Origin of the sequence: Staphylococcus simulans, from assembly GCF_025561465.1 — a bacterium.
In the GTDB taxonomy this organism is placed as follows: domain Bacteria; phylum Bacillota; class Bacilli; order Staphylococcales; family Staphylococcaceae; genus Staphylococcus; species Staphylococcus simulans.
This window is the reverse complement of record NZ_CP095100.1, coordinates 2,249,187-2,306,857: the sequence shown is the minus strand read 5'-3', so window position 1 is coordinate 2,306,857 and position 57,671 is coordinate 2,249,187. Positions and strand designations below refer to the sequence as shown.

At 35.9% G+C, this 57,671-nt stretch carries 62 protein-coding genes, 2 pseudogenes and 1 riboswitch (2 of these 65 cut by a window edge); of the genes and pseudogenes, 49 read left to right on the top strand and 15 right to left on the bottom strand.

Annotated elements, in window-relative coordinates:
• From MUA87_RS10885 to MUA87_RS10805, 17 genes and pseudogenes are all read left to right on the top strand, one after another.
• A protein-coding gene (locus MUA87_RS10885; RefSeq protein ID WP_262550810.1) for a hypothetical protein crosses the window boundary here: on the top strand, positions 1 to 350 show its 3' portion. The gene continues 124 nt to the left of window position 1, outside the view; only the last 350 of its 474 coding nucleotides appear in the window; its start codon lies beyond the left edge, outside the window; its stop codon occupies positions 348 to 350.
• 30 nt (positions 351 to 380) lie between these two features.
• Positions 381 to 833: a hypothetical protein gene (locus tag MUA87_RS10880; RefSeq protein WP_002481450.1), complete on the top strand. Its 453-nt coding sequence runs from the start codon at positions 381 to 383 to the stop codon at positions 831 to 833.
• Positions 834 to 1,224: 391 nt separating this feature from the next.
• The gene (gene gvpQ, locus MUA87_RS10875) at positions 1,225 to 1,713 is read left to right on the top strand and encodes a gas vesicle protein GvpQ (protein WP_002481451.1); all 489 of its coding nucleotides are present in this window, start codon (positions 1,225 to 1,227) and stop codon (positions 1,711 to 1,713) included.
• Between the two features lie 60 nt (positions 1,714 to 1,773).
• On the top strand, positions 1,774 to 2,124 hold the full coding sequence (gvpJ, locus tag MUA87_RS10870) for a gas vesicle protein GvpJ (protein ID WP_002481452.1): 351 nt from the start codon (positions 1,774 to 1,776) through the stop codon (positions 2,122 to 2,124).
• A gap of 75 nt (positions 2,125 to 2,199) precedes the next feature.
• Positions 2,200 to 2,469 carry a gas vesicle protein GvpO gene (gene gvpO / locus MUA87_RS10865; protein ID WP_002481453.1) on the top strand — a complete coding sequence of 90 codons (270 nt, stop codon included), beginning with the start codon at positions 2,200 to 2,202 and terminating at the stop codon, positions 2,467 to 2,469.
• Positions 2,470 to 2,526: 57 nt separating this feature from the next.
• On the top strand, positions 2,527 to 3,291 hold the full coding sequence (locus MUA87_RS10860) for a GvpL/GvpF family gas vesicle protein (RefSeq protein WP_057510177.1): 765 nt from the start codon (positions 2,527 to 2,529) through the stop codon (positions 3,289 to 3,291).
• A 1-nt stretch (position 3,292) separates the two neighbouring features.
• Positions 3,293 to 3,547: a gas vesicle protein GvpG gene (locus MUA87_RS10855; RefSeq protein WP_002481455.1), complete on the top strand. Its 255-nt coding sequence runs from the start codon at positions 3,293 to 3,295 to the stop codon at positions 3,545 to 3,547.
• Between the two features lie 3 nt (positions 3,548 to 3,550).
• Entirely contained in the window at positions 3,551 to 4,360 is an 810-nt protein-coding gene (locus MUA87_RS10850) for a GvpL/GvpF family gas vesicle protein (RefSeq protein WP_002481456.1), read from the top strand.
• A gap of 17 nt (positions 4,361 to 4,377) precedes the next feature.
• Positions 4,378 to 4,641, top strand: coding sequence for a gas vesicle protein (locus tag MUA87_RS10845; protein ID WP_002481457.1), 264 nt, complete (start codon positions 4,378 to 4,380; stop codon positions 4,639 to 4,641).
• Positions 4,625 to 4,909 (top strand): gas vesicle protein K, encoded by a 285-nt coding sequence (locus MUA87_RS10840; protein WP_002481458.1) that lies wholly within the window; start codon positions 4,625 to 4,627, stop codon positions 4,907 to 4,909. Before MUA87_RS10845 ends, MUA87_RS10840 begins: the two co-directional genes overlap by 17 nt.
• 40 nt (positions 4,910 to 4,949) lie before the next feature.
• Positions 4,950 to 5,264, top strand: a pseudogene (locus tag MUA87_RS10835) (gas vesicle protein); the annotation flags it as partial.
• Positions 5,265 to 5,361: 97 nt separating this feature from the next.
• Complete coding sequence (locus MUA87_RS10830) at positions 5,362 to 7,929, top strand: YtxH domain-containing protein (RefSeq protein ID WP_262550807.1); 2,568 nt, start codon at positions 5,362 to 5,364, stop codon at positions 7,927 to 7,929.
• A 21-nt stretch (positions 7,930 to 7,950) separates the two neighbouring features.
• Positions 7,951 to 8,337, top strand: a complete 387-nt coding sequence (gene gvpU, locus MUA87_RS10825) for a gas vesicle accessory protein GvpU (protein ID WP_002481461.1) — start codon at positions 7,951 to 7,953, stop codon at positions 8,335 to 8,337.
• A gap of 237 nt (positions 8,338 to 8,574) precedes the next feature.
• Positions 8,575 to 9,147 carry a ribonuclease FAU-1 family protein gene (locus MUA87_RS10820; RefSeq protein WP_002481462.1) on the top strand — a complete coding sequence of 191 codons (573 nt, stop codon included), beginning with the start codon at positions 8,575 to 8,577 and terminating at the stop codon, positions 9,145 to 9,147.
• Positions 9,148 to 9,279: 132 nt separating this feature from the next.
• Positions 9,280 to 10,149 carry a LysR family transcriptional regulator gene (locus MUA87_RS10815; protein ID WP_023015426.1) on the top strand — a complete coding sequence of 290 codons (870 nt, stop codon included), beginning with the start codon at positions 9,280 to 9,282 and terminating at the stop codon, positions 10,147 to 10,149.
• 185 nt (positions 10,150 to 10,334) lie between these two features.
• Positions 10,335 to 11,531 carry a sugar efflux transporter gene (locus MUA87_RS10810; protein ID WP_105978123.1) on the top strand — a complete coding sequence of 399 codons (1,197 nt, stop codon included), beginning with the start codon at positions 10,335 to 10,337 and terminating at the stop codon, positions 11,529 to 11,531.
• A 14-nt stretch (positions 11,532 to 11,545) separates the two neighbouring features.
• Positions 11,546 to 12,033, top strand: a pseudogene (locus tag MUA87_RS10805) (DUF456 domain-containing protein).
• 77 nt (positions 12,034 to 12,110) lie between these two features.
• Here the strand turns inward: MUA87_RS10805 and MUA87_RS10800 are convergent.
• Positions 12,111 to 12,797: a DUF1129 family protein gene (locus tag MUA87_RS10800; protein WP_002481466.1), complete on the bottom strand. Its 687-nt coding sequence runs from the start codon at positions 12,795 to 12,797 to the stop codon at positions 12,111 to 12,113.
• 204 nt (positions 12,798 to 13,001) lie between these two features.
• On the opposite strand from MUA87_RS10800, the gene MUA87_RS10795 reads away from it, so the two are divergent.
• The 3 genes from MUA87_RS10795 (at position 13,002) to MUA87_RS10785 (ending at position 14,489) form a co-directional block, all read left to right on the top strand.
• Positions 13,002 to 13,382, top strand: coding sequence for an SA0632 family lipoprotein (locus MUA87_RS10795; protein ID WP_070848299.1), 381 nt, complete (start codon positions 13,002 to 13,004; stop codon positions 13,380 to 13,382).
• 71 nt (positions 13,383 to 13,453) lie between these two features.
• Positions 13,454 to 13,765, top strand: a complete 312-nt coding sequence (locus tag MUA87_RS10790; RefSeq protein WP_023015425.1) for a hypothetical protein — start codon at positions 13,454 to 13,456, stop codon at positions 13,763 to 13,765.
• Between the two features lie 178 nt (positions 13,766 to 13,943).
• A complete protein-coding gene (locus MUA87_RS10785) occupies positions 13,944 to 14,489 on the top strand; it encodes a GNAT family N-acetyltransferase (protein ID WP_002481469.1) in 546 nt (181 codons plus the stop codon).
• 75 nt (positions 14,490 to 14,564) lie between these two features.
• Here the strand turns inward: MUA87_RS10785 and MUA87_RS10780 are convergent, their stop codons facing one another.
• The 4 genes from MUA87_RS10780 to MUA87_RS10765 form a co-directional block, all read right to left on the bottom strand.
• A complete protein-coding gene (locus MUA87_RS10780) occupies positions 14,565 to 15,140 on the bottom strand; it encodes an LOG family protein (protein ID WP_002481470.1) in 576 nt (191 codons plus the stop codon).
• Between the two features lie 12 nt (positions 15,141 to 15,152).
• Positions 15,153 to 15,605 carry a YaiI/YqxD family protein gene (locus tag MUA87_RS10775; protein ID WP_262550804.1) on the bottom strand — a complete coding sequence of 151 codons (453 nt, stop codon included), beginning with the start codon at positions 15,603 to 15,605 and terminating at the stop codon, positions 15,153 to 15,155.
• Entirely contained in the window at positions 15,606 to 16,307 is a 702-nt protein-coding gene (locus MUA87_RS10770; RefSeq protein WP_057510181.1) for a hypothetical protein, read from the bottom strand.
• Positions 16,308 to 16,472: 165 nt separating this feature from the next.
• Positions 16,473 to 17,372: an undecaprenyl-diphosphate phosphatase gene (locus MUA87_RS10765; protein ID WP_002481473.1), complete on the bottom strand. Its 900-nt coding sequence runs from the start codon at positions 17,370 to 17,372 to the stop codon at positions 16,473 to 16,475.
• 419 nt (positions 17,373 to 17,791) lie between these two features.
• Between MUA87_RS10765 and MUA87_RS10760 the strand changes: the two genes are divergently transcribed.
• Both MUA87_RS10760 and cydC read left to right on the top strand, forming a co-directional pair.
• Positions 17,792 to 19,432, top strand: coding sequence for an ABC transporter ATP-binding protein/permease (locus MUA87_RS10760; protein ID WP_262550803.1), 1,641 nt, complete (start codon positions 17,792 to 17,794; stop codon positions 19,430 to 19,432).
• The gene (cydC, locus tag MUA87_RS10755; protein WP_262550801.1) at positions 19,429 to 21,096 is read left to right on the top strand and encodes a thiol reductant ABC exporter subunit CydC; all 1,668 of its coding nucleotides are present in this window, start codon (positions 19,429 to 19,431) and stop codon (positions 21,094 to 21,096) included. The genes MUA87_RS10760 and cydC overlap by 4 nt, the downstream gene beginning before the upstream one ends.
• 180 nt (positions 21,097 to 21,276) lie before the next feature.
• Here the strand turns inward: cydC and MUA87_RS10750 are convergent, their stop codons facing one another.
• On the bottom strand, positions 21,277 to 21,717 hold the full coding sequence (locus MUA87_RS10750; RefSeq protein WP_262569073.1) for a MarR family winged helix-turn-helix transcriptional regulator: 441 nt from the start codon (positions 21,715 to 21,717) through the stop codon (positions 21,277 to 21,279).
• A gap of 248 nt (positions 21,718 to 21,965) precedes the next feature.
• Here MUA87_RS10750 and MUA87_RS10745 point away from each other — a divergent pair, with 248 nt between their 5' ends.
• From MUA87_RS10745 to MUA87_RS10725, 5 genes are all read left to right on the top strand, one after another.
• A complete protein-coding gene (locus MUA87_RS10745) occupies positions 21,966 to 22,895 on the top strand; it encodes a CobW family GTP-binding protein (RefSeq protein ID WP_262550799.1) in 930 nt (309 codons plus the stop codon).
• Between the two features lie 196 nt (positions 22,896 to 23,091).
• The gene (locus MUA87_RS10740) at positions 23,092 to 24,000 is read left to right on the top strand and encodes an aldo/keto reductase (RefSeq protein WP_262550798.1); all 909 of its coding nucleotides are present in this window, start codon (positions 23,092 to 23,094) and stop codon (positions 23,998 to 24,000) included.
• 25 nt (positions 24,001 to 24,025) lie between these two features.
• On the top strand, positions 24,026 to 24,313 hold the full coding sequence (locus MUA87_RS10735) for a hypothetical protein (RefSeq protein WP_002481480.1): 288 nt from the start codon (positions 24,026 to 24,028) through the stop codon (positions 24,311 to 24,313).
• A gap of 190 nt (positions 24,314 to 24,503) precedes the next feature.
• Entirely contained in the window at positions 24,504 to 25,442 is a 939-nt protein-coding gene (gene mdh, locus MUA87_RS10730; protein WP_002481481.1) for a malate dehydrogenase, read from the top strand.
• A gap of 281 nt (positions 25,443 to 25,723) precedes the next feature.
• The gene (locus tag MUA87_RS10725; protein ID WP_262550795.1) at positions 25,724 to 27,259 is read left to right on the top strand and encodes an SLC13 family permease; all 1,536 of its coding nucleotides are present in this window, start codon (positions 25,724 to 25,726) and stop codon (positions 27,257 to 27,259) included.
• Between the two features lie 76 nt (positions 27,260 to 27,335).
• On the opposite strand, the gene MUA87_RS10720 is transcribed toward MUA87_RS10725, so the two are convergent.
• Positions 27,336 to 27,611 (bottom strand): hypothetical protein, encoded by a 276-nt coding sequence (locus MUA87_RS10720; protein ID WP_262550794.1) that lies wholly within the window; start codon positions 27,609 to 27,611, stop codon positions 27,336 to 27,338.
• A complete protein-coding gene (locus tag MUA87_RS10715; protein ID WP_002481484.1) occupies positions 27,608 to 28,225 on the bottom strand; it encodes a DUF1361 domain-containing protein in 618 nt (205 codons plus the stop codon). Before MUA87_RS10715 ends, MUA87_RS10720 begins: the two co-directional genes overlap by 4 nt.
• A gap of 286 nt (positions 28,226 to 28,511) precedes the next feature.
• Between MUA87_RS10715 and norA the strand changes: the two genes are divergently transcribed.
• The 13 genes from norA to MUA87_RS10650 all read left to right on the top strand — a co-directional run bounded on the left by norA (position 28,512) and on the right by MUA87_RS10650 (position 41,466).
• A complete protein-coding gene (norA, locus tag MUA87_RS10710; protein ID WP_023015415.1) occupies positions 28,512 to 29,681 on the top strand; it encodes a multidrug efflux MFS transporter NorA in 1,170 nt (389 codons plus the stop codon).
• A 133-nt stretch (positions 29,682 to 29,814) separates the two neighbouring features.
• Positions 29,815 to 29,920: riboswitch (SAM riboswitch) on the top strand.
• A gap of 94 nt (positions 29,921 to 30,014) precedes the next feature.
• Entirely contained in the window at positions 30,015 to 30,827 is an 813-nt protein-coding gene (locus MUA87_RS10705; RefSeq protein ID WP_002481486.1) for a MetQ/NlpA family ABC transporter substrate-binding protein, read from the top strand.
• Positions 30,828 to 30,842: 15 nt separating this feature from the next.
• Positions 30,843 to 31,796, top strand: coding sequence for a lactate/malate family dehydrogenase (locus tag MUA87_RS10700; protein WP_262550793.1), 954 nt, complete (start codon positions 30,843 to 30,845; stop codon positions 31,794 to 31,796).
• 343 nt (positions 31,797 to 32,139) lie between these two features.
• Positions 32,140 to 32,481, top strand: a complete 342-nt coding sequence (locus MUA87_RS10695) for a hypothetical protein (protein ID WP_002481488.1) — start codon at positions 32,140 to 32,142, stop codon at positions 32,479 to 32,481.
• Between the two features lie 93 nt (positions 32,482 to 32,574).
• Positions 32,575 to 33,063: a Cys-tRNA(Pro) deacylase gene (gene ybaK, locus MUA87_RS10690; protein ID WP_002481489.1), complete on the top strand. Its 489-nt coding sequence runs from the start codon at positions 32,575 to 32,577 to the stop codon at positions 33,061 to 33,063.
• Positions 33,064 to 33,193: 130 nt separating this feature from the next.
• On the top strand, positions 33,194 to 33,952 hold the full coding sequence (locus MUA87_RS10685; protein WP_023015413.1) for a DeoR/GlpR family DNA-binding transcription regulator: 759 nt from the start codon (positions 33,194 to 33,196) through the stop codon (positions 33,950 to 33,952).
• A gap of 4 nt (positions 33,953 to 33,956) precedes the next feature.
• Positions 33,957 to 34,871 carry a 1-phosphofructokinase gene (pfkB, locus tag MUA87_RS10680; protein ID WP_023015412.1) on the top strand — a complete coding sequence of 305 codons (915 nt, stop codon included), beginning with the start codon at positions 33,957 to 33,959 and terminating at the stop codon, positions 34,869 to 34,871.
• A 13-nt stretch (positions 34,872 to 34,884) separates the two neighbouring features.
• On the top strand, positions 34,885 to 36,828 hold the full coding sequence (locus MUA87_RS10675) for a PTS fructose transporter subunit IIABC (RefSeq protein ID WP_262550767.1): 1,944 nt from the start codon (positions 34,885 to 34,887) through the stop codon (positions 36,826 to 36,828).
• 414 nt (positions 36,829 to 37,242) lie between these two features.
• Complete coding sequence (locus MUA87_RS10670; RefSeq protein ID WP_002481493.1) at positions 37,243 to 38,631, top strand: hemolysin family protein; 1,389 nt, start codon at positions 37,243 to 37,245, stop codon at positions 38,629 to 38,631.
• A gap of 193 nt (positions 38,632 to 38,824) precedes the next feature.
• Positions 38,825 to 39,253, top strand: a complete 429-nt coding sequence (locus MUA87_RS10665; protein WP_002481494.1) for a DM13 domain-containing protein — start codon at positions 38,825 to 38,827, stop codon at positions 39,251 to 39,253.
• Positions 39,254 to 39,293: 40 nt separating this feature from the next.
• Positions 39,294 to 39,767, top strand: coding sequence for a DoxX family membrane protein (locus tag MUA87_RS10660; RefSeq protein ID WP_002481495.1), 474 nt, complete (start codon positions 39,294 to 39,296; stop codon positions 39,765 to 39,767).
• A gap of 13 nt (positions 39,768 to 39,780) precedes the next feature.
• A complete protein-coding gene (locus tag MUA87_RS10655) occupies positions 39,781 to 40,431 on the top strand; it encodes a response regulator transcription factor (RefSeq protein ID WP_052032795.1) in 651 nt (216 codons plus the stop codon).
• Positions 40,432 to 41,466: a HAMP domain-containing sensor histidine kinase gene (locus MUA87_RS10650; protein WP_023015408.1), complete on the top strand. Its 1,035-nt coding sequence runs from the start codon at positions 40,432 to 40,434 to the stop codon at positions 41,464 to 41,466.
• Between the two features lie 171 nt (positions 41,467 to 41,637).
• Here MUA87_RS10650 and scdA read toward each other — a convergent pair whose 3' ends face one another.
• On the bottom strand, positions 41,638 to 42,333 hold the full coding sequence (gene scdA, locus MUA87_RS10645) for an iron-sulfur cluster repair di-iron protein ScdA (protein ID WP_060804108.1): 696 nt from the start codon (positions 42,331 to 42,333) through the stop codon (positions 41,638 to 41,640).
• 512 nt (positions 42,334 to 42,845) lie between these two features.
• Here scdA and MUA87_RS10640 point away from each other — a divergent pair.
• Positions 42,846 to 45,149 (top strand): nitric-oxide reductase large subunit, encoded by a 2,304-nt coding sequence (locus tag MUA87_RS10640; protein WP_262551401.1) that lies wholly within the window; start codon positions 42,846 to 42,848, stop codon positions 45,147 to 45,149.
• A 104-nt stretch (positions 45,150 to 45,253) separates the two neighbouring features.
• Here the strand turns inward: MUA87_RS10640 and MUA87_RS10635 are convergent, their stop codons facing one another.
• The 6 genes from MUA87_RS10635 to queC all read right to left on the bottom strand — a co-directional run bounded on the left by MUA87_RS10635 (position 45,254) and on the right by queC (position 49,147).
• Positions 45,254 to 46,093 carry an aldo/keto reductase gene (locus tag MUA87_RS10635; RefSeq protein WP_372510758.1) on the bottom strand — a complete coding sequence of 280 codons (840 nt, stop codon included), beginning with the start codon at positions 46,091 to 46,093 and terminating at the stop codon, positions 45,254 to 45,256.
• 183 nt (positions 46,094 to 46,276) lie between these two features.
• On the bottom strand, positions 46,277 to 46,540 hold the full coding sequence (locus tag MUA87_RS10630; RefSeq protein WP_105978134.1) for a GlsB/YeaQ/YmgE family stress response membrane protein: 264 nt from the start codon (positions 46,538 to 46,540) through the stop codon (positions 46,277 to 46,279).
• An 83-nt stretch (positions 46,541 to 46,623) separates the two neighbouring features.
• On the bottom strand, positions 46,624 to 47,226 hold the full coding sequence (locus MUA87_RS10625; RefSeq protein WP_105978135.1) for a hypothetical protein: 603 nt from the start codon (positions 47,224 to 47,226) through the stop codon (positions 46,624 to 46,626).
• 115 nt (positions 47,227 to 47,341) lie between these two features.
• Positions 47,342 to 48,055: a 7-carboxy-7-deazaguanine synthase QueE gene (queE, locus tag MUA87_RS10620; protein ID WP_105978136.1), complete on the bottom strand. Its 714-nt coding sequence runs from the start codon at positions 48,053 to 48,055 to the stop codon at positions 47,342 to 47,344.
• Entirely contained in the window at positions 48,048 to 48,473 is a 426-nt protein-coding gene (gene queD, locus MUA87_RS10615; protein ID WP_156666935.1) for a 6-carboxytetrahydropterin synthase QueD, read from the bottom strand. Before queD ends, queE begins: the two co-directional genes overlap by 8 nt.
• Positions 48,474 to 48,475: 2 nt before the next feature.
• Positions 48,476 to 49,147, bottom strand: a complete 672-nt coding sequence (queC, locus tag MUA87_RS10610; RefSeq protein WP_002481505.1) for a 7-cyano-7-deazaguanine synthase QueC — start codon at positions 49,145 to 49,147, stop codon at positions 48,476 to 48,478.
• 365 nt (positions 49,148 to 49,512) lie between these two features.
• Here queC and MUA87_RS10605 point away from each other — a divergent pair, with 365 nt between their 5' ends.
• The 8 genes from MUA87_RS10605 to MUA87_RS10570 all read left to right on the top strand — a co-directional run.
• On the top strand, positions 49,513 to 50,106 hold the full coding sequence (locus MUA87_RS10605) for an anthranilate synthase component II (RefSeq protein ID WP_023015402.1): 594 nt from the start codon (positions 49,513 to 49,515) through the stop codon (positions 50,104 to 50,106).
• Complete coding sequence (locus tag MUA87_RS10600; RefSeq protein ID WP_023015401.1) at positions 50,090 to 51,226, top strand: chorismate-binding protein; 1,137 nt, start codon at positions 50,090 to 50,092, stop codon at positions 51,224 to 51,226. Before MUA87_RS10605 ends, MUA87_RS10600 begins: the two co-directional genes overlap by 17 nt.
• Before the next feature lie 5 nt (positions 51,227 to 51,231).
• Positions 51,232 to 51,840: an aminotransferase class IV gene (locus tag MUA87_RS10595; protein ID WP_023015400.1), complete on the top strand. Its 609-nt coding sequence runs from the start codon at positions 51,232 to 51,234 to the stop codon at positions 51,838 to 51,840.
• Positions 51,841 to 51,893: 53 nt separating this feature from the next.
• Entirely contained in the window at positions 51,894 to 52,100 is a 207-nt protein-coding gene (locus tag MUA87_RS10590) for a hypothetical protein (protein ID WP_023015399.1), read from the top strand.
• 16 nt (positions 52,101 to 52,116) lie between these two features.
• A complete protein-coding gene (pxpB, locus tag MUA87_RS10585; RefSeq protein WP_002481509.1) occupies positions 52,117 to 52,824 on the top strand; it encodes a 5-oxoprolinase subunit PxpB in 708 nt (235 codons plus the stop codon).
• On the top strand, positions 52,812 to 53,816 hold the full coding sequence (locus tag MUA87_RS10580; RefSeq protein WP_002481510.1) for a 5-oxoprolinase subunit C family protein: 1,005 nt from the start codon (positions 52,812 to 52,814) through the stop codon (positions 53,814 to 53,816). The genes pxpB and MUA87_RS10580 overlap by 13 nt, the downstream gene beginning before the upstream one ends.
• A gap of 567 nt (positions 53,817 to 54,383) precedes the next feature.
• Positions 54,384 to 56,330, top strand: coding sequence for a polyglycerol-phosphate lipoteichoic acid synthase LtaS (gene ltaS / locus MUA87_RS10575; protein ID WP_002481511.1), 1,947 nt, complete (start codon positions 54,384 to 54,386; stop codon positions 56,328 to 56,330).
• A gap of 224 nt (positions 56,331 to 56,554) precedes the next feature.
• A protein-coding gene (locus MUA87_RS10570) for an ABC-F family ATP-binding cassette domain-containing protein (RefSeq protein ID WP_394372013.1) crosses the window boundary here: on the top strand, positions 56,555 to 57,671 show its 5' portion. The gene runs 692 nt beyond the window's last position; the window shows 1,117 of its 1,809 coding nt (coding positions 1–1,117); its start codon is at positions 56,555 to 56,557; its stop codon lies beyond the right edge, outside the window.

Here is a 57,671-nt window from a genome sequence, read left to right as displayed (position 1 = left end):
GAGAAGGCACTCAAAATATGATTTACCGTGTAAAAGAATCAGAGTTATTCCAAAATATTGCTTCAGATGTTTATGAAATTACTGAAGAAAATATTAAAGCCTACATCGCGATGAATATTGAAAATAAAACCCGCGATTTTTTTCAAAAGCCCGATGAAGAGGACGAAGAATATTATGAAGATGATGAAGAATTTGAAGAAGCATACGTAGAAGATGAAGACGATGCTTACGATGATGAAGACGAAGAAGAGTTAGATGAAGAAGAATATTACGAAGCATTATTAGAAGAAAATGAACAGCTTAAAGAAGCTATCAGTCGTTTAGAAGATCGCTTTGAAGAGTTACTGTAAAAACATTAAGAAAGTAGAGGGGAAAACAGTATGAGCAAACAAATTAAAAACCAGACAGAAAAAACTAAAAAGTTACAACCTAAGAAGAAAAAATGGACATCTAGTCCCGTATACCGCACAGTGGCTGGGGGAGCAGTCGGTGCAGGTCTTGGTTATGTCTTAAAACCTAAGCAAGATAAAAAAGCACTTTATACTAAAAAGAATGCTTCAAATGCATCATTAAAAGATAAAGCTTCTGATTTAAAAGACTCTATCTTTGGTGATGATAAGAAGAAAAAAGGCAAAAAAGGTAAGAAAAATGCTAGGTTATTCAGTAAAAATACTAAAGGTAAAAAACGTAAAAAGAAACCAAATAAGAAACAGTTTCAGTTATTGAAATCCGAAAATGAAACATTGCAACAACGTTTACAATTTTTAGAAGATAAATTAGATCAATATACAACATCGAAAAAACGTAAGAAATCTCTTTTCCGTAAAAAATAAACTTTGGTTAAACGTTCAATCGAAAAGGTGCACAGTTAAAAAAACTGGCACCTTTTTTAACTAGTAATACAAGCACTTTCAAAACCTCAAGATGTTAAACGTCAATACAATGATTGTAATGTAGATTAAGAGAATGTTTCAAAAGTTGTAATTGTGTTTGAGTTTAAATTCAAAGTGGTACTGTAATTAACATGAAAGAAAATAGACTTTACAACTAAATCGAATATTCAACTAAAAACAATAAATAATTTAAAGGTATTCAGACATCCTTTGAATCAAACGATAAGAATGTACAGAAAAACATCTTAGACATCTTTATTTATTTTATTTATTGATAAGTCAAAGGTGGTTTCTATCAAAAAAGAAAATATCAATTTAAAGGAGGTCTACAATGCCTAATAAAATGGTGAAAAAAGCTGCTGGTGCAGTGGCAAAAAAAGCAATTGAAAAGACTCCTGACGAAATTGAAGATAAAGCAAAAGATAAATTAAAAGATAAAGCACACGAGATGATGGAAGAGAAAATAACAGAAGGCGTTCAAGATAAAGCAGATCAAGCAGCAGGCAAATTACAACAAGTGAAAGAGAAAAACCAAGAAGTTGTGCCTGAAGTTGCAGATAAAGCAACAGACAAAATGCAAGGCGCCCTGTTAAAGACACGTGATAAATTAGGACAAGTCAAAGAAGCTGGGGAAGCATTCCAAGAAAAAATCAACAAAGATGAGTCCGGCAACAGCAAGAAAAAAATCAAAGGTGTTCAAGACATCAAAAGTGTTCAAAATATCAAAGGTATTTCTAACATTAAAAGCTACAACGACATTAAACATGCCTCAGACATTAAGGGAGTAGAAGATAATAAATCAACATTGATTGACAACTAAAAGAAACATTAAAAGTTTAACGAATGAAAACAATATCAATTTGAGAGGGGATTGAACATTATGAGTTCAGTACAAAGAAGTGCAGATACGTCTAGTTTAGCAGAGGTAATCGACCGAATTTTAGATAAAGGTATCGTTATTGATGCTTACGTCAGAGTTTCAGTAGTAGGTATCGAAATCTTAACTATCGAAGCAAGAATCGTAATTGCCAGTGTAGATACTTGGTTAAGATATGCAGAAGCTGTAGGCTTACTGCGTGATGAAGTTGAAGAAGAAGGCTTACCAGGCCAACAACAAGAACAACTTTCAGGAGATACGAACCAACAGCAACAAATTTCTCAACAAAGTGAACCAGAAGAAGCAGAAACAAAAGAAGCAGACGACAAGAAAAAATCAAAATATAGTGTTTAATTTTTAAATTAAAAGGGAGGCGGCGACGGAATGTTGTCGTCATCTCTTACTATATAAGATTGATGGAGGATAATTATGACGATCAAAGAACTTATGAGTAAAATTAGAGAATTCTTCAATGAAAATGTAGCACCGCCTTTCAAAATTACTTCAATCGAAGAACGTGAAGGCGATGAATCAGGTTGGACTGCGACAGTTGAAGTGATTGAAGAGAAGGAATATATGAAACGTTACGCGAAAGATGAAATGCTTGGCACGTATAGCGTTGTATTAGATAAAGATGGCGAAGTCACTTCATTTAAACGTGAAGGTATTCGTTACAGAAGTAAAGTAGACGGTAGTTAATTAATAAACGCTTTAATTAAAGGACACTAATACTAGATACTCAAAGGAGATAAGCTTATGGCACAAGAAGAAACAGGGATTTATATATTTTGTGGAACACAGACAGATCAAAATGACGATTTCGGAACTGTTGAAGTAGAAGGTGAAGATCGTGAGTTGTTCACAATCAGATATAAAGATGCAGCTATTGTTGCTGCAGAAGTTCCGATGAAGATTTATGCACCGAAGAAAGATAATTTAATGATGCACCAAAATGTTGTGGCGACTGTTATGAAAGAAAAAGATGCAGTGATTCCTATCAGTTTCGGTAACGTATTTAAGTCTAAAGACGATGTTAAAGCTTTACTTGAAAAATTGTACCCGCAATTTGAAACGTTATTCCCTGAAATCAAAGGAAAATTTGAATTAGGACTAAAAGTCATTGGCAAACAAGAGTGGTTAGAGTCAGTAGTAAATGACGACCCTAAATTACAGGAAATGGCAAAATCAGTACGCAGCAAATCCGAAGATGCAGGCTACTATGAACGTATTCAACTGGGTTCTGCGACACAAGATGTTTTCAAGCAATTATCTAATAAAATAGAAGCGGATATTTATGAACCGCTCGCAGAGTTGAGTACATCTGCTAAATCGAATGAACCTCAAAGCGAGAAAATGCTACTAAATGCAGCGTTTTTAGTTGATGAGAAAAATGATCAAGCCTTTGATGATTTAGTAAATAAACTCTATGAAAAATGGGAAGACAAAGTAGAGTTCAAGTACACAGGTCCATGGGCCGCTTACAACTTTGTGAATATCCGTCTTAATATCGAGGGATCATAAAATGATAGTATATGGCTCACTTAAGTTATTGAAAAAAATTGCAGAACAAGTCAAAGATGAAGCGGACAAAGAACTTTATGACCTTCCGACAATTGAAAAGAAATTAATTCAATTACAAATGCAAGAAGAACTAGGTGAGATACCAGAAGACGAATACAAGGAAAAAGAAGAACAATTATTAGCACGTTATGAAACGGCTAAACAAAAAGAAATTGATGAAGCAGAAGCAATGATACAACAAAAGGAAGATGAATAGCGAATGGAAAACTTGTTATATTTATATGCACTTGTTCCAGAAGCGGAACTAGAAAACCAAGACCTTCCTTCCTTAACTGGTTTTGATGGTGAAGGCAGCTTATATACAGTTCCTGTTGATGATAAAATCACAGCAATTGTATGTGATTTAGATGGGAATGAATATTCAGAAGAAGTAATCGAAGATAAAATCGATAATGATATGGAATGGCTACAGAAGAAAGCTGTTCATCATCATGAAACGATTGAAACACTTTATCAAAACTTTACTTTAGTTCCATTGAAGTTCTGTACGATTTACAAAACAAAAGACAGTTTGAAATCAACAATTCAAGGTTATAGCGAAAAAATTACTGCCACTTTCAATTTCCTAGAAGATAAAGAAGAATGGACAGTTAAAATTTATACAAACGATAAGAAACTTCGCAAAGAAGTCAGCAAAAATAACAAAGCTGTTGAAGAAAAACGTGAAGAAATCAAAGACTTGCCACGCGGCCGTCGTTTCTTTGCGGAAAAGAAAATTGACAGTATCGTTGATAAAGAGTTAGAAAATGAAAAAGACCGAGTCAGCGAAGACTTACATCAAAACCTCAAAGCATTAGCTGTTGATTTCTCAATTAAAAAGAATTGGGGCAGAGATGTAACAGGTTTAGAAGAAGAAATGGTATATAACAGTGTCTATCTTGTACCTAATGAAAAGGTGAATGATTTTCTTGAAGTCATTGATGACACTAAAAATGAATTACCAGAAGAAGGATGGCATATAGAAGTCGCTGGACCTTGGCCTGCCTACCATTTTTCTAGCTTTAACTAATATGGAGGTGGATAGAGATGCCGTCGACAAGAGAAACTATAGAAAACAAAGAAGTCGGTCTCATTGATATTTTAGATGTCATTCTCGATAAAGGTGTTGCGATCAGAGGAGATTTAATCATTTCGATTGCCAATATAGACTTAGTCTATTTAGACTTACGTGTTTTGATTTCTTCAGTAGAAACATTAGTACAGTCTTCTATGGGCAATCGTCGACATGATATTACTTCCGAAGCATTTGATGAACAAAGGAGGGAACTTCTAGATGCCACAGATGAATAATAATAGCTCACGTATCAACTTAGGCCAAGATAATGCAGAAGATGGATTAGCGCAATTAGTAATGACAGTAATTGAGTTATTGAGACAAATTGTAGAACGCCATGCCATCAGACGTGTAGAAGGCGGAACACTGACTGACGAACAAATCGAAGAGTTAGGTGTTGCCTTAATGGATTTAGAAGAAAAAATGGAAGAACTGAAAGACGTATTTGGACTAGACGATGAAGATTTAAACATCGACTTAGGTCCTTTAGGAAGACTTATGTAACAGTTCGTTATGAATTTGATTAAGGGAGTGAGAATAAGTTATGGCAAATGAACAACTGCCTCCTGCTTCAAACGGTTCTAGTAACTTAGTAGATGTATTAGAGAAAGTATTAGATAAAGGTGTCGTAATCGCCGGAGATATCAGAGTCGGCATCGCAGATGTCGAATTATTGACCATCAAAATTCGTTTAATCGTAGCTTCAGTTGATAAGGCTAAAGAAATGGGCTTAGATTGGTGGGAAACAGATCCGTATCTCACATCTAGAGCTACAGATATGAAAATTGCAGAACAACAAAACGCTGAAGCTGAAAACAAAGAACTACAAAAGAAAGTTGAAGCTTTAGAAAATAAACTCAACGAACAAAATGAAGCACCTTCAACAGAGAAGTCTACAGCTAAAAATGCTTCAACCAAAAAGGCATCCGATAAGCAATTAGATGGAGAGGATAAGGATGAGTAAAAAATCTAGAAAAAAACAAAAAAAGAATCAAAAGCGTGAAATCAACTTAACCAAAACCATAGCTGGCGGATTAGTAGGGGCTTCTTTCGGTTATCTTACGGCTCCTAAGAGCCGTAAGAAAATCGTAAAAGAATTAAGTAAAATTGTATTAAAAGGGACTGCCAAAGAATTTAGTCATACAACTAAGAAAAAAATAAGCAGCTTAACACCTTCCCCCAACAATCCTTTCAAAAAAAAAGCACCCGACGAAGAAAAATCACACGACATTCAAGAAGATGAAGACAAAGAAGAAAATACAACAGTATTAGTCCAAGGTGAAGATGATCGAGAAAATGAAGAAAATCAAAACGATCAAGACAACGATGAAAATGACACTGATGAATCTGAAACAGAGGAAGTAGAAGATACAGAAGACAACGAAGAAACTGAAGAAGATGATTCAGCAGACGAAGACAGCGATAAACCTAAAGGTAAGAAGAAAAAGAAATTCTTCGATAGATTCAAATCGCATAAATCTGATAAAGAAGAGTCAGATGATGATGAAGACTCAGAAGATGATGAAGATGAAGAGAACGATGACCAGGATAAAAAAGCATCAAAAAAATCTAAGTCAAAAGAAGATGACGATGATTCTGAATCTGATGAGGAAACAGATGCATCAGAAGATGAGGAAGAAGATACAGAAGACAACGAAGAAGATGAAGAAGATGAAGAAGATGATTCAACAGAGGAAGACAACGATAAACCTAAAGGCGAGAAGAAAAAGAAATTCTTCGATAGATTCAAATCGCATAAATCTGATGAAAAAGAGTCGGATGATGAAGAATCTGAGGATGATGAAGACACTGATGAATCAGAAGATAATTCTGAAGAAGAATCCGAAGAAGATAGCGACAAACCTGAAGGTAAGAAGAAGAAAAAGAACATCTTCAGCAAGTTAAAATCACGTAAATCAAAGAAAAATGAATCCGAAGAAGAACAAGCATCAGATGATGAAGACGAAGAAAAAGAAAAACAAGACAAAAAAGCAACTAAGAAAAATAAAGCAAAAACTAAAAAAGAAGATGATTCTGAAGCTAAATCCGAAGATGATGATGTAGAAGATTCTGAAGAAGATGACACATCGAAAGATGAAGACACTGATGAATCAGAAGAAACTAGTGCGGATAAAAAAGCATCAAAAAAATCTGAGCCGGAAGAAGAGACAGAATTAGTATCCGAAGATGACACATCAGAAGCAGATGAATCTGACGAATCAGAAGAAGAATCAGACGATGAAACTGAAGAGTCCAAAGAAGACACTTCAAAAGACGAGGACGCATCAGAAGAACCTGAAGCGGATGAAAAAACTACAAAAACATCAGCTGAAAAAACTTCTGAAAAACCCGAATCAGAAGAAGAGCCTGAATCAGAATCGGATGAGGATGCATCAGAAACCAATGAATCTGATCAATCAGAAGATAAATCAGACGATGAGGCTGAAGAATCTGAAGACCAAGCTGAAGATTCTAAAGAAGACACTTCAAAAGAGGAGGAAGCATCAGAAGAATCTGAAGGGGATGAAAAAACTACAAAAGCATCAGCCGGAAAAACTTCTGAAAAACCAGAACCAGAAGAAGAGTCTGAATCAAAATCAGATGATGAGACATCAGAAACAGATGAATCTAATCAATCAGAAGAAGCATCAGACGATGAGGCTGAAGAATCTGAAGACCAAGCTGAGGATTCAAAAGAAGATACTTCAAAAGATGAGGACGAGTCAAAAGAATCTGAATCAGATGATGAGGTTGAAGAGTTAGAAGACGAAGCAAAAGATTCTAAAGAAGACACTTCAAAAGACGAAGAAGAATCAGACGATGAGGCTGAAGAGTCCAAAAATCAAGTTGAAGATTCTAAAGTTGATGACACTTCTGATGATAAAGATGAAGCTTCAGATGAGAAAAAAGAATCCGAAGACGAAGCTGAGGAAGATTCAACTGAAACAGATGAGTCTAAAAAAGCAGATAATGTAAAACCTGATTCTGAGGATTCAAAAGATGAAGAGTCTAATTCGAAAACAAAACAGCCTAAGAAATCTACATCAAAGAAAAAAGCTGATAATTCTAAACCAGATAATCAATCTGACGAAGATGATGAAAGCGAAAAAAATGATAGTAAAGAAAAGGCAACGGGGGAATCTAAAAACTCAAAGATGCCAACTGAACCTGAACAAACTAAAGATGGAGACAACGAGGAAGAGAAGGGTTCAAAAGAAAAAGGCACTCAATTCAACCAAGTTGCCAGAGCAAAACTCAAAGGCTTGAAAACATCAACGGCAAGCCTGTTCAAAAAGGATGATAGTGATGACGAACAATCAGAAGAAATTGAAGAAAATGAAAGACAAGAAACTAAAACAAATCAACAAGATGAAAAAGAACCTGAAGAAAAACTTCAAGAAGAACAAGAAGAAACCTCTTCTAGGCAAAAAGAAAAAACACAGACCACTAAGAAGCAAGAAGAAACGTCTGAAGAAAAAGCTGGAACGTGGATAGAAAGTCATGATGACACAGGTGACAGATAATTAAACGAGAGGAATGATATAATGAGTAACAAACAAACATCTAAAGATGATATTCTTGAATCATTTGTAAAAGCCGCAAACGAAGACGACTTTACTCTAGATATTTCGTTATTAGTCGACGGTGCCATTGTGACTGGTACATTGATTTCAGCGAAAGAATACTTTAAAACATTAAGCAAATCATTTAAAGGCGGCAATGCAACGTCTAAACAATTTAGCGAAGACTTAGATGAAGCTGGTGACTATGCCGCTGAAAGTGATAACGATGAAATCAATTATATTCACTTAAAAGATACAAGTATCTTTATCAGTGAGAATAAACCTACACCTTCAAGTGGTAAGTTGATTTGGAGAGGTAAATTAAGCGAAGTAAACAGTTTCTTTTTAGGGAAAATTAAAAGTAATTAAAACTTAATATAAGCACTGAATAAATAGTGTGATATAAAACAAGGGACCGTACTTATCAGCTGAAAGTACGGTCCTTTCTATTGTTGTAAGCTATTTCTGTTTTACTTACAGGACTCCATTGTTATGTGTACAACTTGTAAAAAGAGCTTTTAATTTGTGTAATACTTTTAATAATATCAAACATTGAGTGACATGTATGTGACAGTTTTATATAATAATGTCAAGGAGTTGGTGACAGTGAAAGTAAAATACATCGACAAACGTCACTGGCGTCGTCTGATTGAAAGAGATTATACTGAAGTTAAGGTGAATAATAATAAATTCAAAGGAATCATTGGCTTAATCACAATGAAGAAAGTAAAGGAACCTTTAAAAGTTTCTGTCGTCGGTAAAACCATGATAGTCGCAGATGATAACTATCAATGGCTTCAAATTGTACCGGATAAGAAACGTTACAGTATAACAGTGATGCTAGATGAAAAAGGCAACCCACTTGAATATTATTTCGATATCAATATTAAAAATATCACGCAAAAAGGTAAAGCACGCACAGTAGATTTATGCTTAGATGTTATTGTATTGCCTAATGGAGAATATGAGTTGGTTGACGAGGATGATTTATTACGAGCATTAGAAACAAAACAAATTTCGAAGAAACAATATCACGAAGCATACATCATTGCACATCAGTTAATGATGAAGATTGATCATGATTTTCCAAGTATGCAAGAAAATATCATGTATTGCTATAATAAGATTAAACATAAGTATTTAAACGATAAACATACGACGCATCATCACCGAGGATAACAGTCAGGAGAACCCAGCACACAGTGTGAAAGAGTGTTTGTATGAAAGGTACCATGCTGTCGCTGTCATAAGACTGCCGCATGGTTTTTATTTCATAGTAGAAAAGGATTGAAGGAAGTAGGAGGATAAAACGTGAAGATTGAGGATTACCGTTTGTTAATCACGTTGGATGAAACACGTACATTGCGTAAAGCAGCTGAAATTCTTTATATTTCTCAACCTGCTGTAACACAACGATTAAAGGCCATAGAAAGTGCCTTCGGCGTTGATATTTTTATTCGTACTAAGAAGCAGTTGATCACTACAACTGAAGGTGCGATGGTTATTGAACATGCGCGCGACATGTTGAAGCGCGAGCGTTTATTTTTTGATAAGATGCAAGCACATATGGGCGAAGTAAATGGCACTATCTCTATAGGGTGCTCTTCTTTAATCGGCCAAACTTTATTACCCCAAATACTTAGTCACTATAACGATCAATACCCCAATGTTGAAATTCAAGTAAAAGTAGGTTCTACTGATCATATAAAAGCGCATCATCGTGATTATCACGTGATGATTATCCGTGGAAGCAAGATTTTGAATTTGAACAATCAGCATTTGTTTAATGATAAACATTATTTTATTTATCCTAAGGGTCAAAGAGATAAAGCACCAGAACTGCCGTTTATTGAGTTTCAAGCTGATCCGATTTATATTAACCAGATTAAAGAATGGTATGGTCGTAATTTAGGACGTGATTATCATGCGATGATATCCGTAGACCAAGTTGCGACTTGTAAAGAAATGTTAGTCGGCGGTGTAGGTGTAACTGTATTACCAGAAATTATGGTAAAAGATTTAGACACAGAACGCTTTGACTTTGAGCAAGTTGATATAGAAACACATCCGTTAGTGCGTTCAACCTATCTAAGTTACGATTCTAGTATGTTGCAATTGCCACAAGTGGAATCATTTGTAGAATTAGTCGTAAATGATATTGCGAAAGCTCCGCAGAATTAACTAATGTGTAAATAAGACATCCTAGCTAGGGTGTCTTTTTCTCTTGTGTGAAGATTTCTATATAGAAACGCCGCTTTTTGAAATTATATGCTGTTTTAATGGAAATCTTTGTACATCTATTCCAAAAGGTAAGAAAATTGATTAAACTAGAGATTATCTAAATAAGTTTTAAGAGAGGTTAGACTATGTTTGCAGCGTTACTGCACATTAAAAATTATAAATTATTCGTAGTTAATATGATGCTGGTCGGTATGGGGATTGCGATTACGATTCCTTATCTTGTTTTATTTGCGACAAATGAACTTGGTATGACAACTACTCAGTTCGGTGTCTTATTAGCACTAGCCGCAATCAGTCAGTTTACTGTTAATACCATTGTGGCACGTTTTTCTGACAGAGGGAATGTAAACCGTAAAGTCTTAATTATCGGTGCGCTGTTTATGGGCGCAATGAGTTTCGGTATTTACTTCTATGTTCATACAATCTGGCTGTATATTGCGTTATATGCTTTGTTCCAAGGTTTGTTCGCACCTGCAATGCCTCAACTTTATGCTTCAGCTCGTGAATCTATTAATGCATCCTCTTCACGCGGTCGTGCAAAATTTGCTAATACAGTATTACGTTCTATGTTCTCGTTCGGGTTTTTATTTGGTCCGTTAATCGGAGCTTTGTTAAATAAAAGTATGGGCTATGCCGGTTTGTTCGGCGGTACAGTAGTTATTTTATTATTTACACTGTTACTTCAAGTCTTCTTCTTTAAAGAAGTGAAAACGAATCGCCCGATTGAAGAGGGTACACATATCGAGCGTAAAGCCCCAAGTATGTTGACACACAAGAAATTAATCGTACCATTTGTTGCATTTATCTTACTGCATATTGGACAGTGGATGTACACGCTTAATATGCCTCTATTTGTGACGAATTATCTTCATGAGAGTGAAGACTATGTCGGAGTGCTTGCGAGCTTGTGTGCAGGCTTAGAAGTGCCATTTATGATTATACTAGGTGTTTTGTCTGCGAGACTTGAAACAAGAACCTTATTGATATTCGGCGCATTGTTTGGTACACTCTTCTTCTTCAGTATCGGAGTGTTTGATAACATTTATATGATGATGCTTGGGCAAGTCTTTTTAGCAATGTTTTTAGCGGTATTATTAGGGATTGGTATCAGTTACTTCCAAGACATCCTGCCTGATTTCCCGGGTTATTCTTCAACACTCTTTGCGAATGCGCTTGTAATAGGTCAATTATGTGGGAATTTACTTGGCGGTGTGATGAGTCAAATCGTAGGATTAGGGAATGTATTCTATGTATCCGCTGCTTCTTTAGCATTAGGAATGATTTTAATCTTCTTTACGAAAGAGCAGAAATTTATTGAATAAGAAAGAGGTTTACCATGCTAGCAACAATTTTATGGCTATTGATTATTGCGTGTTTCGTTACCGCATTTATTGGTTTGATTAAACCTGTTATCCCATCAATGCCAATGATGTGGATTGGATTTTTAATTTATCAAATCGGTTTTCATAACGGAAAATTATCTTGGGTCTTTTATATCTCAATGATTATTTTAACAATCTTTATTTTTGTGGCTGATCTGATGATGAGCCAATACTTCACTAGACGCTTTGGCGGTTCTAAAGCAGGGGAAATCACAGCTTTAATCGGTGTGATTGTCGGTTGTTTTGTTTCCCACCATTCGGTATTATTTTAGTTCCGTTAATCGCAGTGTTTATTGTAGAAATGGTATTAAGACGTGACCCAATGACTGCACTTAAAGCCAGTTTTGGTTCAGTTGTCGGCTTTTTAGCAAGCACTGCAGCTCAAGCCATGGTCATGATCATTATGGTCATTTGGTTCTTCTTAGCAATTTTAATTAACTAAATTATTGAGAAATAGTGCAAACACTAACAGCCTCAAAAGCAAAGATAATCTTGCTTTTGAGGCTGTTTTTTAATTTATCATAAATAAGTATTGCTGTTTTTCTTCACAAAATGATGGTCGACATAAAACGCAATTGGCGTGATGATGAATGAGACAATAATAAATGTCCAATTACCAATATGGATGGACGGACCAAATGTAAGGTAAGATTGCGGGATATATAAGACATAAAATAACAGCGCAATTAAGCCGAAAATAACCGCATAAGTTAAAAGCCAAACCCAGTTAGACTTATTGAAAGCTTGTATTTGTACCGTTTTAAAAATCCACCATACGAATAAAAAGATGATAAATAATCCCATTAAAACGATGATTGGGAATGTGAAATAATAGATAGGTTTTTCACCTATGAAGAAGCCTATAAATCCTTTAAAGAACGCAAAAATACCAAGTAAAAACAAAATGTGATGCCAAATATATTTGAAAATATTTTGTACCGTTTCGTTTTTTAGTTTTTTAATCGTTTCTTTCGCATGCGCACGAGGATTATGATCAAAGAAATCCATGGCTAACATACCCTGGTTTTCTGATTTTAGCAGTTCTTTTAAAATACGATTCAACATTAATTCAGAATCATGAGGGTTGACGCGTAAATCAGCACGAATATAAGTCATATAGCTTTCGAAAATTTCGCGGTCTGTATTATTAAGATGCAACGCTTTTACGTTATTTTCGCGCATCAATTGTTCTGTAGATTTAGCCATTGCTTTTGCCCTCCGATTCATATTATACAATCAAGCATATTATGACTAAATTGCGCGCATAAATCAATGATTGAAGCAATATCTCGCTTTCTTTTTTTAGTGTATGCGTGGAAACTATGAGCGAAGCCGGATACATGGTAAAATATACATAGCAAATTGACGTTACATAGGCGTTGGATTCATGGTAAAAGGAGTTAAAGATACATGAAAAAAGTGATGATGGTGCTGTTAGCTTCAACTTTAATGTTAAGTGCTTGCGGTAAAAGTGACGAGAAGACAGCGCTTGAGAATGATATCAAACAACTAGAGAAAGAAAATAAACAGTTGAAAGATAAAAAAGAGAAGTTGGAAAAAGAACAAAAATCAGTGAAAGAACGTGTAGATAAGTTAGAAGATGAAGTGAAAGATAAAGTTGCGACAGAAAGAGCAAAACAACAATCTGAAGCAGAAGACAAAGCTAAAAAAGAACAAGAAGCTAAAGATAAAAAGGAAAAAGCAGCAAAAACGTCATCTAACACAACAAAAGAAAGTGATCAAAAATCACCCACACCGCATTCTGACAAGAAAGAAAACAAACCGTCTTAAGCGTTTGTTTGAAAAGTCAGAAGGGTATTAAATAGGTAATGGATAAACGAACTAAAGGAGTCGATTGAATCATGTACGAGCAACAATTTTTTGAATTAGAAGGTAATAAGATGACTTTAAGAGAAGTCGGCAAAGCCATCGAAAAAATTACAGGCTACCAACATGATGCGCCTTCAGCACAAGTAAGACGCAGAGTTGCGCAAAAGCCTAATTTTGAATCAGATACAGATACATTTGAAGCAACTTATAAATTAAGTCATTTAGGCGATTTTGTTGACGTAGTATTTACAGCACCTAAAAGCGAACGTGATCGTTTACAAGAAGTGCCTGTAACTGTTCAATTAATCAGTTATAATACGCGTTCTGAATTTCCTCAAGCATAATCGCAACTATAAGTAATTTCGACAATCTTATAAAGTATACAAAAAGGCGCTTATAAGTGAAGTCATATCGCTTTGCATTACTATCATGATTAGAGAACACTTTACTAAAGTGCTTTTTTGTATATCGATTTTTTAGATAGAGCACAAGAGATTGAATGGGTGTACGAGGTGGAATCAAATGAGTGTATATTTGGAAACACAACGTTTAAAGTTAAGAGATTGGGAAGATAAAGATTTATTGCCATTTCAAAAAATGAATGCGAATCGACAAGTTCGCAGATTCTTCCCAAGTATATTAAGCTATCGCCGTTCTGAATTGGATATGCAGGCGATGCAGAAACAACTGAAACAATCAGGCATTGGTTTATTTGCGGTAGAATTGAAAGAAAGCGGAGAATGGATTGGCTTTATCGGATTGAATTATCTCCCTAAACGCAGTCAGTATCCATTTAAAGATCTGCCTTTCTTTGAAATCGGATGGCGTTTGATACCTGAGGTTTGGGACAATGGTATCGCAACAGAAGGGGCAAAAGCAGTGCTTGAATATGCCAAAGAAAAAGGTATCGAAGAAGTTTATAGTCTGACAGCCAAAACAAATATGGCTTCAAGAAGAGTGATGGAAAAAATCGGTATGACATATTTAGAGGACTATGAATTACCGAATGTGTCAGCAGCACATCCATTAAAAACACAAGTCAGATATTATAAAAAGCTGAATGAATAAAGCGAGAAACTCAAGGTGACGTTTCTCGCTTTTTGTTTGGAATGAACATAGAGTATGTTATTTAATTTAGAAGTGTTAATCATAAGTACGTGTACCGACAGAACGATAGTGTTCTAAACCGTCGAATAAATCATCTAAGTTATCATAAAGCGGAGCTAAGCCGCGATATTTATCATCAATGAAACCAGCTTCAATCATAGATTCAATGAGTTGTTGAAGCGGTTCGAAAAAATTGTTGATATTAAAAACTGCCATCGGTTTATCGTGGATACCGATTTGTGCCCAACTATATGTTTCAAAGAACTCTTCAAGTGAACCAGCGCCGCCAGGTGCTAAGATAAATGCATCGGCTAATTCACTCATTTTGGCTTTGCGACCATGAAGTGAATCTACTAACACTAAATCTGTTAAGCGTTGGCTCGTAATTTCTTTATCATCTAAGCTTTTCGGCATCACACCAATCGCTTCTCCACCGTTATCTAAGACGCCATTAGAAATTGCGCCCATTACACCGACAGAGCCGGCACCGTAGACTAAAGTATAACCATTTTCTGCCATGTATTTACCTAAGGCATAGCCTTGCTCCATATAAACTTTATCTTTCCCTCTGCTTGCGCCGCAAAATACTGCAATACGTTTTAATTTACTCATAAATGTCATCTCCTAAGAAGAAATCTGATTGATTACACGTTTAAATGCTTGCTCAAAATGATTGCGTGTCTCTTCTGAGAACTTTTTCGGACCTTTATGACGTCCGCCTTGACGTCTGGTTTGTGCATTCAAATAACGTTGTTCGAGTAAGGAATTAATATTCTTATCACTATATAGCATACCATTATGATGCATCACGTACTGTATTTTATTAATCAATAGGTTAGCTAAACCATAATCTTGTGTGACTACAATGTCATTTGGCTTGGCTAATTGAACAATTTTATAATCCGCTTGATCAGGACCATCATCGACGTAAACGACACGCACATGGTCAGGATAATCTCGCATTGAAAAGTGTGCATAACTACGTACCAACACAACAAAAATGCCTGTCCCTTCAGTCAATTGAATAATTGAATCTGTAACGGGACAAGCATCACCATCAATAATGACTTGTGTCATTTAGAGATTCGGCTTATTTTCATGTTTTTGAATCTCTGCGATGCGTTCTTCTTCGTTGGCACGTCTAGCTTCTTCTTCAGCTTTTAAACGTTGTTCAATGCGATCTTCCAAAATACGATTCATGTCATAAGCTTCATCTTTATTTTCTTGTTCAAGTTCTTCACCTTTATTGTGAAGTTGTTTGTCAGATTGACCGCCTGGTACAAGTCCGACTTTTTTCTCGTATTTCTGAGCGTCTTTTAATTCTTTCACGAGACGTTTACGAGTTGCTTCTGAATCTTTATCTTCTTTTTTATGGCGTTTTTCAATGTTTTTCTCTAATTTCTTCGCCATTTTTTCAGCTTCTTTAGCGTTTTGTTTTTCTAATTTGTCACCTTTAGCTTTGATGCGTTCTGGGTCATTGGCTTTCGCTTCTTTTTTAGCTTGGCGTTTTTCTTCGATTTCTTGTTTCTTCTCGCTTACATATTGTTTAAGGTCAGAAGATTTATTAGAAACCGCTGACGCAGCTTTAGAAGATTTATCTGATACACCGCTCGCAAATTGTGAAGACTTGTCAGAAACACTTTGTCTTAAACCTGCGGTTTTATCATTCAATTTTTGTACATCAGGATGATCTTTGATGCGTTTTCTTTCCACAATTAAAGGTACAAGAATGATAGGTAATACCGTTAACAATGTTCTAATTAATCGTTTCTTCTCCATTTGAATGGCCTCCATTTATTAGTATATAACATTTAAATACCCCGACTGATTAGGGGATAAACGAATACCCTTGTATCATACATAACTTTTTCCATCGATTAAAGCATCAGTAATTGAAGGCATGAAAAAACCAGCATTGAAATTCAATGCTGGCGAGTGTATCAATTAAATACCTTTTCCGATTCCGAATCCGAAATAAAGGATTGCGATAAAGATAACTAAAATAATACGGTAAATCGCAAAAGGTACCAATTTAATACGGTTAATTAAGTTTAAGAATAAGCGGATAGATAATAATCCGAATAAGAATGCGGCAATAAAGCCGATTAAGTAAAACGGAATGTGATTTAAATGAATATATTCCATATGTTTTACCAATGATAAACCACTTGCGGCTAACATAACTGGTACAGCCATAATAAATGTGAAGTCAGAGGCAGCTTTATAGTTTAATTTCATTAATACCCCAGTTGAAATTGTTGAACCGCTTCGACTGAACCCTGGCCACATCGCAACCGCTTGTGATAAACCAATAATAAATGCTTGAACATAAGTAATTTGATCAAGATGCTCACGGTGTGCATAACGACGGCTGAACTTTTGTGCGAAAATCATATAGAACGCACCTAATAAAAGTCCAATCATAACAGTCGGCACACTGAATAAGTATGTTTCGATTAAATCATCGAATAATAAACCTAAAACACCAGCAGGAATCATCCCTACTAAAACGTGCCAAATCGTTAGACGTTTGTGTTTAGATTGAGCCGTTCTGCTTAAAGTTTCTCCTTCAGTATGTTCCGTAGATGGTGCAGTATGTTTATACTTTCCAAGGCGGAACATTTCAAAATAACGGTTTCTAAATACCCACGCTGCCGCAAATACAGAACCTAACTGTATGACGATCTTAAAGGTGAATGCGGATTCTGATCCTAAGAAGCTCGTCGATTTCAGCCAGATGTCGTCTACAAGAATCATATGTCCTGTTGAGGATACAGGCGCAAATTCTGTCAAACCTTCGACAATCCCCAAAATCAGCGCTTTGAGTAATTCTAACAATAACATAGTGTACCTTCCTTATTTCAAAATATATTTTGTATGAATGTATGTAAATACCAGTTGAAACAACTTTTATGATAGCACATAAAAAAATCTTTGTGCTACTAATTCTCGTAGTAAATTGAAAGATAAGACTTAAGATGTAGGTCTTTCAAAAATTATGACAAAACTTTGAAGGTTAATTTCTTATTTAAAATTAATTTTGAGTCGAATAAATTGAAAATTCTACTTATATGTTTTAAGTTGAAGATAAGACATTTTTGACACAAATGACTATTAAGGACAAAGGACGTCCTGATATCTATTAATTAAAGATGAAACGACAGTAAAGTGGGTGGGACAAGTATGCATGACATACATACGTGTTCCACCTTTATTGTGTCAAAATTAATCGATGCCTGATTAAATAAAAAGGGTGAAAAAAGATGAAACATTTAATGCGTTACGCACTGAAATACAAGCAATACCCCATCGTCATGGGTATCATTTGTGCACTATTAGCTGTGATTGTAGTCGTACAAAATGTGACCATTGCGAAAGTGTTAGATAAAATGCTGATTCAGAATTCGCATCATTACCATATTTCAACGTTATTGATGATTTTATTGGCCGCTTTATTATTACGTGCAGTATTGAATATGTCCAATCAATGGATGGGGACAGAACTCGCATATAAAGTGAAAGGCACACTGCGTCGTCGTATGGTAGATCATCACACGAAACAACCTGTCGGTGCTCAAATGAGTGTGATGACTGAAAGCATTGATGGAATTACGCCATTTTATCAAGATTACTTACCTCAAGTGTTTAAAGCAGTACTTGTACCTGTAGTGATTATTATTGCGATGTGTTTTATTCATTTGAATACTGCGATTATTATGATGGTGACAGCACCTTTTATTCCTGTGTTCTATATCATTTTCGGATTAAAAACACGTGATGAATCTAAGGAACAAATGACTTATTTAACACAATTCAGCCAGCGCTTCTTAAACTTAGCGCAAGGCTTAGTCACTTTAAAATTATTCAACCGTTCTAAACAAGCTGAACAAGCTATTTATCAAGAAAGCACACGCTTTAGAGATTTAACAATGAATATTTTACGCAGCGCCTTTTTATCTGGGTTGCTATTGGAATTTATCAGTTTGTTAGGTATTGGTTTAGTTGCGCTAGAAGCAGGGCTTGGTTTGGTGCTCTTTCATAATCTTACTTTCGAAACAGCTGCGATTGCGATTATTTTAGCACCAGAGTTCTACAACTCTATTAAAGACCTTGGCCAAGCATTCCATACTGGTAAACAAAGTGAAGGAGCAGCAGATGTCGTATTCGATGCGCTTGATCAAGAAATGGATGACGCTACTTTAACCAAACAACACGTCAATCCTAAACAAGAGGCGTTGATTCAGTTGGAACATGTATCTTATCGCTATCCAGAAGCAGATAGACCGGCAGTTAAAGATGTGAGCTTTAATATTTATGAAGGTGAACAGATTGCCTTAGTCGGTCCAAGTGGTGCAGGGAAGACGACACTTTCTGAATTGATTTTACAGCACAGACAACCGACAGATGGCTATGTTTCTTTTCAATCCGAACACTTAAAAATGGGTGTGTTAAGTCAACAACCTTATATTTTCAATGCGACAATTAAAGAAAATGTCTCAATGTTTGAAGCGGTTGAGGATGAAAAGGTGATTGAGGTGTTAGCAGCGGTTGGTTTAATGGAAAAAATCAATCAATTGCCTCAAGGTATTGAAACGTATATCGGAGAAGGCGGCGAGATGTTATCAGGCGGGCAAATGCGTCGTATTGAATTATCGCGTGTATTGTTAGCACAACCAGAATTGGTTGTTTTTGATGAGCCAGCCACAGGTTTAGATGTTTGGACAGAGCGTACGATTCAAGAAGCACTGAATACTTATTTTAAAGAAAGTACCGTTATTATGATTGCACACCGTGAAAGTACGATTCGTATGGCACAACGTCGTATTTATATGGAAGGTGGCCATATGATTACAGATGATCAAGTCATTTCCACGCAAAGAGACAAAGGACGTGATAGACAATGAAACGACGCGGCATTCAATTTAAGTTAGATAAAGATTTAGCTTTAGCGATATTGTTTGGAGTTATCGGTAGTTTAGTCGCAATCGGTATGTTCTTTTTAAGTGGTTTAATGATTGCGCAAGCTGCGAAAAATGTACCGTTATATGGTTTGATTGTCTTAGTGGTCAGCGTGAAAATGTTTGGGATTATCCGTGCGATTATGCGTTATTTTGAACGTTTATACTCACATCGAACAACTTTCACGATGTTAAGAGACGTCAGAACACAATTTTTCAAAGGCTTGATTCAAGTCGTACCGGATATTTATCGTAAATTTAAATCCAGTGATTTGATTGCACGAATGGTGTCACGCGTAGAAGCGTTACAGAATATTTATTTACGCGTTTATTATCCGCCAGTGGTCATTGGTATCACGGCAGCTATTACAATATTAACCTTGTGGTTCTTTTCTTGGATGCATGCCGTCTTATTATTAGTCAGTATGTTGATTTCATTAGGTGTCTTACCTTGGATTTCTGCGAAGTGTGCACAATTATTGAACGCACGAGCAGCTCAAGATGAATCATCATTTTTAAGCCGCTTCTACGACTATAAAGAAGGCTATGAAGAACTAGCACGATTCAAACAATTAAAACCCTATCATCAATCTGTACTTAAGGCACTCTCTAAATACAGCCATCAACAACGTAATGAACAACGTTTCTTAACGCTTTATGAATTTATGTTAGATTTAGTTTCTATGTTAGCCTTGTTCTTTTGTGTTTGGTTAGGTGTCATACAAGTTCAAAATGGACAATTAGATGTCATCTATTTAACAAGTATTGTATTAATGTTGTTGACGTTATTTGAACAAGCAGTAACGATGAGTAATGTGGCTTACTTTAAAGCAGATACAGACCAAGCATTAGTAGAAATTGAAGAGGTCTTGCAAGAAGTGCCAGAAACACCTGAAAGTTCAAAACAAGTGAATAATACGCAGATACTAGCAGTTGACGATGTGACTTTCCAATATGAACATCAAGTTACAAAGGTATTAGAACACATTCAATTAGATATCCAGCCTGGTGAAAAGCTTGCGATTATCGGACCTTCAGGTTCAGGTAAGAGTACTTTACTGCAAGTGCTGGCTGGTTTATATCAAACAACACAAGGTTCTGTTACTTATCAAGGTCAATCAGTATATGAGATGTCTGAAGCGTCTAAAGCAGAAACGTTTAATGTCTTATTGCAGCACCAGCAACTCTTTGATGGTACAGTGCGTGATAATTTATTATCAGATTACAGCGATAATGAAATGCGTGCTGTCTTAGATGACTTAGGTTTAGCGTATATTGATTTAGACTATGAAATTACCATGAGTGGGGAAGGACTATCAGGTGGAGAATTGCAGCGAATTTGTCTTGCGAGATTATTCTTAAGAACAGCACCTGTTTGGCTGATAGACGAACCGACACGTGCATTAGATTGGCATAATAGTCATCGTGTGATGCAACGTCTCTTTAATGAAAGTGAGACGCTTATTGTCGCAACGCATGATTTAGAATTGTTACCTCAATTTGATCGCATTATCGTCATGATTGAAGGTCAAATTATTGAAAGTGGCACTTATGACAGTTTGCTTCAACAACATGGTGCACTTTATGACATGGTGACTTTAAACCGATAAGACTATGTATTTACTCAAAAGATAAGCGCACTAAATCCAATGCTGAGAAGTAAAATGAAGAAATAGAAAAAGCGGTTGAGACCTCTATGACAGAAGTCTCAACCGCTTTGTTTTTGCTTTATTTAAAAGTGAAAAAACTAAAAATGCAAGTTATCACTCTAATTTTAATGGCATTCGAAATTATGAGTTTTGCTTAGTTAAAGAATCAATCAGTTTATCTAATAAACGATTCAATTCTTTTTCTTCTTTTTTGTTTAATCCTGAGATATCGCCTAAGTGGTTACAAGCACCGCCTAGATCTTTTTCGATTGCTTCGCTCTTTTCAGTTAAGTGAACAAACACTTCACGTTGATCGACTTCAGAACGCTCTCTTTTGATTAAATCTACTTGTTCCATTCTTTTTAAAAGTGGGGATACTGTACCAGTATCTAATGCAAGTTCAGTAACGACTTTCTTCACATTAACTGGTGATTCTTCCCATAAAATTGTTAATACTAAAAACTGCGGGTAAGTTAATTTGTACTTCTTAAAAACGTTATTTGAATAGTAGCGATTTACTTGTCTTTGAGCGTTGTACAAACTAAAGCATAAACGTCCGCCTAAATTAAGTTTTTCAGTCATAAGTTCTCCTCCAGACATTCTATCCGTTATATTTTTCTGTGTACCGGAATTCGTTCCGTCTTGTTGTGAAAGTTTGAGCAGTGACAAAAATGGAAATTTTATCTATTTTGTCGACTCCTCACAAGCCATGTTAAAATTAAAGCATGCATTGATTTTAGAAGATATCTTGCATTAAATCAAGTTGTAACATAATATAATATGTCCATTAATGATTGTACCATTAAGTCCTTTAGAAATGAGTGTTAAAAATGGAACGAAATAATAATAGTAAAATATCTATTTGTATTGTAACAGGTTTTCTAGGAAGCGGTAAAACGTCTTTCCTTAAATATTATACTGAGCAATTATTAAAAAGAGATGAGAAAATCACTGTAATTATGAACGAATTTGGTGATTTCGATGTCGATAGTAAAATTTTAGGAGATAAAGTTCAAACGATTTCCTTGCAGAACGGATGTGTCTGTTGTGATTTACAACAAGACCTTATCGCACAACTATCAGCAATAATCAATCAAAATCAGTCACAATTCGTCATTATTGAAGCTACAGGGATTGCACATCCGCTTCAACTCATCCAAGCTTGCTATGATCCATTGCTTACTGACTATGTTAATCCGCCGCTTGTGGTCGGTTTAGTTGACGCACCTAGATTTTTACATCGTGCGGATTATTCTGAATCAACGCAAGCATTGATGGAAGAACAGCTTGCAGTCAGTCAAACGCTGATTGTCAATAAGACAGATTTAATCAGCCAAGATGAGCAGCAAGTGCTGATCGAAGCTTTAAAACAAATCAATTCGAATGATGCCATCTACTTTACAACCTATGGTCAAGTCAATATTGATGAATTGCAGGCGTTAGAGCCAGTCAATATGAAGCCAAAACACCAACATTTACATCACCATGGTATCAGCTCAATTGCGTATACCTTTACTTCGCCTATAGATAGACAAATGTTTTACCAGTTTATCTTACGTTTGCCAGACAACGTCTATCGTTTGAAAGGTTATGTAAGATTCAGAGATGCACCAGAAACAACGTATTTATTCCAATTCGCCAATGGGCTGCCAGATTACGAGCCGATTCAAGATGAGGTGCAAAATACTATTGTATTGATTGGTGAACAACTCGATAAAGAGCGTTTACGCAATCAATTAGATGCATTGCAGTTCACTTGAAAATTGACGTGCATATCAAGGTAACACTATAATGAATACAACGTTTAATAGTACAAGGAATTTGTAGGGAATACAATACTAAAATATTTTAATCCATTATGCATCCCTACTACACTATAGTGAACCTCATTTTTAAATTTAGCAAGCGCTAACATAAGTTGTAATAAAAATGAAATGAGTGAGAGGGGTAAACACAATGGATCGTGTTAAAATCAATCGTAACGTAACTTATTCAAAGATGATTCAAGGTTTTTGGAGATTAAATGATTGGCAGATGACAACCCAAGACTTAAACCGTTATTTGCACCAGTTAGTCGAATTAGGTGTAACGACAATGGACCATGCAGATATTTATGGTGATTATCGTTGTGAACAGTTATTCGGAGAAGCATTGGCTTTGTCACCTGAACTCAGAGACCAAATTAAATTAGTTTCGAAATGCGGTATTATCTTGCCGACCGATCAATTCGCACAATTTGATGGCCATCGTTACGATTTAAGCAAACAACATATTGTAGAAGCGGTGAACCGTTCATTGCAGAATCTACAAACAGACGTACTTGATACGTTGTTGATTCATCGTCCATCTCCGCTCATGGATCCAAATGAAGTCAGAGATGCGCTTGATGTTTTAGTAGAAGCAGGTAAAATTAAATCATTCGGTGTTTCTAACTTTAATAACACACAGTATGATTTGCTGAACCAAGGTATCAAATCACATAAACTGCATATCGCAGTGAATCAACTAGAAGTTTCACCGTATCATGCAGCACCTATTTATGATGGAACAATTGATCATATGTATCGAGATGACGTTAAGATTATGGCATGGAGTCCGCTTGCAGGCGGTAAATTACTGAATGTAGAAAATGCTAAATCTAAACGTGTCATGTCTATTATCAGCCCACTTGCTTATAAATATAATGTGGCTCCAGCTAGTATTGTCACAGCGTGGTTGGTGAAACATCCAGCTACGATAATGCCAATCATGGGTACAAGTCAAATTGAACGTATGCAAGATGCGGTAAAAGGGTTAGAACTGACTTTAACAGATCAAGAATGGTTTGATATTTATGTTGCAGTCTTAGGTCAAGACATCCCTTGATAAGTGAAATAAAGGAGAATAAGAAATGAATTCAGAAGAACAATCACGTGCGCGCATGCGCTTTGAACGTAACCTTATCGTCTTTCCATATATTATTTTTGCGATTATCGTCTTTTTCTTTACAACGATTTTTTCAGCACCAACTGTTGTACTGACATTATTCGGTATTTTCTTTATCTATAACGCAGTGTTATTATTCGTTGCGTTTATTAAGCATTACACACGTACGATGATTTTATTATTAGTGTTAACAATCTTCGTCGGTCTCATGTTTACCATCTCAGCAACTGCGCAATTTGCGGGCAGATACTAAGCAATTAAATAAGTAAAATAACTCCCTCTATAAGTGTTTTTCAACACTCTATATAGAGGGAGTTTTGTATTGTCATAAAGAATTCAAAAGAAATGAAAACGTTTTCTTTATTAATAGGACTAGCTTTGATATTCTTAAAGTAAATAAGAATGTATAAAGAAAAATAAATTCGTATTGAGGGGGATTCAAGATGGGGAAAAGAAAAGTCGCAATTATTGGTGCAGGTCATACAGGTGCAACCTTAGCATTTATGTTAGCTGAAAAAACTTTAGCAGATGTGGTGTTATTAGATAAACCTGAAAATGAAAAACCAGCACGCGGCAAAGCGTTGGATATTTCGGAAAGCGGACCGATTTTCAATTTCAACAACAAAATTAAAGGGACATCTGATTATCAAGATATTACTGGTTCAGATATTGTGGTGATCACTGCAGGTGTCGCACGTAAACCTGGGATGAGTCGTGATGATTTGATTCAAATTAATGAATCGGTAATGGCACAAGTGACAGAGGGTATTAAAACTTATGCGCCGGACAGCACGATTATCGTGTTGACGAATCCTGTGGATGCGATGACATATGCAGTATATAAATTGTCAGGTTTCCCTAAAAATCGTGTGTTAGGGCAATCAGGTATTTTAGATACAGCACGTTATCGTACATTTATCGCAGAAGCATTAGATGTTGCGCGTACGGACGTTTCAGGATTAGTACTAGGTGGCCACGGAGATACAATGGTACCGTTATTAAGTACGACTACAGTAGGTGGTGTGCCAATCACTGAACTATTGGAACAAGATAAAATCGATGCGATTGTGGACCGTACGCGTAAAGGCGGAGCTGAAATTGTCGGCTTGCTTGGCAACGGTTCAGCTTATTATGCGCCAGCCGCTGCGATTTTTGAAATGGCTGCAGCGATACTTAAAGACGAAAGACGTGTATTACCTGCAATTACGTATTTAGAAGGCGAATATGGCTTTAATGATATTTGTTTAGGTGTTCCGACATTAATCGGTGAAAATGGTGTCGAACAAGTCATTGAAACAAAACTTTCTGATGATGAAAAAGCACAGTTAAAAGCTTCAGCAGATGCGGTAGAAGAAGTAAAAAGTGCTTTAAAGTATTCATAAACTATGTGGTAAAGTAAATTATTATATATTGGAACAGGAGACGGACGATTCTAACGCGTTCGTCTCTTTTTTGTACTTTCTCGTTTTATTGTGAAAAAATCTACAAATTTTCGAATAACCCTCTTTTTGTAACCGCATTCTTGTTATAATGGACTTGAAAATGATTAAATATTTCGAAAAATGGTGTGCGCATGTATGGGACTGGATAAGCGTGCCGTCTTTTCAAATATTTAAAATACGTACTTCTTGAGTACACTAAGCAAATAAGGGAGGAAATCAATATGGCAAGAAAGGAAGCATCAGTAAAATCTGACAAGAAGCAAAAGGGTGTGAAGCCGCTATGGATTATCATCAGCTTTATCGTATTGATAGCGATTGTGTTGATACCAGTGAGCGGGATTCCGGTAATGGCTAAAATGTCACTTGCGATTTTAGCCTTTGCGGTCATTATGTGGGTGACGGAAGCGGTCTCTTATCCAGTATCCTCAACGATGATTGTAGCTTTGATCATACTATTATTAGGATTTAGTCCTGTACAAGATTTAGCAGAAAAACTAGGGAATCCTAAAGCAAATGGTGCCGCTTTACATGGTACGGATTTATTCGGAACAGGCAATGCTTTGAAGTTAGCATTCAGTGGTTTCTCAACTTCAGCAGTTGCTTTAGTAGCAGCAGCGCTATTCTTAGCAGCTGCCATGCAGATTACTAATTTGCATAAACGTTTAGCATTATTAGTCTTATCGATTGTGGGTAATAAGACTAATCGCATTGTGGCGGGTGCAATTATAGTATCTATTATTTTAGCGTTCTTCGTACCATCTGCGACAGCGCGTGCCGGTGCAGTTGTACCTATTTTGTTAGGGATGATTGCGGCGTTTAAAGCTTCTAAAGAAAGTAAGCTTGCAGGTTTATTAATTATCACTGCAGTACAAGCAGTATCTATTTGGAACATCGGTATTAAGACAGCAGCGGCTCAAAATATCGTTGCGGTCAACTTTATCAACCAAAGTTTTGGTCATGATATTTCATGGGGACAATGGTTCTTATATGCAGCACCTTGGTCTATTTTAATGTCGATTGCACTTTACTTCATTATGTTGAAAGTTATGCCGCCAGAACAAAAAGAAGTGAAGGGCGGTAAAGAATTAATTCAGAAAGAATTAAATAAATTAGGCCCAGTGTCACCACGTGAGTGGCGTTTGATTGTGATTTCTGTTTTATTATTATTATTCTGGTCAACTGAGAAAATATTACATCCGATTGATTCATCTTCAATCACTTTAGTTGCGATGGCAATTATGTTAACACCTAAAATTGGTGTGATGAGTTGGAAAGAAGCGGAGAAACATATTCCATGGGGAACAATTATTGTCTTTGGTATTGGTATCTCACTCGGGAACGTATTATTAAATACTGGCGGTGCGCAGTGGTTAAGTGATAAGACGTTCGGTTTAATGGGCTTACAACATTTACCATTGATTGCGACAATCGCATTGATTACTTTATTTAATATCTTAATTCATTTAGGTTTCGCAAGTGCAACAAGTTTATCTTCTGCTTTGATTCCAGTCTTTATTTCTTTAACAGCAACATTACATTTAGGCGATCAAAGCATCGGCTTTGTGTTGATCCAACAATTTGTAATTAGTTTCGGTTTCTTATTACCAGTAAGTGCACCACAAAACATGTTAGCTTATGGTTCAGGTACATTTACAGTTAAAGACTTCTTGAAAGCAGGTATTCCATTAACAGTAGTAGGTTATGTCTTGATTCTGATCTTCAGTTTCACATACTGGAAATGGTTAGGTTTAATATAAAATCATAATGAATTCAAAAAGACGATGGCATCAGGTCCATCGTCTTTTCTATAGAAATAACATGTAGGTTTTAGTGTTACCATACAAAGAAACACACATAAAGTGCTATATATTCTATGAACGTTAAAAGATACATATATTTCAAACGTAGCTTTACATTGAATGGTACTTCCCAATTCGGATACTTTTGTTCAAAATAAGCGATTTGAAGCAAGTAGATACCGATACCTAATGGCAGCAGCATTAAACCGATACTGACAAGAAATGAAAAACCAATCTCATGGATAAAGTGTCCGATAATCAATTGGATAACTATCAGTACCGCAATAAAAACAAGAAGTTGCATTGTCATTTTGCCATGCGCACTCCTTTCACCATGATCAATATCATTGCTTGTAGCAAGGTCATAACGAATAAGAAGAAAAGACCTTTCGCGTCTAAGAATTGAACAACATCTCTGATAATAGAAAGTGGTTGAGTGACTAAGTAGACACTATGGAATCTCAAGAATCGTCCCATCGCAATTCCTAAACTATTCGCAAACATTAAGCCAATGACGATAATGTAATTGAATAAAGGTTTATTGGTTAAATGGAATAACTCAATGTTAATCAAAATATAACAATAAACTGCAAAACAGACGCCACCGACTAAGAAGGTAAAGTACAACCATTCTATAGGTCTGACCCCTTCCATAATCGTAAATGCAAATTGGTTAAGATGGATAAGGTCTGTCACCATATAAAAGGTATTCGGGAAGATTAAGACAAAGATTGCTGCGAAAACAATAAATAGCGGCCATTCGAAACGTCGCTTCGGTATAAATAGCTTAAGTAACCAAACGAGTTCAAAAGGAATATATGCTAAGAATAAGTTTAATGCCATGAATTGGTAAAATTGATTTAAAGGCAATGTCAGCAGCATTAATATCACAAATAATATGCGTGCAATATAACGTGATTGCATTTCAAAGTCCTCTCTTTAAACATCCCTGTTAATGGATGGATTATCTGAAAACAACAATACTCGTGTTTCAGACGTATTTAGATGAATATATTACAGGTTTTCAGCCTAGATATCAATTAAAAGTATAGCATTTAAAAGACACGTTAAGCATAGAAAAAAGAAATGAGGGAAGAATTAGACTAAAATAATTCAATATTATTTGATTGAGCCGCAGAATAACTATGGTGTATAATAGGTAGTCACGAAAAATTTGACTGAATCAAACAACGCAATAAAGGAGGAAATCATGAGTAAGCAATTAATCACCTTATATTTTAATATTTTTCTAGTCTTCTTAGGTATCGGATTAGTTGTACCTGTGTTACCCGTCTATTTAAAGGACTTAGGTTTAAATGGAAGTGATTTAGGTATTCTTGTTGCGGCCTTTGCGTTAGCGCAAATGGTAATTTCGCCATTCGGAGGCAACTTAGCTGATAAATTAGGGAAGAAATTAATTATTTGTATCGGTTTAGTACTATTCGCTGTTTCTGAGTTCATCTTTGCGATGAGCAGCAACTATCCGCTTTTGATTGTTTCAAGAATTATCGGTGGTTTCAGTGCAGGTATGGTAATGCCTGGGGTTACAGGTATGATCGCAGATATCTCACGTCCTGAAGATAAAGCGAAAAACTTCGGCTATATGTCAGCAATTATTAACTCCGGCTTCATTTTAGGACCTGGCTTTGGCGGCTTTATGGCAGAGTTCTCTCACCGTTTGCCATTCTACTTCGCTGGGAGCCTAGGTGTCGTAGCATTCTTTTGTTCTTTATTCTTTATCCAAGGTGCAAAACGCGAAACGACAGATGGTTTCCATACAGTTATCGAACCGCAAGATTTAGCTAAAATTAATATCAAAGCTTTTATTACCCCGGTAATCATTACGTTCGTTTTAGCATTCGGACTTGCAGCATTTGAAACACTTTATCCATTATATACTGCAGATAAAGCACATTACGCGCCAAAAGATATTTCTATCGCGATCACAGGCGGTGGCTTAGCAGGTGCGATCTTCCAAATCTTCTTGTTCGATAAATTTATGAAGTACTTTAAAGAATTAACATTTATACAATTATCACTGCTTTATTCAGCAATTATGTTGTTTTTATTGATTGTTGCACATCATTACTGGTCAATTATGATTATCAGTTTTATAGTATTTATCGGTTTTGATATGATACGTCCAGCTATAACGAATTACTTCTCGAATATTGCGGGTAATCGTCAAGGGTTAGCAGGAGGCTTGAACTCTACCTTCACAAGTATGGGGAACTTCGCAGGCCCGCTCGTTGCAGGTACATTATATGATGTGAACTTAGAATTTCCATTGTATATGTCCGTGACAGTCATGTTATTAGGGATTGTGATTATTATGGTTGAGAAGACCATTAGAAAAAGCAGAAAGCTGAAACAAAGTTAAATTATGATATAGAAAGTGTGCTGTTGTGCTTACAACAGCATGCTTTTAATATTTATTTATCTGAAAAATTTGAAAATGACATTGACGAAATGTGTCACTGGTGGTAACCTTAATACAATTCAATCAAATAGAACTCTTATCAAGAGAGGCGGAGGGATGTGCCCAACGAAGCCCAGCAACCATCGTGTAAACGAAGTGGTGCTAATTCACAAAAAGTCATAGACTTTTGAAGATGAGAGAAAGAATGAAAGCTTTCTCTTATTTTAATGAGAAGGCTTTTTTCTTTTGTTAAGGGTGATTTGATAAATATTACATAGGGATGGTGCAGTGGAAATGAAGAAAGTAAGTAGTTTAATCGGGTTATTGGTATTACTGGTCGTACTCGCAGCGTGCGGCAAAGGTGGAGACAAGGAGAAAATCACAGTAGCAGCTTCTCCAGCTCCGCATGGTGAGGTATTAGAACATGCGAAAAAAGCTATGAAAGATAAAGGGTATGATTTAGAAGTTAAAGTCGTTAATGATTATAAAGTACCTAATAAATTATTAGATAAAGGAGACGTGGATGCGAACCTTTTCCAACACGTTCCTTATTTAAAGGCTGAAAGAAAGTCACATGGTTATAAAATTGAAGAAGTCGGTAAAGTCTTCACAACACCAATGGGTGTTTACAGTAAAAAATATAAAAACATCAAAGATATTCCAAAAGGTTCAACAATCTATGTTTCAAACAACCCCGCTGAAGAAGGACGTTTCTTATCTTTCTTCGTTAATGAAGGCTTAGTTAAAATCAAAGATGGCGTGAAAATTGAAGATGCGAAATTCGATGACATTGTTGAAAATAAAAAAGATTTAAAATTCAATAATCAACAAGGTGCAGAGTTCTTGCCAAAAACATATAAAAGCGGTGAAGGTGCTGCTGTTATTATGAACTCAAACTATGCGATTGATAATGGTTTAACACCTTCGAAAGATGCGATTGTGATGGAAAATGAATCATCACCATTTGCGAATATTTTAGCAGTTAAAGAAGGTCATAAAGACGATAAAAAATTCCAAGAACTCATCAAAGTATTACAGTCTAAAGACATGAAAGAATTCATTAAGAAAGAATACGGTAAAGACGTAATACCATATGAAGCGAAGTAAAGGAGTCGAATGAATATGGCTAAATTAGGAATTATTGGTGTAGGACGTGTAGGCAGCCAAGTCTTAACTGATGCACAATATTTAGGGCACTTTTCAGAAATTGTCGTGATTGATACGAATGAAAACTTAGCACAAGGTGAAGTGTTGGATCATCATCACATACAAGGTTTGAATCATACACATCGCACAAAAATTCATGTAGGCGGTTATCAAGATTTAGTGGATGCGGATGTGGTGATTGTGTCAGCGAGTGCGGCTTCGACACCAGACATGAAAGATCGTACCTTACTCACTAAAGCGAATAGCGTTATTGTGAATGATGTGTTTAGACAATTATCAGCTGTGACGAAAGAAGCTATCGTCATTTTAATTTCAAATCCAGTAGATGCGATGACGTATCTTGCACATCAAGCAGGCTACCCATCTGATAAAGTGATCGGTACAGGTACTATTTTAGAGTCAGCACGTTTTCGTACTTTAATTGCTGATCACTACAATGTGGATCCTAAAGATGTAGAAGGTTTTGTATTAGGAGAACATGGTTCACATTGTGTGCCAATCTGGAGTCGCGTGCGTATTCATGGGATTGAATTACCAGAATTTGAACAATTGACAGGTCATGCGCCCATTGATTGTGGAGCGATTTCTACGGCAATTGACGAAGTCGCGTTTGATGTCTTTAAGAAAAAAGGTTGGACAAACTCAGCGATTTCAAGAGCGGCTGTTCAACTTGCACAATCGATTTTATTTGATGAACATAGTATTGAACCCGTCAGTGGATTAGTTCAAGGTGCTTATGGATTGGTCGATGGTGCATTAAGTTTATTGACACTGGTTGATAGAAACGGTGTGAAACAGCGTTTGCCGATTGAGTTGTCTAATGAAGAACAAAAACAATTGGAAGCGGCACATAACTTCATTCAAACTGCGATTGAACAGGGCGAAGCGGCAATTCAAGCACAAGTATAACCGTTATATATACGAGCAATCTAACATCAGGTTGCTCGTTTTATTTTTGTAATAATTCTTTGATAATCATACTCAATCGTAATATATTGTCATACAAGACGCTGCTTTGTCATTTTATGAGTATGATAAAAAGAGAATATAATTTAATTTAACTTCTGAAAGACAGTTAAAACACTATTGAAAGCTCTTACACAACTCAACTTTATCTCACTACATTTCGTGTCGGTTCTGTTACATATGTTACGTATATTACATTTGGTTTAAATAGCTTACTACCTACCAAAATGTCATGTTTTTTATGTTAATATTGAAATCACGAAATAGAGGTTAAGAGGTATTAGGAATGAGAGCGTTTATTTTATGGGTGTCCGCTGCCATTCTTTCATGTTGTTTGATTTTCTTATTAGTATTAGTCACAAATGAAAATGAACTCGCGAAATTCCAAAATGGAGTATCTACATTTATGCAAAGTGACAAACAGGTCTCATCTGATCATTCAGCCTCAGATGCACCGCCAACATATCGTAAAGCGGCAGGGGGACCATCAACACAACATGCAGACGCAGCGCATAAGAGTGAAGCTGAATCTAGTTCATTATTTGTGATTTCATTAACGTCCATCACAAATGAATTAAGCCATCAATGGCTTCAGCATTTTCCAAAACAAGGCAGTTATGACAACTGAACTCACTTATAGAGTTGAAGTTATGTCAGAACGCCTTGTTTTTTTATGTCATGATTTGTGTTCGCATGCTATATTAAGAGTGAGGTGAACGCAATGAAACAGAAGAAAACAAATGCGATGCGTATTTTAGATCGCGAAGGCATCGATTATGAAATGCGTACATTTAAAATGGGTAAAGATCATATTGAAGGACAAGAAGTCGCAAAACTAATTGATGCTAATCCGGATCAAGTGTTTAAAACACTCTTATTTATTAACAATAATCACGACCCATATGTGTTTGTGATTCCAGTAGAACATCATTTAGATATGAAACATGCGGCACAAGCAGTAGATGAAAAGAAACTGCATTTGCTTCCGCTAGATGAGTTGACGAAAGTAACAGGTTATATTCGTGGCGGTTGTTCCCCAATAGGTATGAAACATCTATTTCCAACAGTGATTGACCAATCCGCGCAACAACATGAGAAAATATTTGTAAGCGGAGGTCTGCCTGGTGTCCAAATGGGTGTGAATGTTTCAGAATTAATTCAAGCAACGAAAGCAAAAGTAGCGGATGTTGCGACACATGAAGCAAATTAAGATGAGCAGTGTTGATGAGCATTTGCTCATCTTTTTTAATAGTTTATGATTGTTTTTGAATGATTTTGAAAGATTTTGATTGAAAACGATTAAGAAAGCGCTTATAATAAAGAAGAAATGAGGTGGCGATATGATAACGCAGAAACGGTTTGAACTAATCATACAACTATTAAAAGAAAAAGAATTTTTAACACTACAAGAAATAATTGATTTAACAGGATGCAGCGCTTCGACAATTCGCCGAGATTTATCTAAGTTACAAAAAATGGGTAAATTACAACGCGTTCATGGCGGTGCCACGCTCAAAACAACAGCCTTGAGTGAACCGAAAATGTCAGAGAAGAAAGAACGTAATTTACAAGAAAAACGTGAAATCGCAAAAATCGCAGCTGCACAAATTGAAGACCGTGATTGTATTTATATTGATGCAGGGACATCGACTTATGAAATGATAGAACACATTACAGCACAAGAAATTGTCGCAGTTACTAATGGATTAACCCATGTCGAAGCATTATTACAACGTGGAATTAAAACGTTGATTATTGGTGGAGATGTAAAAGCAAGCACATTAGCTTCTGTCGGACCGCGAGCGATTGAAACTTTGAAACATTATCATTTTGATAAAGTTTTCATCGGCATGAATGGGATGAATACAGAAGGTAAATTGACAACACCAGATGAACAAGAAGCTTATGTGAAAGAAACTGCAATGAAAGTGGGGCATCATATTTTCGTCTTGCTTGATAGTTCTAAATTCGGACCTACGTATTTTGCATGTGTCAATGTACCGAAAGATGTACCGTTTGAAATTTTGACTTCAACAAAAGCGCTAAAACGTTCAGATATGAAAGCATATCGCAACCATTATTCGATAAGAGGAGTGTAATAAAGTGATCTATACAGTAACTTTCAATCCATCGATTGATTACATTATGAAAGTAGACACGTTTCAAGAAGGCGGACTTAACCGTGCGAAAGAAACGTATAAATTTGCAGGAGGCAAAGGGATTAACGTTTCGCGTGTACTGAACACTTTAGAAACACCTTCGACTGCATTGGGGTTTGTTGGTGGATTTCCTGGGAAATTTATCCAAGATGCTTTACAACAAGCTGGCATTAAAAATGATTTTATTGAAGTAGAAGAAGATACACGTATCAATGTGAAATTAAAATCAGGTCAAGAAACAGAAATCAATGCAGGTGGACCTACAATTTCAAATCAAGCGTTTGAAGCGTTATTAACACAAATTAAAAACACGAATGCTGATGACACTGTTGTTGTGGCAGGAAGTGTACCGAAAAGTATTCCTGATAATGCCTATGAACAAATTGCGAAAATCACACAAAAAACTGGCGCAAAATTAGTTGTAGATGCTGAAAAAGACTTGGTTGAGACTGTATTGCCATATAATCCGTTCTTTATTAAACCGAATAAAGATGAATTAGAAGTTATGTTCGATACGCAAATTACTTCTGATAATGATGTAGTGACACACGGAAAAGCTATTCTTGATAAAGGCGCACAAGCAGTGATTGTTTCACTTGGCGGTGAAGGTGCAATTTATATTGATGCTGAACATTGTATTAAAGCTTCTGTACCAAAAGGCAATGTATTAAATACAGTGGGTTCTGGAGATAGTACTGTTGCAGGTATGTTAGCAGGTTTAGCACAAGGTTTTGATGTACATGAAGCATTTCGTAATGCCGTAGCCTCTGGAACAGCAACAGCATTCAGTCAAGATTTAGCAAACAAAGAAATGATAGAAAAAGTACGTTCTGAAATTGAATTAACGGACTTGAAATAGGAGTGAGGAAAATATGAGAATCACTGAATTATTAACGCGAGAGACAATCGCGATGGATTTAGATGCGACATCAAAAGAAGGTGTCATTGATGCTTTAGTGGATCAATTAGACCATGCAGGTATTTTAAGCGATGTCAAAGCGTTCAAAGAAGCGATTATGGCACGTGAAGGGCAAAGTACAACAGGTATCGGTGAAGGGATTGCGATTCCCCATGCGAAAGTTGATGCAGTGAAAAAGCCGGCTATTGCCTTCGGTAAATCAAAAGCCGGCGTAGATTATCAAAGTTTAGACGGACAACCTGCACACTTATTCTTTATGATTGCAGCACCTGAAGGCGGTGCACAAACACATTTAGACGCGTTAGCTAAATTATCTGGTGTCTTAATGGATGACGATGTCAGAAAAGCATTGTTAAACGCAGAAACACCAGATGAAGTTTTGGCAATTATTGATCGTGCAGACGATGAAGCACCAGATGAAGAAGAGGAAACAGCGCCAGTTGAAGCGAATAAAGACGCTGAATCCGAAGAGCCATATGTTATCGGTGTGACAGCATGTCCAACTGGTATTGCACATACGTATATGGCGAAAGATGCTTTATTGAAACAAGCGAAAAAAATGGGCGTCAAAATGAAAGTTGAAACAAACGGGTCAAGTGGTATTAAAAACCGTTTAACTACTGAAGATATTGATAAAGCACAAGGTGTTATTGTTGCAGCGGACGTGCATGTAGAAACAGATCGTTTCGATGGCAAAAACGTCGTAGAAGTTCCTGTTGCTGACGGCATCAAACGTCCAGAAGAATTAATCGACCTTGCTTTAGCAACTGACCGTACACCATTTAAAGCAAGAGAAGGCAGAGGTAAAGGTCAAGCAAGCGGTAAACAAGAAAAACAAAGTGTCGGCAAAACAATTTATAAGCACTTAATGAACGGTGTTTCTAACATGTTGCCACTTGTAATTGCCGGTGGTATTTTAATGGCAATTGTATTCTTGTTCGGACCAAACTCATTCGATCCGAAATCTTCAGAGTATAATGCATTTGCTGAACAATTGTGGAACATTGGTAAGAACAGTGCGTTCTACTTAATTATTCCAATTTTATCAGCATTCATCGCGCGCAGCATTGCTGAAAAACCAGGTATGGCAGCTGGTTTAGTCGGCGGTATGTTAGCAATGAGCGGTGACTCTGGATTTATCGGCGGTATTATTGCCGGTTTCTTAGCAGGTTATTTAACAGAAGGCATCAAAGTGATGACGCGTCGTATGCCACAATCACTTGAAGGTTTAAAACCAACATTAATTTATCCAATTTTATCTGTCACTGTTACAGGTCTGTTAATGGTGTATGTATTTAACCCACCAGCAGCTTGGGTGAACCATTTATTATTAAACGGTTTAAACAGTTTATCAGGAGCAAACATTATGTTACTTGGTTTAGTGATTGGTGCCATGATGGCCATTGATATGGGTGGTCCATTCAACAAAGCAGCTTACGTATTCGCAACAGCGGCATTAACAGAAGGTAACGCTGCACCAATTACAGCAGCTATGGTCGGCGGTATGATTCCACCGATTGCATTAGCACTTTCAATGTTGTTCTTTAAACGTAAGTTTACAAAAACACAACGTGGTTCAATTGTACCTAACTTTGTGATGGGTGCATCATTCATTACAGAAGGTGCTATTCCATTTGCGGCAGCTGACCCAATTCGCGTAATTCCATCAATGATGATCGGCTCAGGTATCGGCGGTGCCATTGCACTTGGCTTAGGTTCATCTATCGGAGCACCGCATGGTGGTATCTTTGTTATCTTAGGTACTGACTTCTCCCATTCATTACAAACAATTCTAGCGATTTTAGTCGGCGCAGCCATCTCTGCAGTGATTTACGGTTTCATCAAACGTAAACCGACAGCAGACGAAATTGCCGCATCTGAATCAATGGATGAATAATGAGTTGAATTTTACGTGAATTTAGCGCATTATAGTAAAGGCGTGCTATTAGAAATGACACGCATCACGAATCTAATTTACTGTGGTAGGTAAATGTATATTCGAATAAACAGTTAAGAGAGAGACAGCCTGTTTATCGGGCTGACTCGCTTCTTAGCTGTTTATTTTTATTTGTAAAGAGGTATCATAAAATACCAAAAAAATAACTTGAATTCAGTCTGAAAAAATTACTATTTGAATGGTGATTATGATATGATAATCTTGTTAGATTTTACGCTAGTTGGGAGGTGTCGCTGTGGAAATGGGAAGGATGAACTAGGCATTTGTCACTTTGCTCAAAACGATGCGCTAAACATCATTGCCGTACATAGCGGCATATAACTTGGAGGTGAATCCCTAGCAATAGGGAACTAATTGGATAGTACGACCATAATAAACTTGTTAATATTTATATTTTTAATCGCACTGACTACTGTGTTTGTTGGATCAGAATTTGCTTTGGTGAAAGTCAGAGCTACTAAAATTGAAGAAATGGTTGCAGAAGGCAACGGCAGTGCGGCTGTCGTCAAGAAAATGATTTCAAATCTTGACTACTACTTATCAGCATGTCAGCTCGGTATCACTGTTACATCTTTAGGACTAGGTTGGTTAGGTGAACCTGTCTTTTCTAAATTATTACATCCTATTTTTGAACTGATACCGTTACCTGATGCTTTGAATACAACCATTTCAATCGTTATTTCATTCTTAGTTGTGACATATCTGCATGTAGTATTAGGTGAATTGGCACCTAAAACATTTGCGATTCAGCACACTGAGAAAGTTGCGTTACTTTATGCACGTCCGCTTTATTATTTCGGCTTAATCATGAAACCATTAATTTGGTTAATGAATGGTTCTGCACGAATGATTATCCGTCTATTTGGTATTGATCCAGATGAAAACAATGACGCGATGTCAGAAGAAGAAATTAAAATGATTATCAACAACAGCTATAACAGCGGTGAGATTAACCAGACAGAACTTGCTTATATGCAAAACATCTTCTCATTTGATGAGAGACAAGCGAAAGATGTCATGGTCCCAAGAACACAAATGGTCACTTTAAATGAACCTTTTACTGTAGACGAACTATTAGAGACACTTAAAGAATACCAATTCACTCGTTACCCAATTACAGAAGACGGCGACAAAGACCATATCAAAGGTTTTATTAATGTGAAAGAATTCTTGACAGAGTATGCTTCAGGCAAACCTATCAAGATTGCAAATTATATTCATGAATTACCATTGATTTCAGAAACAACACGCATCAGTGATGCATTAATCAGAATGCAACGCGAACGTGTACACATCAGTTTGGTTATTGATGAATACGGCGGAACTGCTGGTATCTTAACAATGGAAGATATCTTAGAAGAAATCGTGGGTGAAATCCGTGATGAATTCGATGATAATGAAGTGAATGATGTGATTAAATTAAATGATGACACATACCAAATCAATGGTCGTGTGTTGTTAGAAGATTTAACAGATCAATTAGGTATCGAGTTTGATGACTCTGAAGATATCGATACAATCGGCGGATGGTTACAAGCACATAATACAAACTTACAGAAAAATGACTACGTCGATACGTATTTTGATCGCTGGATTATTTCAGATATTGAAAATCACCAAATCATCACAGTCATTTTAAAATATGAATATAACGCTGAACGTCAGTCTCTTTCAGAAGAAGATGAAGACGATGACAACAATAATAAAAGAAACAAAAGAGATAAAAAAGATAACGATGAATAATCGTAATACTGTCAAATCCCTTTTAGACCGTACTTAAAGTACTAGGTTTAAAAGGGATTTTTTAATGTTTAGACACAAATCCGACATGAATTGAAGTTATAACTTAGTTAATAAATAGTTAATGGTATGATATAAATCGCTCATTTATAATAAGCTTAATCATTACAAAAATAAAATGAAATGAGGGTTTATGATGAATAGTAAAACATATTTATTAGCTACTACACTTTTAGCAACAAGTATTACTTTAGCAGGTTGTAACAATGAAAAAGATGAACAGCCAAAAGAAAAAACAGAACAGACATCACATGAACATAAACACGATCACCATAAAGTGCTGACAGGTGAATTTAAATCAGGTGAAGAGGAAGTGTCTGGTCACGTTAAAATCGAAAATCACCAAATTAAGTTAACAGATTTTAAATCTGCGAAAGGTCCAGATTTGTACGTCTATCTGACAAAGGATGGCAATATTAAAGAGGGCAAACAACTAGAAATGGTCGACTACAATAAACCAACACAAACTTTCGACATCAAAGACGCTGACTTAGATCAATATAATGAAGTGACGATTTATTGTAAGAAAGCGCACGTTATCTTCGGTGCCGCAAAAGTAAAATAGAAGGTTAAAGTGATAATTCAACGAGAAGAGAAGTGATTTCATGAAACATTATCTACGTACGATTGAACTCGTAATTTTATTTTTAATTCGTATTATAGCCGGCGGCTACATTTTAGCTCAAGGTTGGGAGAAGTTAACAGGTGGTTTTAAAATAGAACCGCTGATCCCAGTTGTGATTAAGAATGAAGATTCTCCAGTGTGGTTCAAACTCTTTTTTGAACACATCGTCGCGCACAGTGCTCCCGTCTTTAATGTAATTGTACCTTTAGGGGAAATTGCGATTGGTTTAGGGTTAATATTAGGAATTCTGTCACATATTGCAAGTTTCTTTGGCGCCTTTGTTATGCTAAATTATATTTTATCAGATATGATATTTACGTATCCTGTTCAATTAGCACTCTTTATTATATTGTTAATGAATAAAAACTTATTAAAACAAATTTCATTGAGTGCTGTAATCGCATATATTAAAGAAAAAGGTGATACAAGACGTGAACACAATCTTAATCGTTGATGATGAACAAGACATGGTCGACATCTGCCAAACGTACTTCGAATATGAAGGTTATAAAGTATTAACTGCACATAATGGGGAAGATGCTTTGAACCAACTTGATCCATCAATTGATTTAATTATTTTAGACATCATGATGCCGAATGTAGATGGTTATGAAGTGATTAAGGAAATGAAACAACGACAACTGGATATTCCGTTTATTTATATGTCCGCAAAAACAAAAGAACATGACACCATTTATGCTTTGACTCTCGGCGCAGATGACTATTTAAAGAAGCCTTTCAGTCCAAGAGAACTCGTGTTACGTGCGAATAATTTGTTGAGTCGCGTTAAGCGCAGTCAGTCAGCACAAACATCTTTAACTTTTGATACTTTAAAGTTGAATGATCAACAGAAAAGTGTGGAAATTAATGGTGCTGTGGTGAACTTGAGAATTAAAGAATTTGAATTGTTGTGGTATTTAGCAACGCATGAAAATCAAGCGATATCTAAATCGCAATTGTTAGAAGAAGTATGGGGTTATGATTATTACGAAGATGCAAGTACAGTCAATGTACATATTCATCGCATCAGAGAAAAGTTCGAACAATTTCATTTCGACGCTTACACGATTACCACAGTATGGGGTCTTGGTTATAAGTTTGAAAGGAAAGCAGACTAAATGTTTTCAATCAGAACACAAGTGATTATCGGAGTGTTATCTAGTGTATTATTGGCCTCTACCATCCTTGGTATTGCTTATAAACTGATGTTGTTTAATGGTCATACCACAGTGTTATTGACGATTAGCGCTATAGTATCGAGTTGTTTAACCTTATTCATCTGCAGTTTCTTTTTAACACCACTCGTTCAAAAGATTAAACATTTCAATGTCAGAACGAAACAATTCGCAGATGGTAATTACGAGATGGAACCTACGCAATTTACTTCACCGAGAGAAATTAAAGAACTGAGTCATTCCTTTAATAAAATGGCGCATGAGATTACTAAACAAATGGCTCAAATTAAGTCAGAACAACAAGAGAAGTATGAATTGATTCAAAATTTAGCACATGATTTAAAAACACCGCTCGCATGTATTATTTCGTATTCAGAAGCATTAAAAGACGGTGTCGTTCACTCACAAATAGATCGTCAGGAAGCCTATGACACCTTAATCAAACAATCTAATCGCCTATCCAAAATGTTTGACGAGTTAACGCATGTCGCAACATTAGATGCTCCGAATACTTATGTAGTAGAAACAATTCAAATCGACCAATTATTATTGAATATACTAAATGGCTATGAACAACGTATGAAAATAGACAACAGACATTTAGAAGTGAAGTTTTGTGATAAGTTGGCACCTTTCAAACAATATCCGCAACCGTTAGAACGTATCATTACGAACTTAATTGATAATGCGATGAACTTTTCGCCATCAGGTAGTCCAATTTATATTTGTCTTGCTGAAAGCGAAAAACATATCCAAATTTACATCAAAGATAAAGGCATCGGAATTGCGAAAGCAGATATTAAACGTATTTTTGAGCGTACTTTCAGAGTAGAAGATTCTAGAAATTACCATACAGGCGGTTCTGGTTTAGGGTTATACATCACACAAGAACTGGTGAAACAAATCGGCGGTACGATTCAAGTTGAAAGTGAACCTGAAGTAGGAACTACGATGATCGTATCTTTGCCAAAATTATAAAGCAGTAGAAAAGAAAAGCGTAGAAAGTAAAAGTAAGTATTACAGATAAAAGATAAGAACTAATCCCTTATGAATTTGAAAAGAAAAAACAGACAAGGTTGAAGATATAATCACATCTTCAACCTTGTCTGTTTAGTTTTATAAGATATTCACGCTAAATATAAAGTTAAATTAGCCTTGTTGTAATTGTTCGCGACATTTTTCGAATAAAACGTGGTTTTCTAAATGTACATGTTGTAATGTCGCATTTTCTAACGCAGCTAAACGAGTGTACACTAAACGCCATGTTCCGCAAGCTTCGATAGGCGGTTGGAAATCATTCGTAATTTCATCCATTCTACGTAACAAGTTACCTGTACTGTCATGATCTGCAGTTAAATCTTCGATAATAGCTTCTACGTTATCAACATTCTCACCATTCGCAAATGCGATAAGTTGAGGGAAGTCTTTTTCATCCTCTTTTTGTGTATGTTCTAACATGTTGTTTTTAAATGTTGTATATAAATCTTTTAATTCTAACAAGTACTCATGACTTGGACCGTGAACTTTTGCGAGTTTAGTCACATAAGGCGTTAAGTTTTTGAACTCTTCTTTCATTGGTTCGTGGTATGCATCTTGGATGTATTGAATTAAAGAAGGGATGCTTAAATATTTAGGATTTAAGCCTTGTCCTCCGGCATTTTGTTTACTTGCTTCATCAAGTTCAGCTAATAAATCTTCTAAAACAACTCTTTTTTTATCTTTCGCAGCTTCTTCAATAGAAACTTGGCCGCCACAACAAAAATCTATACCAGAACGTTTGAAGATATCAGCAGTTTTCGGATAGTCTGTCACAACGTTCGCTACAATATCAGTTTTAGTAATCATAATATACGCTCCTTTTCGACTCATCTCTATTATAAGAAGAATAGTGATAAATAAAAACAAAAAGTGTTCTAAATTAAAAGTATTATTGTAATCTTCATAAAAACTTCAAGAAAATTTATTGTAAATTTACCTGTATAGAGATTAAAGTAACTCGAAGAAGGGGCGTTTATATTAAAATGCACAAGAAAAATATTACTTTAGATACTATAAGTGTAAATAAACCGTAAACCAATCATTTGTGACAAATTTCTGAATAATTGAAAATGATTCCCAATATCAGTAGATTAATGAAAAATATTAAGAAGGAGAGACCATACCGCTTATTAAAATATTTGTAGAACACAAAGTTTGCTTAACAATAAACATATTAAAATAAAACTAAAATCGAAGAAAACAACAATTTATGTATAAATACATTTATGACAAAATTAAGAACTAATTGAGAATGATATTTACTATCAATTGCAGTAGGCGTATTCTGAAGTTGAGAGTCGAAGTTACTGAGGAGAGAAATCGGGATGAAAAATCCATACAGTAGATTGTCGAAGGTCTTAGTAACAATATTAGTCGTCGTATTCGGTATTTTGCTAGCTGGTGGTTGGTTGATATTTAAAAATGAAGCGCCTCGTCCAACAAAAGTGGTGAATGAAAGTGGACAGACGGTCATTTCTAAATCCGAACTAATCAGTGGTCAAGCTATTTATGAAAAATATGGATTGACGGATTATGGTTCATATTTAGGAAACGGATCTTATTTAGGTCCTGATTATACTGCAGAAACATTGCATCATTATTTAAAAGGGATGCATTACTATTATGCTGAACATCTTTATGATAAACCTTTTAAACAATTAAACCAAATGCAGAAAGCAGGCATTGAAGACAAAGTTAAAAAAGAAATACGGGTGAATCGCTATTCAAAAGCTAAAGATGAACTTGTATTAACAGATGCACAAGTTGCAGGCTTGAATTATGTCAGAGATTATTATCATAAAGAGTTTGTGAATAATCCCAAGCAAGCAGGGTTACCACAAAATATGATTGATCAAATCAAGACAGATGATTATATGGTCAAAGGGAATAAAATTGAGCATTTGAGTGATTTCTTCTTCTGGGGTGCATGGTTATCTTCAACAGATCGTCCAGATAGAGATTTCTCATATACAAACAACTGGCCATTTGATGAACAAGCGGGTAATACAATGCCAAGTGAAGCATTGATATGGTCAGCAATTTCCGTTGCGATATTAGTCGCTGGTGTTGCGATTATTATTTACTTTCAAAGACGTTATCAATTCGACATGGAATCAACATATGATAGTGAACGTCGTTTACCTGAAATTAAAATTCAAGATACAATTTCATCAAGTCAGGCCAAAACAGCCAAATACTTTGTGATTGTGATGGTGCTGTTTTTAATTCAAATCTTATTAGGTGAATTAATGGCCCATTATTATGTGGAAAATGAATTCTTTGGTATTCCGCTTCAAAAACTATTCCCATTCAACATTGCGAAGACATGGCACTTGCAGTTGGTGATCTTCTGGGTGGCTACAACATGGCTTGCGACAGGGATCTATATTGTGCCGAGGGTGCTCGGTAAAGAGCCTAAACATCAAGGTAAATTAGTCGATATCTTATTCGTCGCATTATTGATTGTTACTGGCGGTAGTATGATAGGTGAATGGGGCAATATTCTTGGTTGGATTAACGATAAATGGTGGTTATTCGGTCATTTCGGTTGGGAATATATTGAGCTTGGTAAATTCTGGCAAATTTTATTTATCATCGGTATGGTGCTATGGATGATTATTTTAGCCAGAGGCTTCATCCCAGCGATTAAAGATGGCAGTGAACAACATCGTAAACGTTTAATCTTGCTCTTGTTTATTGGCGCAATCGCAATTCCAATGTTCTACTTAGCATCACTCTTTATTATGCCTAACTCACATGTCACTTTCGCAGATTATTGGCGTTGGTGGATTGTACACTTATGGGTAGAAGGCATCTTTGAAGCTTTTGCGGTTATTTTAATTGGTTTCTTAATGGTAGATATGAAATTAACGACAATACATTCTACAATTCGTGCATTGTACTTCCAAATCATTTTATTACTAGGTACAGGAATTGTAGGAATGGGGCACCATTATTACTGGCAAGGCGACCATTCAATTTGGTTAGCATTAGGTTCAAGCTTCTCTGCTTTAGAAGTTGTACCGTTATGTTTATTAATTTGGGAAGCTTACACCCATTATCGTGTTTATAAATTCAGTAAAATTGAATTCCCATACAAAGGTACATTCATCTTCTTAGCTTCTACAGGATTATGGAACGCAATTGGTGCGGGTGCACTAGGATTCTTGATTAATGCGCCAGCCATTAACTACTTTGAACACGGAACACAGTGGACATCTGCGCACGCACATGGCTCAATGGCCGGTGTGTATGGTATGTTCTCAATTGCGATTATGTTATATGTATTAAGAAGTATTACTAAACCTGAATTCTGGACGAAGAAAGTTGAAAAATGGATTTCTATTTCATGTTGGTTATTAAATATTGGTTTAGCTGGCATGGTTTTTATGACATTGCTTCCAGTAGGTTATATTCAACTTACAGATGCATTGAAACATGGTTACTGGCATGCAAGATTGACAGAGTTCTATCAAAAAGACTCAGTCTTTTGGTTATTATGGGGCAGATTGCCTTGGGACTTAATCTTCACAGCCGGTGTAGTTATTTTGCTTGTGATCACAGTTCGTGCAGTCATGCATCTTAAAAAAGTTAAAAATAATGAATATCAAAATAAAATCTGATAGACAGTAAATAGCTTTCACATAAGCGGAAAAAGTAAAAATAAGGACAGTACAGAGTTTCGCGCTCTGCACTGTCCTTTCGTTATATATGAACTTGAATTAAGTTATTTTAACGTACCGATTTTAACGTCATCAGGGTGCTTACCTTGGCGTAAGTCCTGATTTAACTGATCGATTTTTTTAACGTCTTTATCTCGTAATTCAAAGTCAATTGCTTCAAAGTTTTCGCTGATTCTTGAAGGAGTTTGAGACTTAGGAATCACAATTCTATCATGCATTAAATGCCAATTTAAGATGATTTGCGCAGGTGTTTTTTCATATTTTTCAGCTAGCTTTGCGATAACCGGATCTTCAAATAAACCACGTCCACGCATTAAAGGCATCCAAGCGGTAACTTTTATACCATGTTTATCACAGAAGTCTTGTAAGTCTTGTTGGTTTAAGTATGGGTGGAATTCGATTTGGTTAACCGCCGGCACAATTTCAGTATGTTCCATTAATTTTTCTAAGTGATGTTGTTGGAAGTTGCAGACACCGATTGCTTTAACGCGTCCTTCTTTATAAAGTTCTTCCATTGCTTGATATGTTTCAATAAATAAGCCGTCTGCCTCACATGGCCAATGAATTAAAAACATATCTAAGTAATCTACGCCAAGATTTTCTAATGATTTCTCAAAGTAAGCTTTTGTGCTGTCATAACCTTGATAATCATTCCACAGCTTTGACGTAATAAAGAGGTCTTCGCGTGGAACTTTGCTTTTTTTAATTGCTTCGCCTAATTCCTTTTCATTGAAATAGAAATAAGCTGTATCGAAAGCACGATAACCTGAATCTTCAGCAGCTTTTACAGCAGATTCCATATGTGTTTCATCAATTTTGTAAACTCCTAAGCCTATACGGGGGATTTTAACATCGTTATTCAACTTTACTTTCTTTTTCAAGATGATTCGCACTCCTTCTACTTTTTCTTCATTGTATCAAACAAAAGATATGTAATACTATTAAAGAGAAAATGATGTGCAATTAAATTAAAGGTTATTTAATAAAATGAAACAAAAAACAGCAACACCATTCAAATGAATGATGCTGCTGCAAGTTAGTAATTAATACTCATTAAGTATTAAGTCTTATTTTCTTTTGTTTTTGTGGATTGCACCCAAGATTAATGAAAGGATTACAATTAATAAAATTGTACCGATTAACGCTGGGAAGATCGCAATGCCACCTAATGATGGACCCCAACTACCTAAGATTGCTGAGCCTAACCATGCGCCGACAATACCAGCGATGATGTTACCTAAGATTCCTCCTGGAATATCTTTACCTAAAATTGCGCCGGCTAACCAACCGATTAGGCCTCCGACGATAATCATTAATATTAATCCCATAATAGTAGCCTCCTAATTCAATACTGACAATACTTTTTTATTGTGCTTGTTATTTAATACCACTAATTCGTATAGAATAATCATCATTAATCAAAATTATTGTAGAAAGGTTTTGTCCACAACATAAATAAAATTAATATTAAGTAAATAATTAGGTAAACATACCAAAAAGGAGTTAATAAATTCATTACAAGGAATGAAATGATAATTAACAGTGTGCCGATTGTTAGTGATTTAGGTTTGCTTTTCATAAAATAACTACGAAAAGTTGTGTCTTCTGAACTTTGAAAGATGGTTAAGAAGATGAAAGATGCGCCGATTATGAAGAAAACCGGTGCTAAATATGGAACTGACATATAATAGGATTTCTCACTTGTATTGAATACGATGAATAAAGAGAGACTCAATAAAGTGAAGACTATAAAGGCCATAAATTTTTGAGTTTTAAAGGTAATGGGTTTAAACTTTCGATCAGTCAACAGCGCAAGTAATGTCCAGATTAGTATAAAAGCCACCATCGCATGCGAAATAAAATCAAACTTTCCGATAACGATAAGATTAATCACACTGTTTATAGAAACTGCAATAAGAATCGTACTTAATTTGACTTGATTGTTAGATTGTAAATACATATCAATCAAAATGGAAGCTGATATAATCGCAATGTTGATAATTATGTAGATGAGCATAGGGTGCGTCTCCTGACTTCTAATATTCACTGGAATATTATACCAATTTCAGTACATTTAAGCATTTGAAAACACTTTAAAATTAAAAAAGCTCGGGCATTCTGCAGCCCGAAACTTATACACCTTTCATATTACTCCAAAGTAAAGTATGCAATTGTGGTAAAACATAGACTTGGTTCATATCATTGCTTTGCATAACCTTATCTACAAGATTTTCGTAACGTTCAAGCAAACGTGCTGTATGATTTTCTACTTCATCATCTAAGTAAGGATTACCGACTTGTAAATAAAATGGGAGATCTGGATAACGATGATGTATATATTTAGCGAATTCATAGTCGTCATCATCAAAAACGACAACTTTAAGATTTAATGTTTCTTTAACACATTGTTCAATTACTTCATCAAGTATTTGTATATTTGGTTTCATACCTGAGCTCGGTGGTTTAGGACTGATTGTTAAATCATTGATTTGGCGCATCCACGGTTGGAAACGACTTCCTTGTGTTTCTAATGCACTTTCAATGTTCTTTTCTTCAAAGAGATACACTAAATCTTGAATACCTTTAATTAATGCAGGATTACCGCCTGAAATTGTGACATGATTAAAGCAATCGCCGCCGATTTCATAAAGTCGGTCATAAATTTCTTCTGCAGTCATCATTTGAATTTCATCTTTCATACTGCCATCCCAAGTGAAACTGGAATCACACCAGCTGCATCGATAATCACAGCCAGCAGTTCGTACGAACATTGTTTTACGTCCGATGACACGGCCTTCACCTTGAATGGTCGGTCCGAAAATTTCTAATACAGGAATTTTAGCCATGACGGAACTCCTTAGGACGATAAACCACATAGCTAGATGGAGTTTCACGTAAATAGACTTGTGCACATTTTGGACGGTTCGGCTGTTTCTCTAAAATTTCTTCTGTAAGTTGGCAAATAGTTTGTGCGACCACTTCAGTAGATGGCATTTTATCTTTGAACTGCGGTAAATCATTTAATAAATAATGATCGAACTGCTCATGAATTTGTTTTTTTAACGCTGCAAAGTTGATTAAGAAACCGCTATGATTAAGTTCGTCACCAACGATAGTTAAATTAACGAAATAAGTGTGACCATGCGTACGTACACATTTACCTGCATCTTCGCAAGGAATGTAGTGTGCAGCTGCAAAATGGAAATCTTTATTTAATTCGAAAGCATAGGGATGGGCAACTGTTGGATAAATTTGTTGTAACAAAATCAGTTCACTCCTTTTTCTGCTAAATAAGCATTTAAACCACGTGCGCGTAATTGACAAGCCGGACATTCACCGCAGCCATCTGCGATAATCCCGTTATAGCAAGTCAATGTGTTATATCTTACATAATCTAAGACACCAAGTTCATCACTTAATGCCCAAGTTTCTTTTTTGTCTAACCACATCAGTGGTGTATGAATCACAAAATTCTTATCCATTGATAAATTTAATGTGACGTTCATGGATTTCACAAAATCATCGCGACAGTCTGGATATCCAGAAAAGTCTGTTTCACATACACCAGTAATAATATGACGTGCTTTAATCTGATAAGCTAAAGCGCCAGCAAATGATAAGAATAATAAGTTGCGGGCTGGAACGAAGGTGTTTGGTACACCATCATCAGTATCTTCAATTTGTAAATCATGTTGGGTTAACGCATTCGGTGTGAGTTGAGATAATAAAGACATGTCTAAAATGTGGTGCTTTAATCCTTGTTCTTGTGCGATTTGTTTAGCGACTTCAATTTCAGTATCGTGACGTTGACCGTATTGGAAAGTCACAAGTTCTACTTCTTTGAATTTTGCTTTCGCATAAAAGAGACAAGTCGTACTGTCTTGTCCGCCGCTGAAAACGACGAGTGCTTTATCATCATCAAGTTTATGGGGTGCCATAAGTCAATCTCTCCTTTAAAGTGATGACCTAGCTCGATCAATAAAAAAACTCGAACGCTAAAGTGCGTGTATCTTGATGATTCAAAATAACGCTTTTAGGTTCGAGTTGATATAGACAATGACGTAGTATATTGACTATCTCTATAAAAGATAGACGATTGAAAGTAAAAGTCTAGTTTTTTATAGAGGGTATCAGCTAGGAACCTCTGTGTTTCTATGTCGATAGATAGAATAATATATTTCCTAAGTAAAATCAAGGTGTCTCTGCTTCTGCTATTACAAAATCGTGTGACATCTTGTAAAATGAAGTTAAAAGCATTGTTCGACGAAACAAATAGAATGTTGAGTAAGGGGACAAGTTAAGTATGATTATAATGATAGATAACAAAGACTCATTTACATATAACTTAGTAGATTATCTGAAGACAGAAAGTAATGAACGTGTGACAGTTATCGATGTAGATGACGTAGATATAGAAACATTAAAAACGATGCAGCCGCATGCGATTGTGATTTCCCCAGGTCCAGGAAGTCCAAGTGATTATCCGATTTTACATGAAGTCCTTAGCACGTTTGAAGATAGTGTACCTATTTTAGGTGTGTGCTTAGGATTTCAACTTATTGTTGAACATTACGGTGGTGCTATTATTCATAGTTCACGTCCTGTACATGGCCACACTACGTTGATTACCACAAATGAGCAAGGTATTTTTGCGGGACTGCCTAAACAATTTCATGTGATGCGTTATCACTCCTTATGTGCAGATGCATTGCGCATGCCAAGTGCGCTAGAAGTCACAGCATATAATGAAGAGCAAATTGTGATGGCAGTGGCGCATAGAAGTTATCCGATTTATGGTGTGCAATATCATCCTGAATCTATATTGAGTGAATATGGCCATGCGCAAATTCGACTATTTCTTCAACAGGCAGGTGAAAACATTGCGCGCGCACTTTAATTATCGATATTACACAGATGAAACAGATTATAAGCAGTACCAATATTGTTTCAAGACAATTCTTGATCAAAAGATTGCTTATGATTTAAATGAGGTACATGAAGTCATTGATTTTGCTGAACAAGCACATCAGGCAGGTCATTTTGTTTGTCTGTATTTACCTTACGAAGCGGCACCTGCCTTTAATTCTGAAATGGCAGTACATCTACCAGAAACTTCCAATTATGTTTATGCGGCAGCCTATATATTTGAAGCACCTGAAACAAGGGAAGAAGTAAAAGATAAGGCTGTATCAGCACGTCCGCACTTTCATTTTCGTTTGTCAAAGCCAACTATGATTCAACATATCCAACAAGTTCAAGATGCGATTGTAGAAGGGAATACATATCAAGTGAACTATACAACACGTATGTATGATCGTATCCGTATGCCTATCAGCGAAATGTATGATTATTTAACACGAAGCAGTCACGGTAATTATACAGCGTTGCTTGATACCGATGAATTACAAATCGCCTCGATTTCACCTGAATTGTTCTTTCAAAGAGGTTCTTTTAAAACGATGGAGGACGTGGTATTAAGTAAACCGATGAAAGGCACTATACCAAGAGGGAAAGATAAAGCAGAGGATGACTATTATTATCAACAACTCGCACAATCTAAAAAAGATCAAGCTGAAAATGTGATGATAGTAGATTTATTACGTAATGATATTGCACGTATTTCAAAACCAGGCAGTGTGAAAGTGTATCAACCGTTTCATATTGAACGTTATCAAACTGTCTTTCAAATGACGAGTATGGTCACAGGACAATTACCGCAAGCAACGTCATTACAACGTATTTTGACTGCACTCTTTCCATGCGGTTCGATTACTGGTGCACCTAAATTAAATACGATGCGCTATATTAAAGCATTAGAAGGCACACCGCGACATGTATATTGTGGTACCATCGGGTTAATGATTCCAAACGGTCCCTCAATATTTAATGTACCGATACGTACGGTGCAATATATTGAAGACGAAGCAGTCTATGGTGTAGGTGCAGGTATTACGATTGATTCAGATCCAGAAGCAGAAGTCGCAGAGTTTGAAGCGAAAACTAAAATATTGGAGTGATAATGATGTACTTATTTGAGACAATGCGTTTATCAGAAGGTAAAATTCCACGTCGAGATTATCACAAAGCACGTATTTTACAGTCAGCTAAGGAGCTTTCTATTCCATTACCTGAAATTCAGTGGGAAGCATTTATCGCAGATATTAAAAAGGAATATCCAACAGGCACTTATCGTTTGAAAGTCATGGCAGATGAATCTGGCGAATTGACTTATCAATGTGTCGACTTACCTGAAAAAAGTAGTTTCACTGCTCAAGCGCAATTGATGCGTTCGGATTACCCAAAGTGGCAATACGTTAATAAAACGTCTCATCGTGAACATGTAGAACATCTTCATGAGACAGATGTTGTTCTTTTTTATAATCTGCAAGGTAAAATTTTAGAGTTTGATATCGGTAATGTGCTGATCAAAGAACAAGGTAAATACTACACACCTTGTTTTAATAATGACTTCTTAAAAGGGTGCATGCGTGCACAGTTATTAGATGAAGGTAAAGCAGAAGAAAGAGATTATACAATAGATGAGTTGAGAGAAAAATTGGAGGCACATGAAGCGGAGCTTTTCTTGATAAATAGCTTGCGAGAGGTTGCCGAGATACAGATTAATCTTTAAAATTAAGTATGATTAAACTTATAAGTAGCAGAAGGGTTTAAAAAGGTGGCAGCATGATTGGAATAGTCCTGATATTAATCATTGTGGTAATTTGGGTTGCGAAGCGGCTGGCACGCTATTTCCTACAACAGCAGAAACCTTTAGCAGCAAAAGCCGTCGTAGGTATAATGCTGCTTATCCAACTCGTGCTCGTATATTACTTTATGAAGATGATGATGACGTATATTTTAAGGTTACTAAATATCTTTTATAATCAATGAAGACCAGAGGTGCATTATGAAAATTTATAGTCAAGGTGACAAAGCAATTGTGGTTTCTGTGGAGAAAGAAGTCACGCAACATACAACAGAAGACCTGTTAGCATTACGTTCGTATTTATTAGAACAAAACTATCCATTTATTACAGAAATCGTGCCGACTGAATCTGATATGATGATTGTCTATAATGCGCGAGATATGATGAAACATCATCATATTACATCACCGTTCCAATATATGACGGATTTACTGCACTCTATCAAAATCGAAGTCAGACATGGGGATGCTGTAAAAATGCCTGTAGAATTACCTGTCTACTATGGTGGCGAATACGGTCCGGATTTAGCAGAGTTGGTAGAATACTTCGGAATGAGTGAAGAAGAATTTATTTCATTGCATGCGAATAAAACATACTTCGTATCGATGATGGGCTATTCACCAGGATTCCCGTATCTAACAGGATTAAATGAACGTATTTATGTTAACCATACAGGAGATGAACAAAAATTTATTCCAGCAGGATCTGTCATCCTTGAAGGTAAGAAATGTGGTGTAGTCACAACTGATACATACGGTGACTGGCTTGTTATCGGTTATACACCTGTCCGTTTATTCAACCCAGAAAAAGAAGACTTCACTTTATTGAAGTTAGGTGATACTGTACGGTTCAAACCAGCTGAACCTGAAAATGAAAGTGAAGGAGGCAGTGAATCATGTCAATCATAATAGAAAATCCAGGACTTTTTTCAAGCTTCCAAGACTTTGGACGACAAGGTTACGAGCATGATGGCGTTATTCCTGGCGGTGCAATTGATTTCTTAGCACATGAAATTGCGAATCGCTTGGTTGCGAATGATAAAAATGAAGCAACGTTAGAGATGACGACAAAAATGGCGCGTATTCGCTTCACTGAGCCGACTTTAATTGCACTTTCTGGCGGCAACTTCAAAGCATGGACACAAAACATGCGTATTTTGCCGAACAAATTGTATTTAGTAGAAAAAGGAGATGTCCTACAGTTCTCTGAATCTAACCGTACATCTCGTGTTTACTTAGCAATCGGCGGCGGAGTAGAACTTGAAGAGTGGCTAGGTTCAACTTCAACAGACTTCCTATCTAAAATAGGTGGTTACGAAGGACGCGCATTGCAAGCAGGTGATGCGATTAATATGAAACGTAACTATACTAAACGTCATCTGAAATTATTTGATAACTTGAAGGTTACACATAAAACGGATTGGGGTATTGATGGTTATGCACTTTCTTTCAACTATATGTCTGATATGTTCCATGTAGTGTTAAATAAAGGAGCAGAGGACTTTGATGAAGAAACTTTAAATCGCTTTACATATGGTGAATACAAAGTAACCAGCAAAGCGAACCGTGCAGGGATGATTCTAGAAGGCGATCCAGTAAAGGCCTTTTATGAAGACATGCCACCACATCAATCTGTAAAACGTGGTACGATTCAAGTGAAACGTGATGGTTCACCAATCATCTTATTAAATGACCACTATACATTAGGAAGCTATCCGCAATTAGGTACAATTGCGAGCTATCATTTAACAAAACTTGCGCAAAAACCACAAGGTGCGCGCTTAAAGTTCCAATATATTGATATTTATACTGCAGAAAATAACTTAATGAAATACAGCAGTTGGTTACAACAGCTATTCCATGGTATTGAATATCGTATGATGCAAGAAATGAATAAATAACATGACACATTAATTTAAATGAATTCAACTGAGAAAGCTGGTTACTTTCTCAGTTTTTTTAATGTGCAAAATGCACAATTACATTCTAAGGCTGGAGTCTGATTTAATCGTGTGTGATTTCCTGTATAATTTTATAATATTAACGCGAATTCAAAATAAAAGTGAACAAGCTTAACATGCATGATGAAAGCATTTTATCTTTTCTTAGCAATAAATTAACATAGAAAAAAATATAGTGTAATATGTCAATTTTGGATAGGTTTTCGCTTGAAATGTCGTGTGAAATGTTCTATATTTAGTTACTGTACTACGTAATTTTTGTTACAATAGTGTTACAAAGAAGTAGGCAATGTAAATTTTTGATGAATATAAATTAGAGCAATTTAAATGAAAAATGACGCAATTATTGAAAATACAGAGATAAGAAGCAGCACGAGACTGCTTCGCTTTTAATTGATTGGCCATTGAGCAGCAATCTTTTCTATAAGAAACATTAAAAAGTAGACAGGAAATGGTACTGTTTGATGATTGATTGAATACTAAATAACAATAACGGGGGAGACACACATGAGTCTGCAGAAAAAGAAAATAAGCATTTTTGTCTTTTTCTTACTCACTGTTTTAACAGTTAGTTTGAAGACCTATTTTGCTTATTATGTTGATTTTTCTTTAGGAGTTAAGGGATTAGTCCAAAATTTAATTTTGTTAATGAATCCATACAGCTTACTCGCATTAATACTTAGCGTATTCTTGTTCTTTAAAGGTAAGAAGGCGTTTTGGTTTATGCTCATCGGCGGATTCTTATTAACTTTCTTGCTTTATGCAAACGTTGTTTACTTTAGATTCTTCTCAGACTTTTTAACATTCAGTACTTTAAACCAAGTAGGTAACGTTGAGTCTATGGGAGGCGCAGTATCTGCGTCATTCAAATGGTATGATTTCGTGTATTTCTTAGATACAATTATCTATCTGTTTATTTTGATCTTTAAATCAAAATGGTTAGATACACGTACTTTCAGCAAGAAATTTGTTCCAGTCGTAATGGCAGTTTCAGTTGCTTTGTTCTTCTTGAACTTAGCATTTGCAGAAACAGATCGTCCTGAATTATTAACTCGTACATTCGACCATAAATACTTAGTTAAATATCTTGGACCATATAACTTCACAGTTTATGATGGTGTGAAATCAATTCAAAACCATCAAGAGAAAGCAATGGCTTCTGAAGATGATTTAACAAAAGTATTGAACTACACAAAACAAAGACAAGCAGAAGTAGAACCTAATCCGGAATACTACGGTGCAGGTAAAAAGAAAAATATTATTAAAATTCATTTAGAAAGTTTCCAAACTTTCTTGATTAACAAAAAAGTCAATGGTAAAGAAGTGACACCTTTCCTTAACAAATTGTCTTCAGGACAAGAAGGTTATAAATATTATCCAAACTTCTTCCACCAAACTGGACAAGGTAAAACATCAGATGCGGAATTCACAATGGATAACAGCTTGTATGGTTTACCACAAGGTTCAGCGTACTCATTGAAAGGTTCTAATACGTATCAATCATTACCAGCAATTCTTGATCAAAAACGCGGCTACACAAGCAACGTTATGCACGGTGACTACAAAACATTCTGGAACCGTGATCAAGTTTACAAACATTTCGGTATTGATAAATTCTACGATGCGACTTACTACGATATGAGTCCTGAAAACATTGAAAACTTAGGATTGAAAGATAAACCGTTCTTTAAAGAATCAGCAGAATATCAATCTAAAATGAAAAAACCATTCTATTCACACTTGATTACATTGACAAACCATTATCCATTCACATTATCACCAGATGAAGCGGGAATTGAAAAGCCTAACACTGGCGATGCGACAGTAGATGGCTATGTACAAACAGCGAACTACATGGATAGTGCTTTAGAAGAATATATCAACGAATTGAAGAAAAAAGGTATCTATGATGACTCAGTGATTGTCATCTACGGTGACCACTATGGTATTTCTGAAAACCATAACAAAGCAATGGAAAAATTATTAGGTGAAGAAATTACACCAGCGAAATTTATGGACTTGAACCGTACTGGTTTATGGATGAAAGTGCCTGGTAAAGAAGGCGGCGTTGACAACACTTACGGTGGACAAATCGACGTAATGCCGACATTACTTCACTTAGAAGGTATCGATACTAAGAACTTCTTAATGTTAGGTACAGATTTATTATCTAAGGATCATAAACAAGTCGTACCATTCAGAAACGGTGACTTTATTACACCTGAATATAAATATGTGAATGGTAGAGCATTTGATAATAAAACAAATGAACCATTAGAAAAAGAACCTGCTGACTTAGAGAAAAATAAACAACAAGTTGAAAAAGACTTAGAAATGAGCGACAGTGTTCTTAATGGTGACTTATTCAGATTCTACAAAAATCCGGATTTCGACAAAGTAAATCCATCTAAATATCAATATAAAACAGGACCTAAAGGTTCTCAGAAAAAATAAACAATGACTTAGTCGTTTCAACAGCGGGTGAATCCTCTTATGGATTTGCCCGCTGTATTTTTTTGGTGCGAACCTTTACAAAACTTACACAATTATCCGCTTAAGATGAACCTGTAACAGTATCTTTTGACGTGCAAAGGGTGTATAATATATAGAACTGAAAATTGAGATAAAGGTTGAAAACTCAATTAAATGAACGGACTGAACATAAGTGGAGGCATGACATGGAAGCGTATAAAATTGAACATTTACATAAATCCTATGCAGATAAAGTGATTTTTGATGACTTGCACTTATCTGTTTCAGCACATGAACGTATCGGACTTGTAGGGATTAACGGTACAGGTAAAAGTACATTACTAAAAGTCATCGCAGGGCTGGATGATGACTTTGAAGCAGAAGTGAATTGTCCGAATGATTATCGCATTCGTTATTCTTCTCAAAAGCAAGATTTAACGAAAGACAGAACAGTGCTGGAAGAAGTTTTGAGTGCAGATACAGATACGGTGAAGTTAATCAGAGACTATGAAAAAGCAGTACAAGAGTATAGCCAAACGCAAAATGACCAAAACTTAAACCACATGATGAAAATGCAAGAGGCGATGGACCAAGCAGAAGCATGGGACTATAGTGCAGAAGTTAAAACGATTTTATCTAAACTCGGTATTCATGATACATCTGTATCGGTTAAAGCGTTATCAGGCGGCCAACAAAAACGTGTCATTTTAGCAAAAACATTAATTGAACAGCCAGACTTATTATTACTAGATGAACCGACCAACCATTTAGATTTCGATTCAATAAAATGGTTGATCAACTACGTAAAACAATATCCGCATACTGTGTTGTTTGTAACGCATGATCGTTATTTCTTAAATGAAGTTTCAACACGCATTATTGAATTGGATAGAGGCAAATTAACGACTTATCCAGGTAACTATGAAGACTATATTGCGATGCGTGCGGAGAATGAACAAATAGAGCAGCAACAAAACCAAAAAGCACGTGCTTTATATAAACAAGAACTTGCTTGGATGCGTGCAGGTGCTAAAGCAAGAACAACAAAACAACAAGCACGTATTAATCGCTTTAGTGATTTAGAATCACAAGTAAAAAATCAAACGACACGTGAAAGCGGACAATTGAACCTAGCGCATTCTCGTTTAGGTAAACAAGTCTTTGAACTAGATGATGTATCTAAAAGCATTGCGGATAAAACGTTATTTGAACATGTGACGCAAATCATACAAAACGGTCAACAAATCGGGATTGTCGGACCTAACGGTGCAGGCAAAACGACGTTGTTAAATATCCTTGCTGGTGAAGATACTGACTTCAGTG

Coding starts and splice junctions, on each gene's coding strand:
- MUA87_RS10880 (WP_002481450.1), top strand. CDS start 381: ATGAGCAAACAAATTAAAAACCAGACAGAAAAAACTAAAAAGTTACAA.
- gvpQ (WP_002481451.1), top strand. CDS start 1,225: ATGCCTAATAAAATGGTGAAAAAAGCTGCTGGTGCAGTGGCAAAAAAA.
- gvpJ (WP_002481452.1), top strand. CDS start 1,774: ATGAGTTCAGTACAAAGAAGTGCAGATACGTCTAGTTTAGCAGAGGTA.
- gvpO (WP_002481453.1), top strand. CDS start 2,200: ATGACGATCAAAGAACTTATGAGTAAAATTAGAGAATTCTTCAATGAA.
- MUA87_RS10860 (WP_057510177.1), top strand. CDS start 2,527: ATGGCACAAGAAGAAACAGGGATTTATATATTTTGTGGAACACAGACA.
- MUA87_RS10855 (WP_002481455.1), top strand. CDS start 3,293: ATGATAGTATATGGCTCACTTAAGTTATTGAAAAAAATTGCAGAACAA.
- MUA87_RS10850 (WP_002481456.1), top strand. CDS start 3,551: ATGGAAAACTTGTTATATTTATATGCACTTGTTCCAGAAGCGGAACTA.
- MUA87_RS10845 (WP_002481457.1), top strand. CDS start 4,378: ATGCCGTCGACAAGAGAAACTATAGAAAACAAAGAAGTCGGTCTCATT.
- MUA87_RS10840 (WP_002481458.1), top strand. CDS start 4,625: ATGCCACAGATGAATAATAATAGCTCACGTATCAACTTAGGCCAAGAT.
- MUA87_RS10830 (WP_262550807.1), top strand. CDS start 5,362: ATGAGTAAAAAATCTAGAAAAAAACAAAAAAAGAATCAAAAGCGTGAA.
- gvpU (WP_002481461.1), top strand. CDS start 7,951: ATGAGTAACAAACAAACATCTAAAGATGATATTCTTGAATCATTTGTA.
- MUA87_RS10810 (WP_105978123.1), top strand. CDS start 10,335: ATGTTTGCAGCGTTACTGCACATTAAAAATTATAAATTATTCGTAGTT.
- MUA87_RS10800 (WP_002481466.1), bottom strand. CDS start 12,797: ATGGCTAAATCTACAGAACAATTGATGCGCGAAAATAACGTAAAAGCG.
- MUA87_RS10795 (WP_070848299.1), top strand. CDS start 13,002: ATGAAAAAAGTGATGATGGTGCTGTTAGCTTCAACTTTAATGTTAAGT.
- MUA87_RS10790 (WP_023015425.1), top strand. CDS start 13,454: ATGTACGAGCAACAATTTTTTGAATTAGAAGGTAATAAGATGACTTTA.
- MUA87_RS10785 (WP_002481469.1), top strand. CDS start 13,944: ATGAGTGTATATTTGGAAACACAACGTTTAAAGTTAAGAGATTGGGAA.
- MUA87_RS10780 (WP_002481470.1), bottom strand. CDS start 15,140: ATGAGTAAATTAAAACGTATTGCAGTATTTTGCGGCGCAAGCAGAGGG.
- MUA87_RS10775 (WP_262550804.1), bottom strand. CDS start 15,605: ATGACACAAGTCATTATTGATGGTGATGCTTGTCCCGTTACAGATTCA.
- MUA87_RS10770 (WP_057510181.1), bottom strand. CDS start 16,307: ATGGAGAAGAAACGATTAATTAGAACATTGTTAACGGTATTACCTATC.
- MUA87_RS10765 (WP_002481473.1), bottom strand. CDS start 17,372: ATGTTATTGTTAGAATTACTCAAAGCGCTGATTTTGGGGATTGTCGAA.
- MUA87_RS10760 (WP_262550803.1), top strand. CDS start 17,792: ATGAAACATTTAATGCGTTACGCACTGAAATACAAGCAATACCCCATC.
- cydC (WP_262550801.1), top strand. CDS start 19,429: ATGAAACGACGCGGCATTCAATTTAAGTTAGATAAAGATTTAGCTTTA.
- MUA87_RS10750 (WP_262569073.1), bottom strand. CDS start 21,717: ATGACTGAAAAACTTAATTTAGGCGGACGTTTATGCTTTAGTTTGTAC.
- MUA87_RS10745 (WP_262550799.1), top strand. CDS start 21,966: ATGGAACGAAATAATAATAGTAAAATATCTATTTGTATTGTAACAGGT.
- MUA87_RS10740 (WP_262550798.1), top strand. CDS start 23,092: ATGGATCGTGTTAAAATCAATCGTAACGTAACTTATTCAAAGATGATT.
- MUA87_RS10735 (WP_002481480.1), top strand. CDS start 24,026: ATGAATTCAGAAGAACAATCACGTGCGCGCATGCGCTTTGAACGTAAC.
- mdh (WP_002481481.1), top strand. CDS start 24,504: ATGGGGAAAAGAAAAGTCGCAATTATTGGTGCAGGTCATACAGGTGCA.
- MUA87_RS10725 (WP_262550795.1), top strand. CDS start 25,724: ATGGCAAGAAAGGAAGCATCAGTAAAATCTGACAAGAAGCAAAAGGGT.
- MUA87_RS10720 (WP_262550794.1), bottom strand. CDS start 27,611: ATGACAATGCAACTTCTTGTTTTTATTGCGGTACTGATAGTTATCCAA.
- MUA87_RS10715 (WP_002481484.1), bottom strand. CDS start 28,225: ATGCAATCACGTTATATTGCACGCATATTATTTGTGATATTAATGCTG.
- norA (WP_023015415.1), top strand. CDS start 28,512: ATGAGTAAGCAATTAATCACCTTATATTTTAATATTTTTCTAGTCTTC.
- MUA87_RS10705 (WP_002481486.1), top strand. CDS start 30,015: ATGAAGAAAGTAAGTAGTTTAATCGGGTTATTGGTATTACTGGTCGTA.
- MUA87_RS10700 (WP_262550793.1), top strand. CDS start 30,843: ATGGCTAAATTAGGAATTATTGGTGTAGGACGTGTAGGCAGCCAAGTC.
- MUA87_RS10695 (WP_002481488.1), top strand. CDS start 32,140: ATGAGAGCGTTTATTTTATGGGTGTCCGCTGCCATTCTTTCATGTTGT.
- ybaK (WP_002481489.1), top strand. CDS start 32,575: ATGAAACAGAAGAAAACAAATGCGATGCGTATTTTAGATCGCGAAGGC.
- MUA87_RS10685 (WP_023015413.1), top strand. CDS start 33,194: ATGATAACGCAGAAACGGTTTGAACTAATCATACAACTATTAAAAGAA.
- MUA87_RS10675 (WP_262550767.1), top strand. CDS start 34,885: ATGAGAATCACTGAATTATTAACGCGAGAGACAATCGCGATGGATTTA.
- MUA87_RS10665 (WP_002481494.1), top strand. CDS start 38,825: ATGAATAGTAAAACATATTTATTAGCTACTACACTTTTAGCAACAAGT.
- MUA87_RS10660 (WP_002481495.1), top strand. CDS start 39,294: ATGAAACATTATCTACGTACGATTGAACTCGTAATTTTATTTTTAATT.
- MUA87_RS10655 (WP_052032795.1), top strand. CDS start 39,781: ATGGTCGACATCTGCCAAACGTACTTCGAATATGAAGGTTATAAAGTA.
- MUA87_RS10650 (WP_023015408.1), top strand. CDS start 40,432: ATGTTTTCAATCAGAACACAAGTGATTATCGGAGTGTTATCTAGTGTA.
- scdA (WP_060804108.1), bottom strand. CDS start 42,333: ATGATTACTAAAACTGATATTGTAGCGAACGTTGTGACAGACTATCCG.
- MUA87_RS10625 (WP_105978135.1), bottom strand. CDS start 47,226: ATGCTCATCTACATAATTATCAACATTGCGATTATATCAGCTTCCATT.
- queE (WP_105978136.1), bottom strand. CDS start 48,055: ATGGCTAAAATTCCTGTATTAGAAATTTTCGGACCGACCATTCAAGGT.
- queC (WP_002481505.1), bottom strand. CDS start 49,147: ATGGCACCCCATAAACTTGATGATGATAAAGCACTCGTCGTTTTCAGC.
- MUA87_RS10605 (WP_023015402.1), top strand. CDS start 49,513: ATGATTATAATGATAGATAACAAAGACTCATTTACATATAACTTAGTA.
- MUA87_RS10595 (WP_023015400.1), top strand. CDS start 51,232: ATGTACTTATTTGAGACAATGCGTTTATCAGAAGGTAAAATTCCACGT.
- MUA87_RS10590 (WP_023015399.1), top strand. CDS start 51,894: ATGATTGGAATAGTCCTGATATTAATCATTGTGGTAATTTGGGTTGCG.
- pxpB (WP_002481509.1), top strand. CDS start 52,117: ATGAAAATTTATAGTCAAGGTGACAAAGCAATTGTGGTTTCTGTGGAG.
- MUA87_RS10580 (WP_002481510.1), top strand. CDS start 52,812: ATGTCAATCATAATAGAAAATCCAGGACTTTTTTCAAGCTTCCAAGAC.
- ltaS (WP_002481511.1), top strand. CDS start 54,384: ATGAGTCTGCAGAAAAAGAAAATAAGCATTTTTGTCTTTTTCTTACTC.